This window comes from Novosphingobium sp. (assembly GCF_040398825.1).
Lineage (GTDB): Bacteria > Pseudomonadota > Alphaproteobacteria > Sphingomonadales > Sphingomonadaceae > Novosphingobium.
In genome coordinates this window covers 113,907-171,577 of the sequence record NZ_JBBATI010000003.1, presented here as the reverse complement: position 1 = coordinate 171,577, position 57,671 = coordinate 113,907, and the positions used below count along the sequence as shown (strand labels likewise).

Genomic DNA, 57,671 nt, shown 5'->3' with positions numbered 1-57,671 from the left:
GAATGGTCGGGCAAATTGCTGGCCATCCTGGTCGCGTTGCACATCGCCGGCGCGCTGAAGCACCAGTTCCTGGACCGGCAGCCGCAATTCCGGCGGATGTGGTTTGGGAAATGACCGCCTTACCCATGCGCCGGTGGCAGCCATTCGGCCAGGATCGCGTTGACTGCCTCGGGCGCTTCCTGTTGCACCCAGTGTGACACCCCGGGCAGGCGGCGCTGGGTCAGCTGCGGCACATAGCGGTCGGTGCCGTCCAGCGTTTCCAGCCCGAGCGCGGTATCGGCCTCTCCCCAGATTTGCAGCACCGGCACATCGACCATGCCGGTGCCCACATCCATGTCGGCGCGATATCGGAACGCGGCGCGGTACCAGTTGATCATCGCGGTCAGCGCGCCCGGTTCCGCCGCCGCGCGGGCATAGACATCCAGCACGGCATCGGGAAAGCGGCTCTTGTCGATCGCCATGTCGCGAAACGCACGGCGCAAACCTGCGCCGTTACCCCGCAACAGCATGCGTTCGGGCAGCACCGGCAGCTGAAAAAACGCCATGTACCAGCTGCGCCGCCGTTGCGGCCAATGGCGCAGCGCCGCGTTCAGGCAGGCCGGGTGCGGCAGGTTCATCACCACCATCCGTTCCACGGGGCGGATCTTGCGGATGGCGAAAAACCACGCCAGCGCGCCGCCCCAATCGTGCGCGATCAGCGTCAGCTTGCTCGCGCCGCTGGCATCGACCAGCGCGGCGACGTCTTCCAGCAGGCGCGGCACGCGATAGTCGGCCATCGCCGCAGGGCGGTACGATGCGCCATAGCCGCGCAAGTTTGGTGCCCATACGCGATAGCCCATGGCCGCCAGCACAGGCATCTGGTGGCGCCACGAATAGTGCAATTCGGGAAAGCCGTGCAGGCACAGCGCCAGATGATCGCCACTGCCGGCGGTCGCGACCTCAAAATCGTGGCCACCGGCGGTGATCTGTTCGATAGTGATGCCGCTGTCGGCATCCGGGGTCCAGCTTTGGGTCATGATCAGGGTCCCTGTCGGGGGTTGGGCAAGCATGCATCTTTGGATCGCATTGGCCCCATCGACAAGCCATGGTTGGCGCGGCATGACGGGCGCGGCGCTGTCAGCAGCGCCACCCACAGCAATGAAAAACGGGAGTCCTGGGGATGTCTGCCTATATGATCTTTATCCGTGACCGTCTGCGCGATGAGGCGGCAATGGCCGAATACAGCGCCCGCGCCGGGGCATCGACTGCGGGCCATCCGGTGGAACCACTGGTATTTTATGGCGCTGTTGAAACGCTGGAAGGATCGACCGCCGATGGCGTGGTGGTCATCCGCTTTCCCGACAAGGCCGCCGCGCTGGCATGGTATGATAGCCCGGAATATACCGATGCGCGCAAATTTCGCCATCTGGGCGCCGATTACCGCGTGGTGATTGTCGAAGGCATCGGCTGAGCCATTCCCGCCGAAGCGGACGCGCCGTCACCCGGTTTCGGTGACGGTGACGCCGCGTTCGGACAGGATCGCGCGCAAGCCCGCGCTGGTCATACGGTCGGTCACCAGGTGATCGATCGCATCGACCCCGGCGATGCGGATTGGCGCAGCACGCCCGATCTTGCTACTGTCGGCGACCAGAATGACCTTGCGCGCCTGGCGGATGATGCGCCGCGCCACCAGCACTTCATCGGCATCGAAATCAACCAGGTCGCCGGTTTCGGACAGGCCCGAAGCACCGATCAGCGCCAGATCGACGCTGAAATTGTCGATGAACTGGTCGGCCAGCGCGCCGATCACCGCGCGATCCCCCGCACGCACCTGGCCGCCGACCGCGATCACCGCGATGCCGTCGCGCCCGGACAGGCAATCGACCACGTTGAGGTTGTTGCTGATCACCATCAGCCGCCGGTGATGCACCAGATGGCGCGCCACCGCCTCGGTCGTGGTGCCGATGTTGATGAACAATGATGCGCCTTCGGGCACCAGCGCGGCGGCGGCGGCGCCGATCCGCGCCTTGGCCGCCGCCGCCATCCCGCGCCGCTGGTCATAGCGCGCGTTGGCAATGCCCGATCCCAGTTCCGCCCCGCCATGCACCCGCGCGATCAGCGCGCGATCGGCCAGATGGTTCAGATCGCGGCGAATGGTCTGTGGCGTGACCGAAAACTGCGCCGCCAGCATGGCGACATCGGCGCCACCGGCGGCGCGCACCGCTGCCAGAATACCAGCGCGCCGCGCGCTGCTGCCGGCACGATCAGCCATTCGCGTTATTCATGGTGCAATCCGGCCATAAACGCCTCGATCTGGTCGGCCGCCTGCGGCAACACGTGCAGCCCCATCCGGGTGCGTCGCCACAGCACATCCTGCGCGGTCATCGCCCATTCGTGACGGGCCAGATAGGTCAGTTCCGCCTCGGTCAGCCCGGCACCGAAATCGCGGCCCATGTCGGCGGGTTCGCGCACGCCTGCCAGCACCGTTTCGGCACGGCTGCCATAGGCGCGCGCCAGCCGGCGAAGCAGTTTGGGCGGCAAGGCCGGATGTTCGGACACCAGATCGGCCACATAAGCGTCGAAATCGCCCCCCGGCAGATCACCGCCCGGCAGCACCGCACCTGCGGTCCACGCCGGCCCGGCCATCGGGAAATGGGGGCTGAGTTTTTCCAGCGCATGTTCGGCCAGTTTGCGAAAGGTGGTGATTTTTCCGCCAAACACGCTCAGCAGCGGCGCTTCGCCCGGTGCGGCGTCCAGATCGAGCACATAATCGCGCGTCACGGCCGATGCATTGGCGGCGTGATCATCATACAGCGGGCGGATGCCGGCATAAGTCCAGCGCACATCGGCGGTGGTGACGGGGGCGGCAAAATAGCGCCGCACGGTTTCAAGCAGATATTCGGTCTCGCCCGGCGAAATAGTGGCGGGGCCGGGGGGCAGCGTCCACGGTTCATCGGTGGTGCCGATCAGCGTGAATTCGCCTTCGTAGGGAACGGCAAACACCACCCGGCGGTCGGGGTTCTGCAACAGAAAGGCATGATCACCGGGATACAGCCGGGGCAGCACGATATGACTGCCCTTGATCAGGCGCACGCCGCGATTGCGCTGGTTGGACGCGCTGGCCGGATCGCGCAGGCGCTGGATCACGTCTTCTACCCACGGCCCGGCGGCGTTGACGACCGCGCGCGCCTGCACATCGCGGGTGCCGGCGGCGTCGGTCAGCGTGCCCCGCCACAGGCCGCCCTCACGCCGCGCCGCAATCAGCCGGGTGCGCGTGGCGATGGTGCCGCCGCGCGTGGCCGCATCCATGGCGTTGAGCACCACCAGCCGGCTGTCTTCCACCCAGCAGTCGGAATAGACAAACGCCTTGGCCGCGCCGAGGTTTAGCCCCTGGCCCTGCGGTGCGCGGCGCAGATCGATGGTTTCGGTCGCGGGCAGGCGCTTGCGCCCGCCGAGATGGTCGTACAAAAACAGCCCCAGCCGCACCATCCATGCCGGGCGTGGTGAATTGAGCTGCGGCAGCACGAACCGCAGCGGCCAGATGATGTGCGGCGCCATGCCCCACAGCCGTTCGCGTTCGATCAACGCCTCTCGCACCAGGCGGAATTCGCCGTATTCCAGATAGCGCAGGCCGCCGTGGATCAGCTTGGTTGATGCCGACGAGGTGTGTTGGGCCAGATCATCCGCTTCTACCAGCAGCACCGACAGCCCGCGTCCGGCAGCATCGCGCGCAATGCCAGCGCCATTGATGCCGCCGCCAATGATCAGCAGATCATAGATGGGCTGATCCGGGGCTTGCTCTGGCTGGGCCATGGTGGGATGCTCCGAAAATGGTCGTGTGGCTGGAAAAACATAAAAACGAATTTAAAACGAACCGGAACACGGTATAACGAACATCAAACGAAAATGCGAGAGGGACAGGGAAGCACTATGGCGCAGCATATTCTGGCGATCGATCAGGGCACGACATCGACACGGGCGATCGTGTTTGACAGCGCGGCGCAGCCGGTGGCGACCGCGCAGGCCGAATTTGCCCAGCATTACCCCGCCTCTGGCTGGGTCGAACACGATCCCGAAGACATCTGGCGCGACACCCTGGCCACCGCGCGCGAAGCGATCGCCGCGGCCGGGCTGAGCGCCGCCCAGATCGCCGCGATCGGCATCACCAACCAGCGCGAAACCACCGTGATCTGGGACCGTGCCAGCGGCGAACCGATCTACCGTGCGATCGTCTGGCAGGATCGCCGCACCACCGACATCTGCCACCAGTTGAAGGCTGACGGATTGGGCACGCTGGTGGCGGAACGCACCGGACTGGTGCTCGACCCCTATTTTTCGGGCACAAAGATCGCCTGGATTCTGGACCATGTGCCCGGCGCCCGCGCGCGCGCCGAACGCGGCGAACTGGCGTTTGGCACGATCGACAGCTTTCTGTTGTGGCGGCTGACCGGCGGCGCGGTGCATGCCACCGACCCCACCAACGCCGGGCGCACGCTGGTCTATGATATCCATCGCCAGCAGTGGGACGAAGAGCTGTGCGCGGCGCTGCGCGTGCCGATGGCGATCCTGCCGGCGGTGCACGACAACAGCCATGTGTTCGGGGTGACCGCGCCGGGGCTGTTCGATGTGCAGATTCCGATTGCGGGCATGGCGGGCGATCAGCAGGCCGCGCTGTTCGGGCAGGTGTGCTTTCAGCCGGGTGAGGTCAAATCGACCTATGGCACCGGCTGTTTCATGCTGATCAACACCGGCGAAACCGCGCTGACTTCGCATGGCGGGCTGCTGACCACGCCGGCCTATCGGTTGAACGGGCGGATGACCTATGCGCTGGAAGGATCGATTTTCGTGGCCGGCGCGGCGATCAAATGGCTGCGCGACGGGCTGGGCGTGATCACCCATGCCAGCCAGACGCAGGACATGGCGACGCAAGTTGACGATGCCCACGGGGTGACGATGGTGCCAGCGTTTGCCGGGCTGGGCGCGCCGCATTGGGACCCGGATGCACGCGGCGCGATTTTCGGCCTGACGCTGGGCACGACGCAGGCGCATCTGGCACGCGCGGCGCTGGAAGCGGTGGGGTTCCAGACGCGCGATCTGGCAGCGACGATGGCGGCCGATGGCGCGGTGTGGCCGGCGGCATTGCGCGTCGATGGCGGCATGGCGGCCAATGACTGGCTGTGCCAGTTTTTGGCCGATCTGCTGGATACCCCGGTCGAACGGCCCGCGCATCTGGAAACCACCGCGCTGGGTGCGGCGTTTCATGCCGGCCTGGCGGTCGGGGTGTGGAGCGGGCTGGATGCACTGGCCAGCACGTGGCGCCGGGGCGGGCGGTTTGTGCCGGCGATGGGCGCCGAACGCCGCGCAGGCCTGGTGGCGCGGTGGCAGGATGCGGTGTCACGCACGCTGTCGCACCGACCGTAACCCGATGGCACGGTCGCCGCGCCACATGCTGATTGCGCTGGCCATGGGCTGGGCGATCGGCATGGGCGGCACGGCGCGTGCCGCGGACGAGGAAATCCAGGTTTACCTGAACGAGATCGGTGCCCCGCACCGGCTGGGGCTGGATCTGCATGTCAACTATGTGCCGTCGGGCGATGGCACGCTGGATTATCCCGGCGCGCAATCGGGGCTGCACCGGTTGCGGGTGACGCCCGAATTTTCCTATGCGCTGGACGACCATTTTGAACTGGGCACGTATCTGCCGCTGACGACGCTGGATGCCAGTGGCACATTGCGCGTGGATGGCTGGAAACTGCGGCTGAAATGGCTGGGCAGCCATTCCGAACACGGGTTATTCTATGGCGTGAATTACGAGATTGGCCGGGTCGCTTCCCGGCTGGACCAGAACGCCTGGAACAACGAGGTGAAGCTGATTGCCGGCTGGGACAGCGACACATGGATCATCGGCGCCAATGCCAATCTGGGTTTTGCGCTGTCCGGCCCGGCAAAGACCCCGGCCGATGTGACCCTGACCACCAAACTGGGCTACAAGCTGAGCAAAGACACCACGGTCGGGGTGGAAAGCTATAATGGCCTGGGCACGATCAGGCGCGTGGGCCATTTTTTCGACAATGACCAGTCCACCTTTGTGGCGATTGATTCGCGCGTGGGCCGGTGGGATGTCAATTTCGGCGTGGGCAAAGGGTACGGCAGCAGCAAAGACGATGTGATCGTCAAGCTGATCATCGGCGTGCCGTTCGGGACATAGACCGTTATTCGCCTGGCGCCACCCGTGCAGTCTCATCGACGCCGGACGTTTGCGCGAACTGGCGGATGATCCAGTCGCGCAGGCGAAAGATGGTGGGGTCCGACAGGTCTTCGGCATGGGTCTTCAGGTAATAGCCATAGCCGTCGGCGCTGATCGTGGCGAACGGCATGACCAGGTTGCCGGCCGCGATTTCGTCGGCAAACATGTCGATATCGGCCAGCACCACGCCATTGGCGGCCATGGCATAGCGCACCGCCGAAAACGCGGTATCGAAGGCAAGCCCGCCGCTGGTATCCAGCACGATCCGCTGTTGATCGGCAAACGTGCTCCACAGCAGCCCGCGCGGCTCGTTGTCGAGCTTTACATGCAACAGGTCCGCCGCGTTCAGGAATTCTTCGAGTGATTTGCCCTGATGCGCGGCCCAGGTCGCAGGCGAACACAGCGGTGCGACGCGGACCATCCACAACAGATCGGTCACGCGGTCATCGACACTGGGCCGGTCGAACACGATCGCCATGTCGACTTTGCCCTGCGGCGTGCCGGTCACGTTTGACGTGGTGACATCGATGCGGATTTCGGGATGTTGCTGGCGAAACCCGTGGAGCAGCGGCAGCGCGGTCTGGTTGAGCAGCGATGGCGGAATATGCAAACGCAAGGGCCGGCTTTCGCTGTCGCGGTTGCGCACGGTGTTCAGCGTTTCTTCCAGCCGATCGAGGCATTTGGCCACCACCGGCAACAGGATTTCACCCGCCTGGGTCAGCCGCAAGCCGCTGGCCGACCGTTCAAACAGCGGTTTGCCCAACAGGTCTTCCAGGCTGGAGACATGGCGGCTCATCGCCGATTGCGACACGGTCAGCGCCTGCGCCCCGGCGGTAAAACTCAGATGCCGGCCCACCGCTTCAAACGCGCGCAACGCGTTCAGCGGCAACCAGCGCCGGTTGATCAGGGGATTGGTCGCGATCGCACCACCTCCATCAGCTTGTCCTGGCGAAAACCGCCGCGCGCAAAGTTCACAAACGCCCACCGGATGGGCCAGTATCGGTGTCCTGGCAATGCGGATCGTTCGCGTGTGGGGCGGCAATACCACTGTCCTGCGCCGAAATCGCGTACCCGTTACCCCTTTCCCCACGCAAAAAATCGAATGTGCCCATGACATAATGGGATTCGCAAGGGGGCGCCGCCGCGTGTCATCAGGCGGCGGCAAGTGGCGGGCACCAACCATACCGTTAATCGGTTGGTGGGTGGTGCCACGGCAGGATCGGGTGCGGACCATTTTGCGGCCCGCGGGCCAACACGACGCAATGCTTGCGCAACGCAAAAAAGGATATGCCAGGTGGATATCGCATCGATCAAGGCGGCGATTGACAGCCGGCGGCCGGGTCACAGCCTGCCCCAGGCGCTTTACAACGATCCTGCAATGTTCGAATTCGATCTGCACGCGGCCTATGGCCGGTCGTGGCTGATGGCCGGGTTCACCTGCGAAGTGCCGGAACCGGGCAATTACGCCTCTATCCGCATCGGACCATGGCCAGTGCTGATCGTGCGCGGGCGTGACCGCCAGATCCGCGCGTTTCACAATTCGTGCCGTCACCGCGGCGCCGTGCTGTGCAAGGAAGGGCTGGGCAAAAGCCCGCGCATCGTCTGCCCCTATCACAAATGGACCTATGCGCTGGATGGCGCGCTGATGAGCGCGGCGCGCATGCCCGACGATTTCGATACCAGCGACCATGGCCTGAAACCGGTGCGGATCGAGGTGATGGCCGGGGTGATCTATATCTGCCTGTCGGATAATCCGCCGTCGTTTGACAAATTTCGCGCCGATTTCGAACCGCTGATCGCGCCGCACGATCTGGAAAATGCCAAAGTCGCGCGCGTGGAAACGCTGGTGGAAAAGGCCAACTGGAAACTCGTGCTGGAAAACGGGCGCGAATGTTATCACTGCCAGGCCTCGCACCCCGAACTGGCGCGCAGCTTTCCGGTCAGTTCAACCGCCTATTTCGATTACCACGGGGCGGAATTTGCCGCGATTTATGAAGCGCGCATGGCCGAGGCCGGCCTGCCGTGTGGACCGGTGGGTGAAGACTGGTGGCAGGCGATCCGTTTTCCGCTGAACCCCGGCATGAAATCGATGACGCTGGATGGCAACCTGGCGTGCAAAAAGCTGATGGTGCAGGCGGGCGATGGCGATATCGGGTCACTGCGCTGGGCGTTGGAACCACACGCATTTGCCCATGCCACTGCAGAACAGGTGTTTTTCTTCAGCGCGATGCCGACCAGCCAGCACGAAACGCTGGTGACCGCCAAGTGGCTGGTGCACAAGGATGCCGTCGCCGGGGTGGATTACGATGCGGAAGGCATTGCCGAACCGTGGCACACCACCAATCTGCAGGACCGCGACCTGGCCGAAAACAACCAGGACGGGGTCAACAGCCCCGGTTACACCCCCGGGCCCTATTCGCCCGAGGCAGAGGTGCTGGTGCTGCGTTTCGTCGATTGGTACTGCAACCGCGCCGCTGCCTATTGCGATGAGCAGCTGGGTCTGACCGCAGCCGGTTCGGGCGTGCTGCATGACGCGTGAAGACATGGCGTCGTTCCGGCCGGAAACGCTGGCGATTGCCGCAGGTTATGACCCCGCGACCGCCCAGGGTGCGGCCAAGCCACCGGTCTATCTGACATCAACGTTTGTCTATGACAGCGCGAGCCAGGCGCGCGACATTCACGAGGCCTATTTTCGCGGGACCGGGCCGATGGCAGGGCAGCCGGCCTATATCTATTCGCGGTTGTCGCATCCCAATCTGACCATGCTGGAAACGCGGCTGGCGGCGATCGACGGCGCCGAACGCGCGGCGGTGTTTGCATCGGGCATGGCCGCGCACAGCGCCATCGCCATTCAGCATCTGCGCCCGGGCGACAGCGTGCTGCACAGCCGCCCGATTTATGGCGGCACCGACGGGCTTTACAACCAGCTGATGCCGCATTTCGGCATTCATCCGGTGCCGATCCTGGATGGGTGCAATGGCGATCACATCCGCGCGCAGGCCGATCTGGCGTTGAGCAAAGGCCCGCTGGGGCTGATCGTGATCGAAACCCCGGCGAACCCGACCGCGGCGATCACCGATATCGCGCTGGTGGTGGCGATTGCCGACGAAGTGGGTGCGCGCACTGGCCGCCGCCCGCTGGTGGTGTGTGACAACACGTTCCTGGCGCCGTTTGCGCAACGCCCGATTGAATTGGGCGTCGATCTCAACATGACTTCGCTCACCAAATATTGTGGCGGGCACAGCGATCTGCTGTCCGGCGGGATCAGCGGCCGCGCCGAAGTGATCGAGCCGCTGTTGCAATTGCGCACGGTGCTGGGCACGCATTGCGATCCGTTCACCTGCTGGCTGGTGCTGCGCAGTCTGGAAAGCGTGGCGGTGCGGTCGGAACGCGCGATGGCCAATGCCATGCTGGTGGCGACATTTCTGCGCGATCATCCCAAGGTCGCCGGGATCACTTATCTGGGCTTCATTGCCGAAGGCACGCCGCAACGCGCGGTGATCGACCGCCAGTGCAAGGGATATGGATCGACCTTTTCGCTGCATCTGCATGGTGGTGAGGCAGAGGCGTTTCGCTTGCTTGATGGTTTGCGGCTGGTCAAACAGGCGGTCAGCCTGGGCGGATCGGAAACGCTGGCCTGCCATTCGGCAACCACCACGCATTACAATGTTCCCGCCGAAGCCCGCCTGGCGGGGGGCATCACCGATGGCACGATCCGGCTTTCGGTCGGCATCGAACATCCCGATGACCTGATTGCCGACTTTGCCCGGGCTTTGGATAGGGTATGACTGCCGCAACCGACGCGGCCGCCGGAGCAAGCATGACCGACAGAATTCACGATCCCCACGCAATCGATGGCAAGATTGCCGCGCCTGATGTCCTGCACGATGTGGTGGTGGTCGGCGCCGGCCCGGCCGGGCTGGCGGCGGCGCTGGCCGCGGCACGGGCCGGGCGGCAGGTTGTGCTGATCGATGAACACCCGGTGCCGCCGGGGCTGGCGGGCAGCGATGTGCCGTTGTGGTTTGGCGGCCGCGCGACCGCCGCCTTGCAGTCGCCCGAACGGCTGCTGGAAACGCTGGTCGAAAACGAACCGCTGATTGCCGAATGTTTTGAGGCCGGCGTCGATGTCCGGCTGGGCACCATGGCCTGGGGGCTGTGGCGCAACCGTGAGGCATGCGGCGTGTTGCCGCGCGCGATGCTGGGGCTGGCCGACGGACAGACATCGTGGACCGCCGGGTTTGCTCAGCTGGTGCTGGCGACCGGCGCGCGCGATTGCGCGCTGGCCTTTGCCGGGTGGGACCAGCCCGGGGTGATGGGTGCGCTGGCGTTTGAAACGCTGGTCACGCGCTATGACGCGTTTGCCGGCAGCCGCGTGGTGATCCTGGGTTCGGGTGATCTGGCGCTCGACACCGCGCGGATTGCTCTTGCACGCGGGATTACGGTCGCCGCGCTGATCGAAGTGCGCGATGCCGTGCAGGGTACCGGCGCAGCAGCCGCCGCGCCAATCCTGACCGCGCACCGCCTGATCCGCGCCGAAGGCGGGATCGACGGGGTGGAACGCGTTATTGTCGCTGATGCCGATGGTACCGAACACACGATCGCCTGCGACACCGTGATCATGGCGATCGATGCCGTGCCGGCGATCGAACTGGCCGAAGTGGCCGGCGCCGCAGTGGTGACCGAACCTTTGCGCGGCGGCGCGGTCATCCCCGCCGGCGCGGGCGAAGTGCTGCCGTGCGTGTGGATGGCGGGCGCCGCCACCGGGCTGCTGGCATCGCGGGACGATGCGGCGGCGCAGGGCGCTGCGGTGATGGCCATGGCGCTGGGGCAACCAGTGACCATGCCGGCACCCGCCGGCACCTTTGACCGCATGGCCTATCGCGCCGAATGGCTGCGCGCTCTGGTCGCGACCAGCCCTGATACGACCATGGTGTGCCAATGCGAAGAGGTGAGCCGCGCCGATCTGATCGGGGTGCAGCCGCCGCAATATCTACCCCGGTCCGACACCATGCGTGCTCGCTCGCTCGATACCTTGCTCGATGACGGGCCGCCCGATGCCGAACAGGTCAAACGCCTGACCCGCGCCGGGATGGGGCTGTGCCAGGGGCGCCGCTGCCGCGAACAGGTGTCGCTGCTGCTGGCGATGTCGGCCAACCTGCCGCCCCGCTCCGCGCCGCGCGGCAACTGGCGCGTGCCGGTGCGCCCGGTGCCGCTGGGGGTGCTGGCGGACTGGAACGAAACCGCCGCAATGTCTGCCGGGTGGGACGTGTGGTTCGGCATCGGCACGCAATGGATTCCCTACAAGGATATCGGCACCGAGGCGGAAACGCGCAAACTGGCGACCCTGGCGGGGAGCATGCACATATGACCGCCAAGGACACGCATTACGACGTCATCGTGATCGGCGCGGGCGTTACCGGGCTGTCGGCGGCGTGGTGGCTGGCGCGCGATGGCAAATCGGTGCTGGTGCTGGACAAGGGGGTGGTCGGGGCAGAGGCCTCCAGCCGCAACGGCGGCGGCGCCAGCCATTACCAAAGCCCGCTGTTTGCCGAAGAACAGCGGTTGTGGCCGATGATGGATGATCTGCTGGGCTATCCCACCGAACACCAGCGCGAACGCGTGATCATTGCCACCAACCAGCACGATCTGGATCACTATCACTTCGTCGCCGAAAATTGCGATGAAATGGGCTGGCCGGTCGATCGTATCGATGCGCAGACCGCGCGCGACATGGTGCCGATCGCCGGCGACAATTGCCTGGGCGGCATCCATTTCCGCTTTGGCGGGCATGCCAACCCGCAACGCACGGTGCAGGCCTATGCCTGGGCGCTGAAGGATCACGGCGGGCGCGTGATCCAGCATTGCCCGGTGCTGTCGATTGAAACACAGGGCGGGGCGGTGACCGGGGTGACCACGCCGCAGGGGCATTTTTCGTGCGGCGCGCTGGTGGTGGCGGCCGGGCCGCAGATCGCCGGTTTGCTGGCGCCGCTGGGCATCGACGTGCCGCTAATGGCGGCACGCGCGGAAATGATCGTGACCGAACCGGCGCCGCTGATGCGGCTGGGCGGGGTTGATGGCAACGGATTGTATGGCCGGCAGACGATGCGCGGCAATCTGGCGTTTGGCGGCGGCCCGCACGAATGGATCGATACCGAGGCACAGGGCCCGCGCGCGCGCCCGACCACGCCGCTATCGCGCAGCCTGGCGCGGCGCGTGGCCGAACTGTTTCCCAAGGCCGCGCATATCAACGTGATCCGGTCATGGGCCGGGATCGTTGAAAACACGCCCGATGGCCGGCCGATCCTGGACCGGATCGACAATCTGGTGATCGCCACGATGTCGGGGGTCGGGTTTGGCCTGTCGCCCGCTACCGGGCACGCGGTGCGCGATCTGGTGGTCGATGGCGCGTGCAGTTTTACCGATATCGCCAAATTGGCGCTGTCGCGCTTTGACGGTCTGGAGGCCGACTGGCGCGAAACACGCGGCTGGCTGCCGTTGACGGCCGCCTGATGGGCAATCCGGGGTATTCGGCACTATCGCTGTTGCGCGGGGCGCTCGGCGGGCATCGGCACTGGGGCCGGGCGTGGCGCGCGGCGGAACCGGGCGGGCCATACGATGTGATCATCATCGGCGGTGGCGGGCATGGGCTGGCCACCGCCTATTACCTGGCGCACGAACATGGCGTCCGGCGGATTGCGGTGCTGGAAAAGGGCTATATCGGCGGGGGCAATACCGGCCGCAACACCACCATCGTGCGATCGAATTACCGGCTGCCGCAGTTGCAGCGGATGCTCGATTATTCGTTGAAGCTGTGGCACTCGTTGTCCGACGAATTGAATTACAACGTGATGTTTTCCCCGCGCGGGGCGCTGTTCCTGGGCCACAGCGATGCCGACATGGCAAAGCTGGCCGAACGCGGTGACGCGCTGATCGCGATGGGCATCGATGCCGAACTGATGGACAGCGCTGCGGTGGCCAAACTGGTGCCGCTGTTCGACATGCGCCGCGATGCGCGCTGGCCGATCGATGGCGGGCTGATCCAGCATCGCGGCGGCACCGCGCGGCATGATGCGGTGGCCTGGGGCTTTGCCCGGGCGGCCGACAATCTGGGCGTGGACATCATCGAAAATTGCGAAGTCACCGGTTTCCTGCGCGATGGCGACAGTGCCGGCGGGCGCGTGACCGGGGTGCGCACCACCCGCGGCGATATCCACGGCGGGCGTACCGCGATCTGCGTGGCGGGCAACAGCGGGCACGTGGCCGGGCTGGCCGGGCTGCAACTGCCGATCGAAAGCCACACGTTGCAGGCGTGGGTGACCGAACCGGTCAAGCCGATGATCGACACCGTGGTCATGTCGCAATCGCTGCACTGCTATTTTTCGCAAAGTGACAAGGGCGGCATGGTCGGCGGCGGTGATCCTGACATGTTCCCCAGTTATGCCCAGCGCGGCGCGCCGATCCGGCTGGAAGATTCGATTGCGCAGGCGATCGCGCTGGTGCCGGCGCTGTCACGCCTGCGCATGGTGCGCAGCTGGGCCGGGGTGACCGACATGAGCTTTGACGGTGCGCCGATCATTGGTGAAACCCCGCTGCCCGGGCTCTATCTCAACGGCGGCTGGTGTTATGGCGGGTTCAAGGCGACGCCCGGATCGGGGCGGCTCTATGCCCATCTGCTGGCCACCGGCACCAGCCATCCGATTGCCGCGCCGTTTGATCTTGCCCGCTTTGCCGCCGGACGCACGATCGATGAGGCCGGTGTCGGCCCCATGCCGCAGCATCGCTAGGGGATTGTGACAAGATGCTGTTGATCCCGTGCCCGCATTGCGGCCCCCGCAACCAGGAAGAATTCGCCTACGAACGCAGCGTCGACAGCGTGGTGCGGATCGATGATGCGCCCGCTGTAGCGATGGCCGCGCTGTACACACGCGCCAATTTGCGCGGCGAAGATCACGAAATCTGGTGCCACGCGCATGGCTGTGGCCAATGGTTGCGGATGACGCGTGACCGCGTGACGCACGCGATTCGCAATGTGGAGGCGCTGTAATGGCCGCTTCGCACCGCACCGGTTCCGGCATTTCCGCGCAGACCGTGCCGTTCACCTTTGACGGCGTGGCCTATCAGGCACAGGCCGGCGATACGCTGGCGGCCGCGCTGATCGCCAATGGCGTGCAACTGATGGCGCGCAGTTTCAAATACCACCGCCCGCGCGGTGTGCTGGCGATGGGCAGCGAAGATCCTTCGGCGCTGGTGACGGTTGGCACGGGCGGGTGGCAGGAACCGAATGCGCGCGCCAGCGACGTGTTCGTCTATCCCGGGCTGGTCGCGCGCAGCCAGAACGTGTGGCCGTCGCTGCGGTTTGATGTGGGCGCGATCAATTCACTGCTGGCGCCGTTCATCCCGGCGGGGTTCTATTACAAGACATTCTTTGGCCCGCCGTCGCGCTGGATGCTGTATGAACGGTTTATCCGCCGCGCCGCCGGGCTGGGCATGCCGCCCAGCGTGGCCGATGCCGATACTTATGCCCATCGTGCGGCGTTTTGCGATGTACTGGTGGTGGGCGGAGGTCCCGCCGGGCTGAACGCGGCGCTGGCAGCGGCACAGGTGGGCAAGCGCGTGATCCTGATCGAACAGGATGCGATTGCCGGTGGCAGCCTGTTGCGCGAAAACGTGACAATCGATGGCCTGCCCGGTGCCGACTGGGCGCGCAGCATGATGGCGCAGATCACGGCGGCCGGTGGCCGCGTGCTGACCCGCACCACCGCCAGCGGCTATTGGGACGACAATTTCGTGACTGCGATCGAGCGGCGGGTGGAACCGGGCCAGCCGACGGAGCACGGCGCGACTGATCGGCCCGCGCAAGTTCTGTGGAAACTGCGCTGTGGCGAAGTGGTGCTGGCCACCGGCACGATCGAACGCCCGCTGGTGTTTGTCGACAACGATCTGCCCGGGGTGATGCTGGCGGGCGCGGCCCGCACGCTGGCGCTGCGCCATGGCGTGGCGCCTGGCCGCCGCGTGGTGATCGCCACCAGCCACGATGATGCCTATCGCACCGCGTTTGCGCTGGCGGCGGCAGGGGCAGAGGTGGTCGCGATCCTGGACAGCCGCGTGGCGCCAACCGGCGCGGTGATCGATGCCGCGCGCGTGCGGTTCCCGGTGCATGCCGATGCGCGCCCGTTGCGCGCGCTGCGCAGTGGCAACGGCGTGGGCGGGATCGAGGCGGTGATCGCGGGTGCGAAAAGACGTTTTACTGCCGATTGCATCGCGATGTCTGGGGGCGCCAGCCCGGTGCTGCACCTTCACCGCCAGGCTGGTGGCGCGCTCGATTATCACACCGACCGTGGCGCGTTTTTACCGGGGGCAGTGCGCCAGCACCACACCACGATCGGCGCGGCGGCCGGGACGCACGATCTGGTTGCGATCCTGCCCCAATCCACCGTGGTCGATCCGCTGGGCACGGCCACCCCGCCACAACCGGGCCCGGTGTGGCACGGCGAAGCGGCGGGCAAGGCCTTCGTCGATTTCCAGAACGATGTGACCACCGATGATCTGGCACTGGCGCAGCGCGAAGGTTACGTCTCGGTCGAGCACACCAAGCGCTATACCACGCTGGGCATGGGCACCGACCAGGGCAAGACCGCGGCGATGGTCGCGCTGGCGCAGATTGCCGATGGCCGCGGGCTGGCCGTGCCCGATGCCGGGCTGACCACGTTCCGCCCGCCCTATACCCCGGTCACACTGGGGGCTTTCGCGGGGCCGATGCGCGGGGACCACGCCGGGCCGATCCGGCGTTTGCCACTGGCAGGGGCGCACGACGCGCTGGGCGCGTTGTGGGTGCCGGCGGGGGCATGGATGCGCCCGCGCGCCTATCCGCGTCGCGGTGAAGCGCTGGGCGTTGCCAGTTTGCGAGAGGCGCGGATGGTGCGCAGTTCGGCCGGGGTGGTCGATGTTTCCACCCTGACCAAGTTCGAAGTGGCCGGGCCCGACGCGCTCGCAGTGGTCATGGCGGTTTGCGCTACGCCGCTGGCCAAGCTGGCGGTCGGGCGCGGGCGTTATACCGTGATGCTGCGCGAAGACGGGCTGGTGATGGATGATGGCACGGTCTGGCGGCTGGCAGATGACCGCTGGCTGGTTACCAGTTCAACCGGCGGCCTGGCGCGCATGGCGCGGCACTTTTCCTATGTCATCGATATTCTGCTGAATCACCCGCGCGCGACCGTGGTGGACGTCAGCGAACATTGGGCGGGACTGGCGCTGGCCGGGCCACACGCCGCAGCAGTGCTGGCCGATCTGACCGGGGTACCTTCGCCAGCGCACATGGGGCTGATCGATGCCACAATTGCCGGGGTGCCGGTGCGTATTCTGGGCGCCAGTTACAGCGGCGAACGCGCGTTTGAGGTGCATGTGCCGGGGCACCGGGCCGCGCCGGTGTTTGAAGCGCTGATGGCGGGTGTGACAGCGGTTGGTGGCGGGGCCTATGGTCTGGACGCGATGGACCACCTGCGCGTGGAAAAGGGCCATGTGGTGATCGGCGCCGAGGCTGACGGGCGGGTCACGCCCGGCGATCTGGGGCTGGGCGGTATGCTGCGCAAGACCGGCGGGTTTGTCGGCTGGCAGGGGCTGACGCGGCCGGTGCTGGCCGATCCGGCCGGACGGCGGCACCTGGTCGGGCTGACCGCGATCGACGATACGCCGATTGCGGAGGGCGCGATGCTGGTCGTGCGCGCGGGCGAAGAACCGCTGGGCCATGTGACCACCGCCGCACCACGCGTGGCCGGCGATGGCGCAATTGCGCTGGGGCTGCTGATCGATGGCGCCGCGCGCCATGGCGAAACCCTGGTGGCCTGGTCACCAACCCGGCGCAGCACCGTGCCCGTGCGAGTGGGTCCGCCGCTGTTCTATGATGCCGAAGGGGCGCGCTATCGTGACTGAGATGGTAGTGGCCCCGGCGGATACCCTGTTCGCGCTTGATCTGTGGCACGGCGCCGATCATGCGGCAGCGTCGGCGGCGCTGGGGTTTGCCCTGCCGGACGCGGGGCAGGGCGTGGCTGTTGCGGGCGGCACCGTATTGCGTGTTGGCCCGCGCCGGTGGTGGCTGAACGGCGCAGGGTTTGCGGACCTGACGCCTGGTGACCAGGGTGTGGTCACGCCAGTTGGTGGCGGGTGGACGCGGGTCACGCTGAATGGCGCAGGCTGGCGCGATCTGATCATGCAATCGGGGCTGATCGATGCCGAATCGGCACAATTCGGCAGTGGCAGCGTGGCGGTAACGCCCTTGCACCATGCGCGGTGCGCGGTTTTTGTGCGTGCCAATGACATTTGTGAAGTATTTGTTCCCAATAGTTATTCTGGTCATATCCTGTCGCATTGGGACCACCTTGGCTGGACACGCGTGACGGGTGCAAACCCTTCTTGAACGATTGCCGTTGGAACCGGGGGCGACATCTGGTCATACGGGTACAGGATCGATAAACATAAAGAATGGCGCGGGGGTAATCCGGCCATCGGGGGAATGAAGAATGGCGCAAGAACAGCGGGCAGCCGCACCGGTTGGTCTGTTTGCCGGGTCTGGAATTGGCGATATGACCCCGCGCCAGTGGTATGTGCTGGTGGTGCTGTCGCTGGTCTATGCCATCAACATTGCCGACCGCTATGTGATCAGCACCGTGATGGAATCGATCAAGCTCGATCTGCATGTCACCGACAGCGAACTGGCCTGGCTGACCGGAACGGCCCTCGCGGTGTTCTATGTGCTGGCCGGCATACCGATTTCGGCGCTGGCCGACCGTTACAACCGGCGCAACATCATTTCCGCCGCGCTGGTGATCTGGTCGGCGCTGACGGTGTTTACCGGGCTGTCGCGCACGTTTACGCAGATGTTTCTGGCGCGTATTGGCGTCGGCATCGGCGAAAGCGGGGGCACGCCGCCATCGACATCGATGCTGGCCGACTGGTTTCGTCCGCACCAGCGCACCTTTGCGCTGACGTTCTGGGCGCTGGGCGCATCGCTGGGGGCATGGGTCGGCGCCGATGTGGCGGGGCGGATTGCCGATGCCTATGGCTGGCGCGCGGCGTTCTATGCCATGGGCGTGCCGGGGCTGGTGATGGGCATCCTGATTTTCACCACCATCCGCGAACCGTTGCGCGGTGCGATGGATGGCGAAACCACCACAACCACCCGCGCCGCGGTTGAGCGCGCGCAAGTGAAAGTGCCGATCGTGGCCGCGCTGCGCACGATCCTGTCCCAGCCCGCCACCGTCCACCTGATGATGGGCAGTGCGGTCACCGCGCTGTGGGGTTGGGGCCTGATGTGGTGGACGCCGACTTATCTGCAGCGCGCCTATCACCTGACTGCTGGGCAGGCTGGCGAAATTCTGGGGCCGATGTATCTGATCGCCGGCAGCCTGGCGACCGTCGGCACCGGCTTGCTGATGGCCACCAGCCTGATGACCGATCCGAAACGCGTGCTGTGGCTGATGGCGCTGGTGGTCGGCGTGGTGACCGTGCCGTCGTTCTTTATCTATTGGACCGACAATCTGGCAGTGGCCAAGATCTGTTTGTGGATCCTGGTGCCGGCGATGTATTTTTACATCGGGCCATGCTTTGGCCTGCTCAACAACGTGGTGCCGCCGCAATTGCGCGCGATGGCATCGGCGGTCACGCTGCTGCTGGCCAACATCGCCAACCTGGTGATCGCGCCGCAATTTGTGGGCTATGTGTCTGACTATGTGGCCGGGCCGCATGGTGCCGATGCCGCGTCTTTGCGGATTGCGCTGTTGTTGCTGGCGCCGACCGGATTCTGGGCGACCTATCACTATATCGCCGCAACTCGGAAGATCGATGCCGAAGTGGCGCGGGTTCGCAACGCGGAATTTTGATGTGCGCCGGGCGCCGCGATGCGGTGCCCGGTTACCATAGCCGTGATCAAACGCGGCGGCGCGGCCCGTTTGACAGCGGGCTGTTGACGCGGTGCAGTGAACTCACGGTCCAGTCAGATTGTTCCTGCAACCGTGCCAGTTGGCGTTGCAATGTCGCGCTGATGGCGTCGGTATCGACGGTTCCGGTCAGTTCCACGCCAAAGGCATTGTTGCGCAACCAGCGCACCACACCAGCCAGATCGTCCGAACCGGGCAGGCGGATGGTGACCAGTTCGCCAATCGCCGGCGGCTTGTCCTTGGCCGTTACGCCAACCCCGCGTTCGGACAGGTTGCGCACCACGATCGGGATTTCGGCGCCATTGGCCAATCGCAATGTGCCGCGCACCAGACGTGCACGGCGATTTTCGCGCAGCAACGATCCTGAAACCGGTTGCCGGTCCATGAACGACATCGTGATTTATCCCGTCACCAACAGTGTACTGTCGGAACTGCCGTCCGACAGGTTTTCCCCGAAACGGTGATACGCGATTTTTGTAAACGGAACGTTGCGAATGACCGACGAATCTCAGCCCGCGATCATGCTCAGGGCCGCAATCTGGGCCGGCGAATAGCCCTGCTGTTCCAGCCGTCCGGCCAGCGCATCGACATCGGGCCCATGGCGGGCGGATTCGCACAGAAAATCGCGCAAGGGTGCCAGGTCGGCCGCAACTTCGGGCGCGACTGCCACGCGCATGCCCGGCACGATCCGGCGGATTTTGGCAAGGCCCCGTCGCACCGGGCCGGACTGCTGGTCGCCACAGCGCAACCCTTCGACCGCGCGCAGCGCGCGTTGTACCCCGCGCCATTCACCCGGGCTCAACGTCGGTATGGGCGGGTGCGCTGCTGTGCCGGAATCGCCACGCGTCTGGGTATTGCGAGCAGGCATGATCAAACCACCAGGTGATAAAAGCGACAGGACGGGGGCGGGCGTGGCCCGTCTGGCCCGCCACAAGCGCCCTAATGTCAATCGGTTGGTTTCAGTTTCCTGAACAGTTCGACGGGGCGTGGCGCCCTCGTGCCGAGCCGTGTGGGGCCGTGCTGTTCAATGCTTTGTTGTGATGTTTTTGCATCACCCGCCGGTTGCGGGCATGACTTGCGCAGTGGCCGCCATCACTTGCCGGCCATCGTCGGCAAAGGCAGCCAGATCAAGTCCATCCGCCGTTTCGCGCAAGACCAGATGCAAGGGTTCATCGGCGATGGCGGGGGACGCCCCGCGAAACCGGAATGATGCCAGCCGGTCGCCGCCCAGATGTCGCCGCGCCAGATCGATCAGCAGACTGGCGATCAAAGGCCCCTGCACGACCAGCCCGCGATAGCCTTCTGCCTGGGTCGCATAAGGCCAGTCATAGTGAATGCGGTGGCTGTTGAAGGTGAGCGCGGAATAGCGGAACAGCAGCGCTGGCCCTGGCCGCACGGTGCGGGTCAGCAACCACGGCGCAGGGTCAAAGTGCCCAGGTGCGGGCGTAGGAACCAATGCGGCCCCGGGCGGCGCGGCGGCGCGATAGACCAGGCTTTGCGTTTCCGACACCAGCACATGATCGTGGCGGGCAAGGTCATGGGCGATTTCGACAAACACCAGCGGCCCGCTGGTTCCGGTCTTGGCGGTCACGGCGATTACCCGTGATGTGCGCACCACGCCGGCGCCAACCGGCAGGGGGCCATGAAATTGCAAGGTGCCTGCGGCCCACATCCGGCGCGGCAGTGGCACCGGTGGCAATAGCGCATGTTCCGCCGAATCGCGCTGCGGGTGGCCGTCGCTGCCCAGCTGCATGGTCAGGGCCTGTGGTGGCGCCAGGCACCAATGTAATCCGAGCGGTGCGCTGCCATCAACCGGACCTTCGCGGTCCAGCGTGGCGCACCAGCGCGCGACCAGCCCGGCATCGACCCGGTCGCCATGCTGCTCGCTGCGGCCGATCCACGCGTCCCATTCGCCCATCAGTTGCGTGTGGCCAGCAGGCCGCGCGCGATCACTTGTGCCTGGATTTCGGCCGCGCCTTCAAAAATATTCAGAATGCGTGCGTCGCACAGCACGCGGCTGATTTCGTATTCCAGCGCATAGCCATTGCCGCCGTGGACCTGCAGTGCGGCATCGGCGTTGGCCCAGGCGGTTCGCGCGGCGTGCAGCTTGGCCATGCCCGCCTCGATATCGCAGCGTTTGCCGGTGTCCTTGGCGCGCGCCGCCGCATAGGTCAGCTCGCGCGCCATGACCCAATCGACTGCAGACATCGCCAGTTTGTCGGCCACGCGGGGAAAATGGACGATCGCGCGGCCAAACTGTTTGCGCGTGCAGGCATAATCCAGCCCCAGTTCCAGCGCGCGCCGCGCCACGCCCACCGCGCGTGCGGCGGTCTGGATACGCGCGCCTTCGAATGTGCGCATCAGCTGTTTGAAACCCTGGCCCTGTTCGCCGCCCAGCAGCGCATCGGCCGGCGCGGTCAGATCATCGAATTGCAGCGCATATTCGCGCATTCCGCGATAGCCCAACACCTCGATTTCGCTGCCGGTCATGCCCGCCGCGGGGAACGGATCGGCCTCGGTCCCGCGCGGTTTGGGCACCAGCAGCATCGACAGCCCGGCATAGCCACTGGCATCGGGCAGCGTGCGGCATAGCAGGGTCATCAGATCGGACCGGCTGGCGTGGGTGATCCAGGTCTTGGCGCCCGCGATGGTCCATTGCCCATCATCCAGCCGCGCGCGCGTCTGCAACGCGCCCAGGTCCGACCCGGTATCGGGTTCGGTGAACACCGCGGTCGGCAACACTTCGCCGCGGGCGATGCGTGGCAGCCAATAGTCCTTTTGCGTATCGGTGCCGCCCAGCGCGATCAGTTCGCCGGCGATTTCCGAACGCGTACCCAGTGATCCGGCGCCGATCCAGCCGCGCGACAGTTCTTCGGTGATCACGCACATCACCAGTTTGTCGAGGCCAAGCCCGCCATATTGTTCGGGGATGCACACGCCAAAGGTGCCGAGATCGGCCATTGCCGCGACCGTGGCATCGGGGATCAGCGCGTTGTCGAGGTGCCAGCGATGCGCGTGGGGCACGATTTCGCTGTCGGTAAACCGCCGGAACTGGTCGCGGATGGTATCAAGTTCGGCATCGCCAAACGCTTCGCTGGGCCATTGGCCCTGCGCCAGCGCGGCGGCCAGTTCGGCCCGTACCGGCGCCAGATCGGCATCAATCCATTCGCCAACCGCTTCACGCAGCCGCTGCGCTGCGGCGCCGAGCCCCAGATCGGCCGGGCGCACCAGTTCGTTCTGCCCCATCGGCAGCCCGCCAACGATCTGCGCCAATGTTTCGGCAAAGGCGATCCGTTCCACCAGCGCATCGACCGGGTTGGTATCGCTGTTGCGCGCGCGCCACTGCGCGACAGCCTGCAGCGCGGCGACGCTGGTCGCCACCCAGGCAAAGCCATGCGCGGCGCGCTGTTCCTGATCGATACTGCGGTGCGCCAGCCGGTCGATGAGCGCGGTGCGCGCCTCGGCCAGATAGAGTTCGGCGGCGGTGAGGGCAGTGGTGGTTGCGGTCATGCCGCGCGCTCAAACACCGCAGCGATCCCCTGGCCACCGCCGATGCACATCGTTTCCAGCCCGTAACGCCCATCGCGCCGCACCAGTTCGCGCGTCAGGTTGGCCAGAATCCGCCCCCCGGTGGCGCCGATCGGGTGGCCAAGCGAGATGCCCGATCCATTGACATTCAGCAGGTCGAGCCGGCTGTCATCGTCGGACCAGCCCCAGCCTTTCAGCACGGCCAGCACCTGCGGGGCAAACGCCTCGTTCAGTTCGACCAGGTCGATCTGGTCCCAGGTCAGCCCGGTGCGCGCAAACAGACGCTCCACCGCCGGAACCGGGCCGATCCCCATCCGCGCCGGGTCGCAGCCCGCCGCCGCCCACGAATGGAACCAGGCGATCGGGGTCAGCCCCAGTTCGTCCAGCTTGTCTTCGGCCACCACCAGGCAGGCGGCGGCAGCATCGTTCTGCTGGCTGGCATTGCCGGCGGTGACCACCGCGCCGGGGATCGTTTTGGCCTCGATCGCGCGCAGCTTGCCCAGCGATTCCACCGTCGCATCGGGGCGATAGCCTTCGTCGTGGTCAAACAGGACCGGATCGCCCTTTTTCTGCGGGATCGCGACCGGCACCAGTTCATCCGCAAACAGCCCGGCGGCCCAGGCCGCAGTGGCGCGGCTGTGCGACCGTGCAGCATAGGCATCGGCGGCTTCGCGGGTAATGCCGTAATCGCGCGCCAGGTTTTCGGCGGTTTCAATCATGCCCGAAATCACGCCAAAGCGTTCGACCGGCTGCGACATCAGCCGCCCGCGCGTCAGCCGGTCGTGCAGCACCAGATTGCCGGCGCGCAAGCCTTTGCGGATGTCGGTGGAATAATGTTCGACGTTGGACATCGATTCAACGCCGCCCGCCACCACCACATCGGCGGCGCCGGTCTGCACCATCATCGCCGCGTTGACCACCGCCTGCAACCCCGATCCGCAGCGGCGATCGACCTGGTATCCCGGCACATCGATCGGCAGCCCGGCGGCCAGCCACGACCAGTGGCCGATGGCGGGTGCCTCACCATTGCCATAGCCCTGGGCAAAGATCACGTCGTCGACCCGCGCGGGATCGATGCCGCTGCGCGCGATCAGCGCCTTCAGGATCACCGCACCCAGGTGTCCGGCAGTCAAGGGCGCCAGCGCGCCGCCGAATTTGCCAACAGGTGTGCGCAGGGGGGCAACGATGGCGGCGCGGCGTAATGGGGTCATGTCGTGGTTCCTGCTATGCCAGTATCGATAAGGTGGGCCACTTCGCCCGATGACAGCCCCAGCCGTTCGGTCAAGACCGCCTCGGTATCTGCGCCATTGCGCGGGGCGGGGCGGGGTGGCTGGCGGGTCATCGCCGGCAGCGTGGCGAACGCGCCTGCTGCGGGATAGACCGCGCCGCTGGGGTTTTCACACGCGCCGAACAGCGGATTGTTGGCGACCAGCGCAGGGTCGGCCACGGCGGCATGCATCGGGCGATAGGCCGAATAGACAATGCCGCCGGCATCGAACGCAGTTGCCAGATCGGCATGCGCACGTGCGCCGATCGCAGACTCAAACAAGGGAAACAGCGCGTCGCGGTGGTTGAAGCGCGCGCCATCGTCGGCGGCGAACGACACGCCGCGTGTGACCTCTACCGCAGCAATCGCGTCGCCCAGGCCCAGCGCCGCCACCAGATTGGCCCATTGCCGGTGAGTGACGACCACGATCATCGTGCGCACGCCATCGCCGGTCACGAAATCGCGCCCGAACAGGCCGAACACGGTGTTGCCCAGCCGTGGCCGGTCGGCGCCGGTGGTGATCACCTCGGCCAGGCTGCCCAGATTGGCGACGGTGCCGATCGCGACATCCGACAGCGGCAGGCGCACTTCGCCCCCGGCGCCGGTCATATCGCGGTGGCGCAGCGCCGCCAGCAGCGCAAACGCGGCATAGGACCCCGTCAACAGGTCCCACGCCGGCAGCACATGGTTGACCGGATCGGGGCCATCGCCGGTCAACATGGGATAGCCGACGGCGTTGTTGACGGTGTAATCCAGAGCCGGGCTGCCATCGGCCCAGCCCATCACGCGCACCGTAATCAGGTCTGCGCGCCCCGCCGCCAGCGTGTCATGCGCCAGAAACCCCTTCGCTGGAAAATTGGTGACGAATTGCCCGGTCGCGCGCACCAGCGCCTGCAACAGTTCGCGGCCCTGTGGATGCGACAGATCAAGCGCGACCGAACGTTTGGCGCGGTTGAGGTTTTCCCAATAGAGCGAATCGTTGCCCGGCGTGACCGGCCAGCGGCGATAATCCGGCCCGCCGCCGATCTGGTCAACGCGGATCACCTCTGCGCCCATTTGCGCCAGATACAGCCCGCATGTGGGGGAGGCGACGAACGATGACGCTTCGATCACCGTAAGACCGGTCAGCAGCGGGTACATCAGGCGGCGCCCGCGGCGAAATCGCGCAGCATCTGTTTGGCGATCACCAGTTGCATGATCTGCGTAGTGCCTTCGTAAATGCGATAGATGCGCGCATCGCGGAAAAACCGTTCGGCCTCGTATTCCGCAAGGTAACCGGCGCCGCCGTGGATCTGCACGCAGCGATCGGCGACGCGGCCACACATTTCGGACGCGAACATCTTGAACGCGGCGGCCTCTTTCAGCACTTTGGCGCCGCTGTCGGCCCGGGCAATGGCATCGCGCATCATGCATTGCGCGGCATAGATTTCGGCATAACTGTCAGCCAGCATCGCCTGGATCAGCTGAAAATTGGCGATTGGTTCGCCAAATGCCTTGCGTTCGGTGGCATAGCGCGTGGCGGTGTCGAGCATGCGCCGGGCATAGCCGGTGCTGGCCGCGCCCACCGACAGCCGCCCGTTGTCCAGGCTTTGCATCGCGGTGGCAAAGCCGCGGCCTTCTTCACCGCCCAGCAGCGCGTCGCCGGGCACGAACACGTCGTCAAATATCAGATCGCCGATCTGGCTGCCGGACTGGCCCATCTTTTTATCGGGCGTGCCGCGCGACACACCGGCGCTGTCGAGCGGGACCAGAAACGCCGAAATATGCGCATTGCGGGGCAGGTTTTCGCGCGCCGTACGCGCCATCACCAGCGCCACTTTGGCATAGGGCGCGTTGGTGATGTAGCGTTTGGTGCCGTTGAGCACATAACCGTTGCCACTGCGCACCGCGGTGGTTTGCAGCCCCGCCGAATCCGACCCCGAACCTGGCTCGGTCAATCCAAACGCGGCGATTTCGCCGGCGGCCAGGCGCGGCAGCCAGTGCGCCTGCTGTTCGGGCGTACCGGCGTTCTTTATCGCCGAACAGACCATGCCGATGTTGATCGAAATGATCGAACGAAACGCCGGCATGGCATAGGACAGCGTGTGGATCGTTTCGATATATTGCGACACGTTCATGCCCGCGCCGCCGAATTGTTCGGGCATGGTCAGCCCGAACAGGCCCATATCGGCCATTTCCTGACGCAGCGCAGCGGGGATGCCGTCCTGGGCTATCACCTCGGCCTCGGCCGGGATCAGCCGTTCGCGGACATAGCGTTCCAACTGGTCATGGAACTGGGCAAAGGTGGCTGGGTCCATGCCGGGGTTGGTGCTGGTCATCGGGTGGTTGTCCCTGTCCTCGGTTCTGCGGCGTTGGCATCCCGGCCAGCGCTGCCCTGCGTTGCGCTATCTGGCAAGGTTCTTACGGGGGCAAGCGTCGCGGCGGCGGTGCTTCGCAGGTTGGTGTTTCGGAAGGCGCTATCGGGGAAGGCCAGCGGTTTCAACCGTTGTGCTGCGAATTTTGTCACGCCGGGCATGCCGTTCGCGCGCTACGCACTGTTGCGTAGCGCGCGGGCAGCGCGGTGTTGAACCGCGCCGTGCGACGGTACCCGCTGCTCTGCACGTCCGGCGACCATGTTGAAACGTATCCGCACCGATCAGGTTGAGCTGGGGATGTTCATTCACCGGCTGGAAGGCAACTGGTTCCGCCATCCGTTCTGGAAGGCGCGCTTTTTGCTGGATGACCCCGCGCGCCTGGCGGCCCTGCATGCCAGCGCGGTGGAATGGGTGCTGATCGATGCGGCGCTGGGGCGCATTCCCGATCATGCCCGCCCATCGCCCGCACAAACGGAAACAATTGCGAGTGCGCCGCCGGCGGATCGCGGTGCCGGGGCCGCTCCGCCCGGGCGGCGTCTGGCTGAACTGTCGCCCGAAATCGCGCGCGCCGATCGCCTGGCACGCCAGGCGGGCAAGGCGGTCAATTGCCTGTTTCTGGAGGCGCGGTTGGGCAAGCATATCGCCGCCAGCGATGTCGAACCGGTGATCGAGGATATCTATGCCTCGATCCAGCGCAACATCTATGCTTTCAATGGTCTGCTGCTGTGCCAGAACGATCAGGTGCATCTGTACCGCCACGCGCTGGCCGTGTCGGCGCTGATGATCGCGCTGGCGCGGGCGATGCGGCTGTCACCGGACGCCACGCGCGAAGCCGGCATGGTCGGGCTGTTGATGGATATTGGCCTGGCGCAGCTGTCGGCAGACGCGGGGCTGGCCGATTGTCGCGACTTGCCCGATGATCAGGCGCAGGGCCATGTCATTCACGGCCTGATCCTGCTGCGCGCCGCTGGCGACATTCCGCTGGCGGTGTTGAACGCCTGCCTGCAACACCATGAACGCATCGATGGCAGCGGCTATCCCCATGGTCTGGCAGGCGATGCGATCGGCCAATATGCGCGGATGGCCGCGCTGTGCGACGATTATGCCACGCTGGTGACCGGATCGCAGGACTATGCCCCGCGCGATCCAGCCAGCGCGATTGCCCGGCTGCAAGCGGGCGGTGCGGCCTATGATGGCGCGCTGGTTGAACGCCTGACCGAGGCGGTCGGGGTCTATCCGATCGGATCGTTCGTGCGCCTGCGCAGTGGCCGGCTGGCGATGGTGGTCGATCAGGATGATGGCGACAGCGCGCTGCCGGTGGTGCGGATTTTTGCAATGCTGTCGCACGATCCCACAGCCGGCCCCGCCATGACGCCGCTGCGCCCGACCACCTTGGCGCTGGGGCATTGTTATGGCGAAGACCGGATCGATGGCATTGTTGACCCGGCTAGCCTGGGGCTGCCGCCGTTGGAATCGTTGCGCGGGGACCTGATGGCCGGGGCGATTCGCAGCGCCGTGCGCTGATCCGCCGCAGTTGCCGATGCGATGACCGGTCCGGCGTAAAAAAAGGGCCGGCCAGTTGCCTGGCCGGCCTTGAAAGTTTTGGGAGAGGATGCCTGAAAGGCAGGATCGGAATGGACCGGCGTGACCGATTGTGCAAGTGCGAAAGAAGCCTAAGGGCTTGCGCAAAAGGCAATTAACCCGCCCTGCTGCGTCCTGCTATCCTTTAAATTTATGATAAGTATTGATTTATAGTGTCAATCCAGCGTCGCGACGGTGGCTGCGCGTTATTCATTTACCATGATATTGGGGTTGCTTTGCGATCTTGCCGCAATGCAGCGAATTTCGGATGGAACATTTCAGGTGGGGCGAGCCAGCAGTTCCATGGCCAGTGCTTCGGCCACCTTGATGCCATCGACCGCCGCCGACAGGATGCCGCCGGCATAACCGGCGCCTTCGCCCGCCGGGTACAACCCGCGCGTGTTCAGGCTTTGCAGATCGGCCCCGCGGCCGAACCGTACGGGTGATGAGGTGCGGGTTTCGACCCCGGTCATGATCACGTCGGGGTGATCATAGCCGGGGATCTGGCGGCCGAACACCGGCAGCGCTTCGCGGATCGCGCTGATCACATAGTCGGGCAGGCACTGGCCGAGATCGGTCAAGTGCACCCCCGGCTGGTACGATGGCACGACGCTGCCAAACGCGCCCGATGACGCGCGCCCGGCCAGCAGATCGCCCACTTTCTGCCCTGGCGCGCAATAATTGCTGCCCCCGGCGGTATAGGCCAGGCTTTCCCATTTGCGCTGAAACGCGATGCCCGCCAGCGGCCCGCCGGGATAATCGCGCGACGGGTCGATATCGACCACCAGCCCCGAATTGGCGTTGAATTCGGCACGCGAATACTGGCTCATGCCGTTGGTTACCACGCGGCCCGGTTCGCTGGTGGCGGCGACCACGCGCCCGCCCGGACACATGCAGAAACTGTAAACGGTGCGGCCATTGCGCGCCTGGTGCGTGGCGGCATAGGACGCCGGTCCCAGCACCGGATTACCGGCAAACGTGCCATAGCGCGCGCGGTCGATCCACCCTTGCGGATGTTCGATGCGCACGCCGATGGCAAAGGGTTTGGCGACCGCGTGCACGCCCCGGTCGCACAGCGCCTCAAACGTGTCGCGCGCCGAATGGCCGACCGCGACGATCACCTGCGCCGCCGGCAAGACACTGCCATCGGACAAGTGCAGCGCGGCAATCGAGCGCGTGCCCGCGGCATCGGTGGCGATTTCAAAATCATCGACGCGGGTTTCAAAACGGTATTCGCCGCCCAGCGCTTCGATCGTATCGCGAATGCTCATGACCATGGTCACCAGCCGGAACGTGCCGATATGCGGGTGCGCCTCGGTCAGGATGTCGGCGGGTGCGCCGGCCTTGACGAATTCCACCAGCACCTTGCGCCCCAGATGGCGCGGGTCCTTGATCCGGCTGTACAATTTGCCGTCGGAAAAGGTGCCGGCGCCGCCTTCGCCGAATTGCACGTTGGATTCAGGGGTCAGCACTGACCGCCGCCACAGCGCCCAGGTGTCCTTGGTACGTTCGCGCACCGCCTTGCCGCGTTCGATGATGATCGGTTTCAGCCCCATCTGCGCCAGCACCAGCGCCGCCATCAACCCGCATGGGCCGGCACCGATCACCACCGGGCGCGGCCCGTTCCAGTCGGCCGGCGCGCGCACGGGAAACCGGTACAGCGTATCCGGGGCGGGGCGCAGATCCTTGTCCCCGGCGTGGCTGGCGGCGACTGCGGCCTCATCACGCAGCGTGACGTCGACTGCATAGACCAGTTGGATCGCCGATTTGCGCCGCGCGTCGTTGCCGCGTTTGGCCACGGCAAAGCGCAGCAGATCCTCTGGCGCGATCCGCAACCGCTGGCAGATCGCAGCGGCCAGATCGTCGGGGCCATGGTCGAGCGGGAGTTTGAGATCGGTCAGGCGAAGCATGTGGCGTCCCTATACGCCCGCGCGCCATCGCGAAAGGTGCCACACTATCAGTGCGTGTCGAGCGATACGATCCGTTCAAACACCGCCGGGTGCAACGCTTCATCAAATTCGCAGCCGATATCGAAACGATCGACCCATTTCACGGTGGCGCGGCGCGGGGGCAGGCCGGGCAGGGTGATCCACAGCGCCTCACCAATGCGCAGCCGTTCCATCGCCGCCAGCCGCACGCCGTGGCACGACAGGTCCAGCGTCACCCCGGCCATCCGCACGGTTGACCGCCGATACTGGACCTTGGCGCTGATCCCCTGCCGGGATGACCGGCGCGGCAGCAAGGTGCGCGATGATGATTGCTCTGACGCGATCATGGTGATGCCTGTTGTTCGGGCAATGGGCCGTGTGCCATGCTTACGTGATAGCCCTTAATATCGGGTTATGATTGCTCCGGCCCCATGCAGAATTGATACGCACGGCTTTTGCGTTTGACTCAACCGGTGACAATGCAAAAGCTGTGCCCGCGATCGACAGGTGGTCGTGCTGGAAACAACGGGAATCGGGCATGGACAGATCAGCGCCAGGATGTGGCACACGAAACGCAATGCTGCGCCGCCGGTTGGGCACGGCAATGCTGGCGGGTGTGGCGTTGATCGGGGCAGCGCCGCTGTCGGCGCGCCCGGTGCGGCATGCAACGGCCGCGCGTCCCGGCGCGGAAACGGTTGCCGGGGTTTCGCCGGCGGATATGCGGCTGCACCGGTCGCTGCTGACGCTGGATACCCACCTGGATACGCCGGCGTCGCTGATCATTCCCGGCTGGTCGATCGTCGATCGCCATGATGTGCATGGTGATTTTACCCAGGTTGACGTGCCGCGCATGAAACAGGGGCACCTCGATGGCGGGTTCTGGGCGATCTTCACGCCGCAGGGCGCGCTGACCCCGGCGGCCACGCACGCCGCGCGCGACGCGGCGATGATGCGCGGGGTGGCCATCCGCGAAATGGTCGCGGCCCATCCGGCGGTGTTTGCGCTGGCCGACAAGGCCGCCGATGCCGCGAAATTTGCCGCATCCGGCCGGATCGTGGTGTACGAATCGATCGAAAACGCCTGGCCGCTGGGTGATGATGTCAGCCTGCTGGGCACTTTTTATCGCCTGGGCGTGCGTATTTCGGGCTTTGCCCATTTTCGCAACAACCAGTTCGCCGACAGTTCGACCGACAAGGAGCAATGGGGCGGGCTGAGCCCGGCGGGCAAAGTGCTGCTGGCGGAAATGAACCGGCTGGGCGTGGTGCCGGATCTGTCGCACAGTTCGGACAAGGCGCTGGACGATGCGCTGGCCCTGTCAAAGGCGCCGTTGGTGTTGACTCATTCGGGCTGCCGCGCGGTGTTCGATCATCCGCGCAATATCGATGATGCGCACCTGCGCGCGTTGTCGGCGCTGGGCGGAGTGATCCAGATCAACACCGTCTATGTCAAAGCGGAAAAGCCCAATCCACCGCGTGATGCGGCGATGAAGGCGTTGTCGGAAAAATACCCCGAAAATCGTGCATTGGCCCCGGCCGAACGTGCCGCGTTCCTGGCCGAACGGCGTTCGATCGAGTCGCAGTATCCGGCGACTGACGGTTCGACGTTTGACGACGTCATGGCCAACCTGCTGCACGCGATCAAGATTGCCGGGGTCGACCATGTCGGCATTGGTGCCGATTGGGACGGCGGCGGCGGCGCGATCGGGCTGGAAGATGTGGCCAGCCTGCCCAAGATCACCGCCGCTTTGGTCAAGGCCGGTTACAGCCGTGACGATATTGCCAAGATCTGGTCGGGCAACGTCCTGCGCGTGCTGGCCGCTGCCGAAGCCGAAGCCGCGCGCGAGGCAGCCGCGCCGCCGACGTAAAACAGCGGCGTTACGTCTGGCGTACGTCGGGTTTCAGCCCCAGGTGCGCCGCCAGCGTGCGCATGTCGCGGTCCACCCCGTCGTTCAGCAGCGCGGCGATCGATGGTTGCACGGTCAGCACCAGCCGTCCGTTTTCCACGGTCAATTTGCTGTCGGCCAGGCCCTGTGGTGCGCAGGTGCTGAATCGGCGGCACAGGCGCGTGGCCAGGCCCCAGCTTTGCGCTTCACGCAGCGCGGCCGGCGAAACCAGCGCGGCCAGTGCGGGGGAAATGTCCAGCCGCCCGGCATGCGCCATGATCGCGGCCGCCAGCATCACGCGTTCGGTGGTGGCCGCGCCGATCCACCGTTTGCGTAAAGCCCAGTCGCGGGCGATATCGCCGCGCAAGTTGGGTTCGACCGCCGCTGCGGCCAGGCACAGCATCGTCGCGGCCAGCCGCAGCCGTTCGCGCCGCTCGATGCCGCTGGCGGGACTGGCAGACACGGTCCATCCCGCCACCATCGCGCCGATATGCGCCGGAATGCCCTGTTCCTGCACAAACGCCGACATGCCTGCGACCAGCGGGTCCTGCCCGCGCACGCCCGGGGCCATGTCCTCGTACAACAGCCCTTCGCGCAGGCCCCACGATGAAAACACCAGTTTGCCCGGCTGCAACCGGCGGATCAGCACCGCCAGCAGCGCGGCGGTATCGGGCAGCCCGGCCATGCGCCCGCTGGAAATACCGGGCAATGATGGCAGCGCCTCGGTCCGCCGACGCGCCAGCGTGGTGGCAATGCGTTGGGCATCGGCCGGATCGATGGTGAAGCCGTGCGGATCATCGATCGGCCAGTCCAGCCGCATCATCGCATAGCGCGCAAACGCGCGCAGCGATCCGCCCACCAGATACAACGTCGATCCCGGTTCGGCTGCCCAGTCGGCCTTTTTCAGCGCCTTGGCCACCGATTGGCCAAAAGCGCGATCGCCGGTTGTGCGCAAGGCACCCAGCCGCAGCGTGCCCAGCGGCATCGAAACGCCATGACGGCAGCTGTCGTTATCGATGTCGACCAGTTCCAGACTGCCGCCACCCAGATCGCCGACGACCCCGGTCGCACCGGGAAATGCGCCAAGCACGCCGTGCGCGCTGGTTACCGCTTCCTGTTCGCCGCTGAGCAACCGGGGCGAAAAGCCAAGGGCCGCGACTTCATCCAAAAACGCCGGGCCATTGCTGGCATCCCGCACCGCCGCCGTCGCCACGACATCGACCCGGTCAACCCCTTTGAGCGACAGCAGCACGCGATAGCGTGCCAGCGCCGCCAGCGCGGCGGCGCGCGCACGCCCGCCCATCACCCCGTTTTCGGCCACGCCCTTGCCCAGCCGGGCGGTGACCTTTTCGTTGTGCAGCACCATCGGCGCGCGGGTCGGCCCGCCATAGATGACCAGCCGCACCGTGTTGGAACCGATATCGATGATCGCGCGGGCAGGCCCGTGAACCGAACGCCGGTCTGATTGTGCCATGATCTGTCAGCCCTGCAGTTTCACAAGGTTGCCGCGCGGCCGCGGCGGAGCGCCAGTTTGGGCACTTTGCGCCCCTTGGTCAGGGCTGCACCCCGGCCGGAAAGCGACGGATTGGTCATGAAATACCGATGCACGTTAAAGGGTTGCGGGCCGGGGTCGATGCGGTGGTAATGTCCGGTCTGGTCAAGCGTCCAGCTTTGTTCGGTGTCAAGCAGATTGGCGAGCATGACCTGGTCGAGCACCTGATCGTGCACCGTGCTGTTGCGGATGGGCACCATCACCTCCACCCGGCGGTCGAGGTTGCGGCTCATCCCGTCGGCCGAACTGATATAGACCCGCGCGCGCCGGTTGGGCATCGCCGCGCCATTGCCAAACGCCCAGATGCGACTGTGTTCCAGAAAACGCCCGATCACCGATTTTACCGTGATGGTTTCCGACAGGCCGGCGACCCCGGGTTTCAGGCAGCAAATGCCGCGCACCACCAGCGCGATCGATACGCCCGCCCGGCTGGCGAGATAGAGCCGGTCGATCAGATCGGGATCGGTCAGCGCGTTCAGCTTGGCCCAGATCGTTGCCGGTTTACCCGCGCGCGCAAAGGCCACTTCGCGGTCGATGCATTCGTACAGCCGGGTGCGCACCCCGCCGGGCGAAATCGCCAGCATTTCGGTGCGTTTGGGTTCGATATACCCGGTGATGAAATTGAACAGCAGCCCGGCGTCGCGGCCAAACCGCGGATCGGCGGTGAAAAACGACAGGTCGGTATAGACCCGTGCGGTCACCGGGTGATAATTGCCCGTGCCGAAATGGCAGTACGTGCGATAACCATCGCCTTCACGGCGCACCACCATCGATACTTTGGCGTGGGTCTTCCAGTCGACAAAGCCATAGATGACCTGTACCCCGGCGCGTTCCAGCTGGCTGGCCCAGTGCAGGTTCTGTTCTTCGTCAAAGCGGGCCTTCAGTTCCACCACCGCAGTTACCGATTTGCCGGCTTCGGCGGCGGCGATCAGCGCGGCGATCACCGCCGATTGTTTGCCGGCGCGGTACAGCGTCTGTTTGATCGCCACGACATCTGGATCGGACGCGGCCTGGTGCAGAAAATCGACCACCACGTCGAAACTTTCAAACGGGTGGTGGATGACGATATCCTTTTCGCGGATCGCCGCGAAACAATCGCCGCTGTGTTCCAGAATGCGTTCGGGATAGCGCGGGTTATAGGGTTCGAATTTCAGATCGGGGCGTTCTTCATCGCACAGCACCGACAGCCCGCTCATTGACAGGGGCCCGCGCGCCTTGATCACCAGCGCGTAATCCAGCCGCAACTTGTCGCGCAGCATCGTTTCGGCGCCAGGGTCAAATCCGTCTTGCAGCGTCAGCAGGATCACCCGGCCACGGCGGCGGCGCTGGATTGCGGTGCGGAAATAGCGCACCAGATCTTCGGCATCTTCTTCGATTTCGATATCGCTGTCGCGCAGCACGCGGAACACGCCATTGCCCATGATGCGAAACCCGGGGAACAGCCGGGTCGCCTTGCGCCGGATCAGATCTTCGATCGCGATCCACGTCGCCGCCGGGCCGGGCAGGCGGACGTAACGGGGCAGTGCCGGCGGGATCAGCACCATTTCATTGACTTGTGCGCCGTCGGCGGTGCGCACCAGTGAAAACAGGATGCCGCTGCCTTGGTTGGCGATGAACGGAAACGGATGCGCCGGGTCGATCGCCTGCGGGGTCAGCGCGGGCAGCACATGGCGATCGAAATAGTCGCCCAGGAACTCGGCTTCCGCCTTTTCCAGCCGCCGGGTGGTGATCAGCCGCACGCCCTGGCCGTCGAGCGCGGCAACCAGATCGGTGAAAATTTCATACTGGGCATCGACCAGATCGTTGATCGCGCCGTGGATGTTTTGCAATTGCTGCACCGGCGACAGCCCGTCGATCGATACCTCGTCGATCTGGCGGCGCACTTGCGCGGCCAGCCCGGCCACGCGCACCATCATGAATTCATCAAGATTGCTGCCCGAAATCGCCAGAAAGCGCAGGCGTTCCAGCAGCGGATAGTGCTGGTTCTGCGCCTCTGCCAGCACGCGGCGGTTGAACGTCAGCCAGCTCAGCTCGCGGTTAAAGAACCGGTCAGGCGGCAGGGCGTCATGGTCCGGTCCGGGAACGGCGTGGCGCGGGCTGGTCCTGGCGCGCTTTGGCGCGGATTCGCGGCCCGACAGATGGGGGGGAAATGGCGGGGAAGCAGCCATGATCGCGCTTTCGTGACTCCTTCGTGACGGATTTGCCACCTTTGCACGGGTGGCGACCGGTCTGGCAAGCCGGTTGCGGTGATTGTCACACGTTGCACGCGTCAGCCGCGCGATGGTCCAACCCGCGACGGCATAAAGCGGGGCTTTCGCAGTGCAAATATCTCCTATTTACTCTACTCAATGAGTTGAGTATAAGGAGCACTCACGCCGCCGGGACAAGCTGACCGGGGTCGAACGCATGAGGGACCCTGCGCCAGGATCGTCCCCCCGAACCATCGGTTCGGGGGTCGGGAGGCTGCGCGCCCGCTTGCGCGACCCCCGCAATTCCGATCCCCAAGGCAGGCAATCACTTCGCGCTCCAGTCGTTTTGCATGTTCAAAGGGAAAACATTGATGCAGTTTCGCTATGCTTTTGCCGCTGCGCCGCTGGCGTTGATTGCCGCAAATCCTGCGCTTGCCGCGCCGGCAGAGGTGCCGGTCGCGGCGCCCGCAACAACGGCCGAAACCCCGCCCGAAACCGGCGACGACATCATTCTGGTGACGGCACGCCATCGTGCCGAAACATCGCAGTCGGTGCCGATCTCGCTGTCGGTGCTGGGCGGTGAACACATCGACCGCACCGGTGCGTTCAACATTGACCGCGTGCAGCAAATGACCCCGACGGTGCAATTCTATTCACAGAACCCGCGCAACACCTCGCTCAACATTCGCGGGCTGGGGGCCACGCTCGGCCTGACCAACGATGGCATCGAACAGGGCGTGGGGGTCTATGTCGATGATGTGTACTATGCGCGCCCGGCCGCGGCCACGCTCGATTTCCTCGATGTCGATCGCGTGGAAGTGCTGCGCGGGCCGCAGGGTACGCTTTATGGCAAGAACACCACCGCCGGCGCGGTCAACATCACCACGCGCAAACCCAGCTTTGATTTTACCGCACGTGCCGAAGGATCGACCGGCAACGAAGGGTTCTATCAGTTCAAGGGCGCGATTTCCGGCCCGCTGAGCAAGACCGTGGCGGTGCGGTTGGCAGTGTCGTCAACCAACCGTGATGGCAATGTTTTCAACGCCACTACCGGGCACAAGATCAATGCGCAGCAGAACCTGGGCGGGCGCGCACAACTGCTGTGGAAGGCGTCTGATGCGCTGAGCGTCACGTTGGCGGCGGACTGGAACCGGCAGAACCCCGAATGCTGCGGGTTTGTCTATGCCCGTGTCGGTACTACCCAACGCGCCGCCAACCGCCAGTTTGGCGCGCTGGCCGCCACGCTCGGCTATGTGCCGCACACCGACCCGACCGCACGAATCGCCGATCTTGATACGCCGCTGAAGGCGCTCAACGAGGTGGGCGGCGTATCGCTGAAGGGCGAACTGGAAACCGGCATCGGCAAGATCACGTCGATCAGCGCGTGGCGTTTCTGGCATTGGGAACCGTCCAACGACCGCGATTATACCGGTCTGCCGATCACCCCCGTGTCGGCCAATCCGTCGCAGCAGCACCAGATTTCGCAGGAACTGCGGTTGAGCCACGAAGGGCGCAAGGTCGATTTTACGATCGGTCTGTATGCGTTTGATCAGAAAGTGCATGTTCAGGGGTTGCAGGTGCAGGGCGCTGCGGCCAGCAAATGGCTGCTGAAACCCAGCGCAAAGGCCAGTGATTGCTATAACTCCGGCTGCCTGAACGGCCTGACGTCGACCACGCTGATCGGTCTCGATAACGCCAGCGCCGCGCTTTATGGCCAGCTGACGTGGAAAGTGACCGATGCCCTGTCGATCCAGCCTGGCTTGCGGCTGAACTATGACTGGAAAAAAGGGACTTACAATGCGGTGATCACCGACGCGACGGGGGCGACCGTGCAGTTCGCGCCAAACAACACCGCGGCGCAGATCGCACAGCTGTCGCAGCTGGCACCCGAATCCATCGCATCAACCTATAGCGCGTGGAATGTGTCGTATGACCTGACCACCAGCTATGCCGTAACGCGCGACATCCATCTCTATGCATCCTATGCGCACACGTTCAAATCGGGCGGGATCAACCTCAATGGCGTGCCCGCCGATGCCAACGGCGTGCCGTTGTCGCAATACAACACGGTGAAACCCGAAAGCGTCGATCACTTTGAAGCGGGGATCAAGACGCAGTTCTTTGGCCGCCGCGCCACGTTCAACGTCGATGCGTTCCGCACCCAAATCCACAATTATCAGGCGATCGTGAACAACGGCCAGCAGGGTGCGCTGCGCGGGTATGTCGATTCTGCGCCGTTTGTGCGGGTGCAGGGGGTGGAATGGGACATCAGCGTGCGGCCCGATCCGCGCGTGAACGCCTATTTCAACGGCGCCTACAACGATGGCAAATATGTGCGCTTTCCCAATGCGCCGTGCCCGCCCGAACTGTCGGGCGGCAGCACGCCGACCGCCGGACAGACGCCATCGGCCCCCGGCACGGTTGGCGGGGTCAGCCCGGTGACCTGCGATATTTCCGGGCTGCGCATGCCGGGAATTTCCAAACTGACGCTGTCCTATGGGGCAGAGGCCAATGTGCCGGCCAAACTGCTGGGCCATGGTGGCGAGCTTTATGCCGGGATTGATGGCAGCTATCGCACCGCGTTTTCATCCAACGCATCGCCATCGGCCTATACCTGGGTCGCGGGTTACGCGCTGACCAATTTCCGCGCCGGTTTTCGCGCCGACACCGGCTTTGACATCTATGGCTGGGTGCGCAACGCGTTTGACGTCAATTACTTTCAGCAGCTGGCGGTGGCGCCGGGCAGCACCGGGCTGATTGCCGGCCAGCTGGGTGATCCCCGCACTTATGGCGTTACCGCCCGCGTGAAGTTCTGAGTATCGGGCGTGCGTGCGGCGATGCGGCCGCACGCACGCACCCCTTTCGATCAATCGCGTTCGATAAACGAGGTAAACGCGCCCAGCACGCCACCTTCACCGCGCCGGTCACCGCCGGCCGGCATGGCCGCCGCCAGCATGCGCCCGGCCAGTCGTGAAAACGGCAGCGACTGTATCCACACCCGGCCTGGCCCGGTCAGCCGCGCAAAAAACACGCCTTCGCCGCCAAACAGCATCGATTTGACCCCGCCGGTGGTGATGACGTCAAAGGTGACTGACGGTGTCAGCGCGGCCAGGCAGCCGGTATCGACATGGATCTGTTCGCCTGGCGCCAGTTCACGTTCGATCAGCGTGCCACCCATCTGCACAAACACCCAGCCATCGCCGTCGAGCCGCTGCATGACAAAGCCATCGCCGCCAAACAGCCCGGTCATGATCCGCTGTTGAAACGCGATGCCGATCGATACGCCGCGCGCCGCGCACAAAAAGCTGTCCTTCTGGCAGATCAGCGTGCCGCCCAGATCGGCCAGCCGGATCGGCAGCACGGTGCCCGGGACCGGCGCGCCAAAGGCCACGCGCGCCTTGCCGGTGCCATTGTGGGTAAACACGGTGGTGAACATCGTCGCGCCCGACAACAGCCGCTTGCCCGCGCCCAGCAATTTGCCCATGAACCCGGCGTCGGCGCTTTCGGAACCATCGCCGAACACCGTGGTCATGTCGACACTCGCGTCTTTCCACACCATCGCGCCTGCTTCGCCGACCGCGCTTTCGCCCGGATCGAGCTCGATTTCGACAAATTGCAAGTCGTGACCGCGAATCGCAAAATCGATATCGTCGGTCAGCGAAGGGTTGCGCGCATAGTTCCAGGGGCTGTTGGCGGCCATGATCAAAGCTTTCCAGGCATGGTTGCAGACGGCGCAAACATAACCCGGCCCGGCACGAATTGTGAAACGGATTTGAAACTGCGAGCAGTTCAGCCCGGTTGATGCATCGCGCGCAGGCCCGCGAAATAGAACCGCGTGTAATCCGCGGCCCAGCGTTCGATTTCGGCGGGTGATGCGGCGCCTTCGGTATTGGCCAGCCGGGCGTGGCCGATCAACCCTTCGACCCACAGTCGCGCCGCCACCGTCACATCGGCCACCAGTGGTGCATCGGCATCGCGGCGCTTGAGCAATTGTGCCGATATCGTTTCAATGGCGCTGCGATAGGCACTGCCAAGCATCTGCTGGCCCGTGCCGGATTCCTGGTCCAGCCAGTCGATCAGCCGGTCCATCAGCACCCCGTCGGGCGAAAACAGCATTTTCATGACTTCGCCCGCGCGCAGCCGGAATGCCTGTTCCAGCGGCAGATCAGACCCCTGTTGCGACAGATAATCGTTACGCTGATCGATCCGCCGCAACAGCAGCGCCTGCATCAGCTCAAACTTGCCGGCAAAGCGCGAATAGATCGTCGCCTTGCCGATGTGGGCGTGGCGTGCGACGCGATCAAAGGTGAAATTTTCAAACCCGCCGATCAGCAGCACGTCCCAGCTGGCATCCAGGATGCGGCCGGACAGGGCCTCTGCCTCTGCCACCGATGGCCGCCCACGGCGGATGGTCGGGGTATCACAGTCGGCGGTGTGGGCATCGGACGGCAGCAACACATCAGCTTCGCCAACGATCGCGCCCTGATCCGACAAATCTGTCACGGGCGCTGCGGCACCCGAACCATCACTAGCCGATCCATCAATGGTGGACTGGCTCCTGGCCGTGCTGGGCGTATTCGGGGCGGAACGATCCACGGACATCAGCCTGCGACTGGTCGATGGCCGCGGCCATCATGCCGACGGATGCCGCCATGTCGCTGTCCATATCCGACCGGTGCATCGGGCAGCTCATCGCCAACCCTTCGGTATAGGCCTGCAAAAAGCGGCGGCCCATATCCGAAACCCAATCCGAAGTTGCCCAGTTCGCGTTTACCCAGCTCATCCGTCCCACCTATATCCCTTAAGGGCTTTTGTGGGGAGAAGTCTGCCCGAATTCTGGCCATGGTCAAGCCACTATAAACGGAACGAAACCGGTTCATTGTTGGTCCCAGCCCAGCCCCAGCGCCTTTTCGACAGCGATGAAATCGGTGATCAGCTGCGCCTGCGCGGCCAGGGCACCCAGTTGCGCGCGCAAGGCCTGCCGCGCTGCCAGCACCGCATCGGCGCGCGATACCGTGCCGCCCGCCGCACGGCCAGCCTGCAATTTTGCCACGCGGTCGGCCGCGTCGCGCTGTTCCAGCGACCGCGCGACGGCAATGCGCTGGCTGCCGAACCGGGTCAGCGCGTTTTCGGCATCCTGCAACGCGGTCAGCACGCGCGCCTGGTAATTGGCCTCTGCCTCATCACGTGCGCCCTGTGCGCCGCGCACCAGCGCCTTTGATCGCCCGCCATCGATCGGCGACCATTTGATCTGCGGCAGGATCAGCGCGATCAGGCTGGCGGGGGTGAACGCGTCGGTCACGCTGGTGCCACCAAGCCCCAGAATGCCGGTAAAGCTGACTTTGGGAAACCGGTCGGCCATGCGCGCGTTCACATCGGCGTTCGCTGCCGCCAGCAACGCTTCGGCCTGGCGGATATCGGGACGATGGCGCAACAGCTGGGCCGGATCGCCAACGGCAATTGTCGCGGGCACTTGCGGCACCGGCGCGGGTGCCGCCACCAGCGCATCCAGCGCGCCCGGTTCCGCCCCGGTCAGCACCGCCAGCTGATCGCCCAGAATGGTGATCTGGGCGCGGGTCTGGGCGAGATCGATGCGGGTCTGGGCCAGCACAGTCGCAGCATTTTCGACATTTTGCGCCGGCGCGGTGCCGCCCGCCAGCCGGTTCTGCGCATGGACCAGCGCCTGTTGATCATCATCGACCTGCCGGTCCAGCAGCGCTGCGACGGCCTGTTGCTGGCGCAGATCCACGTATGCCCGCGCCACTTGCGCCGACAATGCCACTGCCACATCGCCCGCCGCCGCCACGCTGGCCTCGGCGCGTTTTCCGGCCGCATCGGTCCGGCGGCGGTTGGCGCCGAACAGGTCGGCTTCCCACGATGCCTGAAAATTGTCGGCGTAGACCTGTTCCGACAGGCGACCGCTGCGCCCCAGCAGCGCGGCTGGCAGTGAGGCTTCGGCCGCCAGCGCGCTGACGCTGGCGCTGGGTGCGCCGGCACCGCGTGCGCCATCAAGCGTGGCGCGCGCCTGGGCAATGCGCGCCTGCGCGGCGGCCAGATCGGGCGACCCGATCAGCGCGCGCGCCTCGATCGCGTTCAGCACGGGATCGCCCAGCGCTTCCCACCAGTGTGCAGCGGGCGCAGTGGCCCGGGTATCGACGGGCGCGCGCAAATAACTGGCGCGCGCCGCCGCCACCGGCGCACGCTGCGCCGGGCCATGCCAGTTGCGATCGGTGGTGGCACAGCCGGTCAGCACCAGCGCGGTCAGCGGCAACAGGCCCAGGCGGATCGGGTTCAGGAAAACAGACATCAGTGCATCGCCATCTGGTGGTGGCCCCGGGGCAGGGGGCGCAGGAGCAGGACAAGCGGAATGACGATCGCGATCGCCCAGGCCAGCGCGACGAATTCGTCGGTAAAACTCATCACCAGCGCCTGGCGCAACACGGTCTGGTCAATCGCGTGGAGCGCACCCATCGTGCCGGCATCGCCCGCACCATAGGTTGCGGCCTGGCTATTGACCCAGTCCTGCACCCCGGTGTCGTTGGCGCGTACCGCGCTGAACAGCGTCCAGTGGTGAAATTCCATGCGGCGGTCCTGCAGCGTGGCCAGCAGCGCCAGCGCGATCGATCCGCCCAGGTTGCGCGCGGCGTTGAACAGCCCGGACGCATCGCCCGCCTCGTTCGGTTTGACGCTGGCGATCGCCGCCTGGTTGAGGAACAACATCGACAGCGCCTGACCCAGCCCGCGCATCAGTTGCGACAGATAGAAATCCGATCCATCCGATTGCACGGTCAGCGTGGTATCAAACCAGCACGATCCGGCCATCAGCAGCATGCCGGCCATCACCGCCACGCGCAGGTCAATCCGCGCCACCAGCAGCGGAAACAGCGGCATCATCATTGCCGCCGGGATGCCCGACAGAAACACGATCCCGCCGGCCTGCTGGGCATTGTAACCGGCAATCGCTGCCAGGAACTGCGGGATGACATAGGATGTCCCGTACAGGACCGCGCCGATCAGCAGCCCCAGCACAAACACCGATGCAAATGCGCGGTTGCGCAACAGCGCCAGTTTGATCACCGGGCGCCTGGCATAGATCTGCCCCAGCCCGATCATCACAAAGCCGATCAGCGTGACCGCGCTCAATTTCCAGATCAGCGCGGATTCAAACCACTGTTCGCGGTTGCCTTCTTCCAGCACCACGGTCAGCCCGCCCAGGCCCGCAGCAAGCCCGGCAATGCCCAGCCAGTCGGCGTTTTTCAGCTCGTCCAGCTTCATCGCCGTGGGTTTCAGGCCGACCAGCAGAAACGTCATCAGGATCGCACAGACCGGGATGTTGATGAAAAAGGCATAGTGCCAGCTGTAATTTTCGGTCAGCCAGCCACCCAGCAGCGGGCCCATCACCGGCCCCATGATCAGCGTCGATCCGAACAACGCGGTCCCCACCGGTTGCTGATGCCGGGGCAGGCGGGTGGCGATAATGGTCATGCCGGTGGGGATCATCGCCCCGCCGGTAAAGCCCTGGCCCACGCGGCCGATGATCATTTCGGTCAGATTGGTGGACAGCCCGCAGGCAATCGAAAACAGCGTGAACAGCGCCGCCATCACCAGCAGGAACCGCCGCAGCCCGAACATCCGTTCCAGCCACGCGGTCAGCGGGATGATGATGATTTCCGACACCAGATAGGCGGTGGCGATCCACGTCCCCTCGGTCGATGAGGCGCCGATTTCGCCCTGAATGGTGGGCAGTGATGAATTGACGATCGAAATATCCAGCGTCGCCATCAGCGCGCCGATCGCGCCGGCGACCACCGCCAGCCATGCGGTCAGATCGGCGTTCGGCGCGCGACCGCTGACCATTGGCGTGGTTACGCGCGGGGCGACTGGCGATGACGGGGTGGCGGTGACGGCGGTCATTTGGCGTTCCGCTTTTCCTCGTCACGGATGCGGTTGATCGCATCGCGGGCAGACTTGGTATCGACCTCCACGCGCAGCGACAGCCCCGGCGCCAGCACGCGGCGCGCCTCTGGCCCGGCGTCCAGCCGGATGCGCACCGGCACGCGCTGCACGATCTTGGTGAAATTGCCGGTGGCGTTCTGGGCGGGGACCAGCGAAAATGTTGCGCCGGTACCCGGCGTAATGCTGTCGACATGGCCATGGAACGGCACGCCGGGCAGTGCATCGACCAGGATCGTCGCGGGTTGCCCGGGGCGCATCAGCCCGATCTGGGTTTCCTTGAAATTGGCCTCGACATAGATGGCCTGGACCGGAACGATGGTCATCAACCGCTGCCCTGGCTGCACAAACTGGCCGATCCGCACCGATGATGACGCCACCGTGCCCGCCACTGCGGCGGTCAGCCGGGTGGTGGCCAGATCGGTCTGTGCCGCGTCACGCTGTGCCGCAGCGGACGCAATCTGCGCGCCGGATTGGCCCAGTTGCGCCTGTGCGGCGGCATATTTGGCGCGTGCGGCCATGACCGCAGCCGTCTGCGCGGCAACATTCGCTGCCGCCTTGTCACGGTTGGCGGCCATCTGGTCCAGCATCTGTTTCGGTTCCGACCCGGCCGCGACCAGCGGGCGATAGCGGGCGACTTCGCCAGTGGCAAAGGCCAGATCGCGCTGCGCCGTGGTCAGCGCGGCATCGGCCTGCGCCACGCCGGCCTGCGCCTCGGCAATGCTGGCACGGGTGGTCGCTTCGCCCGCGCGCGCCAGGTTTTCCTGCGCGCTGGCCTGCGCCAGGCGGATGCGATAATCGGTCGGATCAACCTCGACCAGCACGTCGCCGGCCTTGACCGGCTGGTTTTCGGCGACCTGGACGGTGCGGACATAGCCCGACAGTTTGGAACTGACAGTAACACCGTCGGCCTTGACATAGGCGTCGTCGGTTTCCTGCACAAACTGGCCGTGGTCGAGATAGCCGACCGTGGCATAGACGCCATAGGCAGCACCCAGTGCCAGCGCGACCAGCGCAATGCGGCCGATGCGGCGGTTGCGGGGCCGGTTGTCGGGCGCGGTTGCTGTCGGCGGGGATGGGTCGGGCTGGGTGGTCATGCGGGGTCCTGAATGGGCGGTGTGGCCGGTGGGGCGATACTTCGGTGGGCCGGAAGTGCTATAAATGGAACGACTTCGTTCTGTTTAATGGCCAAGTGGGGGCAGAGCGACCTGCTTTCAAGTGCAACTTGCCCGGTCGTGATTGCAGTTTTTGCAATTTGATTGGGATCAGCACCAAAACCGGCGTGTCGCAAGGTTGCAATGCGCAATGTCCATGCTGGTTCCGGCGGGATATCCGGCGCCTGTCGCAGACTAATCGATAAACGCGATCAATACGGGCGGAATTGATCATTGGCAAAGGGCGACGGCAATCCCTATTTACCCAACCACTGGATTACCACCATACCCCACCGGGGTGACAAACAAAGGACCTAGCTTCATGTCGATCGTTGGCAGCACCATCAAGCCGTTTGCAAACACGGCCTATCACCAGGGCAAATTCGTCGGCCTGACCGAGGCCGACATCGCCGGCAAATGGGCCGTGTTCTTCTTCTATCCGGCCGATTTCACGTTTGTGTGCCCGACCGAACTGGAAGACCTGGCCGACAAGTATGCCGAACTGCAGGGCATGGGCGTCGAAGTGTTCGGCGTGTCGACCGACACCCATTTCAGCCACAAGGCCTGGCACGACAGCAGCCCCGCGATCGGCAAGATCAACTATTACCTGGTCGGTGACCAGAACCATACGCTGTCAAAGAATTTCGACATCCTGCGCGATAGCGGGCTGGCCGACCGTGGCACCTTTGTGGTCGATCCCGATGGCACCATCCAGCTCGTGGAAATCAACCCCGAAGGCGTGGGCCGCAACGCATCTGAACTGGTGCGCAAAATCAAGGCCGCACAGTATGGCCGCGCGCACCCGGGCGAAGTGTGCCCGGCCAAGTGGGAAGAAGGCGATGCCACGCTGGCCCCGTCGATCGACCTGGTTGGCAAGATCTGATCATAACCATCTGAATTGATACCACGTTTGCCCGGCCGGTCCGCATCCCCCCCAATGCGCGGACCGGCCGGGCCGGCCGGACGGCGGCGCTAAGCCCTTCGCGTCGCCGTCCGCCAACTTTGCCAATGACTTTTGCCTGTTTGACGCTGCGCACGGGGTGACCGTTGCGTCGGCTTGACTGCCGTTGCGCGCTTGCGCTCCTGTTCCCCATGCTCTGTTCCCCATGCTCTGTTCCCCATGCCCGCCCCCCGTCCGAGAGTAACGCCCATGTCCATGCTCGATGCTGCCACCACCGCCCAGTTGAAGGCGTACCTCGCCAACTTGCGCCGGCCGATCGAACTGGTCGCCAGCCTGGGCAGCGATGCCAAATCGGCCGACACGCGCGCGCTGGTCGAAGAAGTGGCGGTGTTGTCCGACAAGATCACCGCCCGGTTTGATGGCACCGATGCGCGCCGTCCCAGCTTTGCCATCCGCGCCGATTTCGACGATGCGGGTCAGCCACGGTCCGAAGCGGTGTTTGCCGGGCTGCCAATGGGGCACGAATTCACCTCGCTGATCCTGGCGCTGCTGCACGTGGGTGGACACCCGCCCAAGGAAGACGCGGAATTGCTGGACCAGGTGCGCGCGCTGGATGGCCCGCTGCATTTCGAAACGTTCTTTTCGCTGACCTGCCAGAACTGCCCGGATGTGGTGCAGGCGCTTAACATGATTGCTGCGCTCAACCCCAATGCCAGCCATGTCGCGATCGATGGCGCGCTGTTTCAGGACGAAGTGGAGCGCCGCCAGATCATGGCCGTGCCGGCGGTGTTCCTGAACGGTGAACCGTTTGGGCAGGGCCGTATGGACCTCGCGCAGATTGTCGCCAAACTCGATACCGGGTCGGTTGCCCGCAATGCTGAAAAGATTGCGGCCAAGGAACCGTTTGACGTGCTGGTGGTCGGTGGCGGACCCGCAGGCGCGGCGGCGGCAATCTATGCCGCGCGCAAGGGCATTCGCACCGGTGTGGTGGCTGAACGCTTTGGCGGGCAGGTGCTGGACACCATGGGCATCGAAAATTTCATTTCGGTGTCGCATACCGAAGGGCCAAAGCTGGTCGCGCAGCTGGAACAGCACGTCAGGGATTACGAAGTTGACGTGATGAACCTGCAGCGCGCAGTGGGCTTTCGCGCCGCCAATGGCGACGGTCTGGCCACGGTCGAGCTGGAAAATGGCGCCAGCCTGCGCGCAAAAACCGTGATCCTGTCGACCGGCGCGCGCTGGCGCCAGATCGGCGTGCCGGGCGAAGACGAATACCGCAACCGCGGTGTTGCCTATTGCCCGCATTGCGATGGCCCGTTGTACAAGGGCAAGCGCGTCGCGGTGATCGGTGGCGGCAATTCGGGGGTAGAGGCCGCGATCGACCTTGCCGGGATTGTCGCGCACGTGACGCTGATCGAATATGACAGCATCCTGCGCGCCGATGCGGTGTTGCAGAAAAAGCTGCGCAGCCTGCCCAATGTCACCATCCACGTATCGGCAATGACCACCCTGGTGGAGGGCGACGGCAACAAGGTGACCGGCCTGGTCTATCGCAACCGCGACACCGGCGAAGACCACACCGTGCCGCTGGAAGGCATCTTTGTGCAGATCGGTCTGGTGCCCAACACCGAATGGCTGAAAGGCGCAGTCGCGCTGACCAACCGCGGCGAAATCGAAATCGACGCGCGCGGCGAAACCAGCGTCGAAGGCGTGTTTGCGGCCGGCGATGCCACCACCGTGCCGTACAAGCAGATCGTGATCGCCATGGGTGAGGGCAGCAAGGCGGCATTGTCCGCGTTCGATTACCTGATCCGGCATTGATTTCGGGTTCCCTGACGGGAACACAGGCCGCGCGCCCTGCGCGCACTCCAACAAACCCCGTGGATACTCCGGGGCAGGGGGCTTGTCCCGCTGCCCCGGCACGGTAAAGCCGCGCCGGTGAGCGCAGCCATTGTCATCGGGGCCGACCCTTCGGGCGCGCCGGTGCGGATCGATATCGAAGAACTGCTGGCGACCCGCCTGCTGGTGCAGGGCAATTCCGGGTCTGGCAAATCGCATCTGCTGCGCCGCCTGCTCGAACAAAGCGCGCACCTGGTGCAACAGGTAGTGATCGATCCCGAAGGCGACTTTGTCACGCTGGCGGACCGGTTCGGCCATGTCGTGGTTGATGGTGCGGCCTATGATCCCGCCGAAATCGCGCGGGTGGCGGCGCGCATCCGCAGCCATCGCGCCTCGGTCGTGCTGGCGCTCGACGGCTTGGAGCTGGAGGCGCAGATGCGTTGTGCGGCGGTGTTTTTGAACGCCATGTTCGATGCCCCGCGCGATCAATGGTACCCCGCGCTGGTGGTGGTGGATGAAGCGCAGATCTTTGCCCCCGCCGCGGCCGGCGATGTGTCTGACGATGTGCGCCGGTTGTCGCTGGCAGCGATGACCAACCTGATGTGCCGCGGGCGCAAACGCGGGCTGGCCGGGGTGATCGCCACGCAACGCCTGGCCAAACTGGCCAAGAACGTCGCGGCCGAGGCATCCAATTTCCTGATGGGGCGCACGTTCCTGGATATCGACATGGCGCGCGCGGCCGATCTGCTGGGCATGGAGCGCCGCGCAGCAGAGGCGATCCGCGATCTGGCGCGCGGGCATTTCCTGGGGCTGGGCCCGGCGATTGCGCGGCGGCCGGTGGCGGTGCGGATTGCCGATGTTGAAACCGTGGCGCGCAACGTGATCCAGGGCCTGATGCCGCTGCCCGACATGGCCGGCGGCGCGATGGAGGATCTGGTGCTGGCCACCACCGCCGAACCGCCCGTGCGGATGGCCCCGGCCGAACCACCGCCGCCCCCGGTTGCGGCGCTGATCGAACAGATCGGTGAAAGCCAGCCGCTGGCCGAACAGGTCACACCGCCCGCCGAGCCCAGCCTGTTCGCGGCCGAAGAGGATGCCGCCGCGATCGCGCTGATCATGGCCGACATCGCGGCCGAACCGGGTTGTACGTTTCAGGCCCCGGCGCAGCTCTACCAGGATTTCACCGTGCGCTGTCGCATGGCGCGGATCACCCCTGGCACCATCGATCTTCCGGCGTTTCGGCGCCGCTTTGCCATGGCGGTGGCCGGGATCGCCGATCCTGCCGTGGCACAATGGCAGCCCGTGCTGGCGCTGGCCGCCGATGTGCCCGACGATGTGCTCGCCCCGTTTCTGGTGCTGGCGGTGGCGGCCAGCGAGGGCGCGGCCTGCCCTGATGATGAACAACTGGCCACGGTATACGGTACACAGTCAGCAGGGCGCATCCGCCGCCTGCTCGACCACCTGGAAAAACAGGGGCTGATCGTGGTGCGCACCGATTATGGCGGGCGGCGGTCGATCGGCATTCCCGCGCTGGGGCGTTTTACCCAGCCAGGCTGATCATTCAGCGCGCGCTAAGCCGCGCGCAGCCATATATGGTGCCAATGCTGATGGGAGTATCTGTCATGAACCGCGCCGCCCGGATATTGAGCCTTGTTGCCGCCAGTATGCTGTGCGCGGCTACGGCCCTTGCCACGACCACTGCACAGCCGACGGGCGGTGATGCCGATCACGGCAAGACTGTCTATGCCCGCTGCGCCGCCTGCCATGATCTCAACACCGGTAAAACCGTGCTCGGCCCATCGATGAAGGGGATTGTGGGGCGCAAGGCGGGGGCGATGCCCGGGTTTGCCTATTCCCCGGCGCTGCAGGCCAGCGCGGTGGTATGGACCCCGGCCAGTCTGGATGCCTATATCGCCGCGCCGACACGGTTTGTGCCCGGCACAAACATGGCGTTTGCCGGCCTGCCCGATGCGCGCGACCGCGCCGACCTGATCGCCTTTCTGCAACAGGCTGCGCGCTGAACAGTGCCGGTGCGTTGACAAGCGGGGCCTGCCCGGTCCAGACCCGGAACCGGCAATCCCGTGGCGCAGAACCCATACGTATGCGGCTGGACTTCGCCGATGCGCGCGCGCAAGCGGAGCGTTGAGAACGTTCAAAACCGTCCGGCGCAACGACGTCACGATCAAAGAGGATACCTATGGCACTCGCGCCTTCTGCTGCCAGCCTTGCCCCTGATTCTGCCGACAATGATGGCGGGATGCACATCGATGCGCCCGAACTGCGGCTGTTTGTCATGGCGCTGTTCTTTATCTTTGGCGGGATCACATCGCTCAACGATGTGATCATCCCCAAGCTGAAGGAACTGTTCACGCTGAATTACATGCAGGCGATGCTGATCCAGACCGCGTTTTTTGCGGCCTATGCGATCATCGGCATCCCTGGCGCGGCGATTGTCAAACGCGTCGGCTATATGCGCGGCGCGGCGATCGGATTGTTGACGATGATGGCGGGATGCCTGCTGTTCATCCCGGCATCGGGTACGGCCACGTTCGGGCTATTTCTGCTGGCGCTGTTCGTACTCGCCAGCGGCGTGACGATCGTGCAGGTGGTCGCCAACCCGCTGATTTCGCTGCTGGGGCCGGCAAAGACCGCGGGCAGCCGGCTGACCTTTGCACAGGCGTTCAATTCGCTGGGCACCACCATTTTCCCGATTGTCGGATCGATCGTCATGCTGGGCTCTCTGGCCAAGGTGAAGGCGAGCGATCTGTCGGGCGCCGCGCTCGATGCCTATCGCAGTGCGGAAACGGTGGCGGTGGTCCATTCCTATCTGGGGCTGGCGGTTGCGCTGGCGATCGTGGCGGGCGTGGTCTGGGCCAATCGCAACCGGCTGAAGGGTGAACACCACGACCATGGCGCGGTGCTGAAAAGTTTTGACCTGCTGTTGCGCCCGCGGTTCGGGTTTGGCGCGCTGTGCATCTTTTTGTACGTTGGTGCAGAGGTCGCGATCGGGTCGTTGATCGTCAACTATATGCGCCAGCCGCATGTGCTGGGGCTGAGCGAGCTCAGCGCGGGCGCGCTTATCCCGCTCTATTGGGGCGGGGCGCTGATCGGCCGGTTCATCGGTTCGGCGGTGATGCGCACTATCGATCCGGCCAAAGTGCTGGCGTTCAACGCGGTCGGCGCGCTGCTGCTGATCGTGATCACCACACAGACCGGCGGGCATCTGGCCGCTGGCAGCCTGCTGGCGATCGGACTGATGAATTCGATCATGTTCCCGACGATCTTTACCCTGGCCTGCGAAGGGCTGGGTGAACGCGCGGCCGATGGTTCGGGGGTGATCTGCATGGCGATTGTCGGCGGTGCGGTAATCCCGCCGCTGACCGGAACGCTGGCCGATCTGACCGGCGGCAATCTGGAAATCGCGCTGATCCTGCCCGCCGTGTGCTATCTGGTGATCGCCAGCTTTGGTGTTTATGCGCGCCAGCGCGTGGCACTGCACACCTGACGCCCGGTTATCGGCCAGCCTGCGTGCGTTGACAATGGCGCGCGGGCTGGCCACATTCGCTGCATGCTATCGCAGAAGACACGGTATACCATTCGCGCGCTGCAACATCTGGCCGATACGTTCGGCCAGGGTTCGGTGCGGCTTGATACCATTGCCGAGGCGCAGAAGATTCCGCGCAAGTTTCTGACCGTGATCCTGTCGGAAATGGCGCGCGAAGGGATCGTGGTTTCGCATCGCGGGCGCGACGGCGGTTACGAGCTGGCCTTGCCCCCGGTCGATATCCGCTATGGCGATATCATCCGCCTGTCGCGCGGCAGCCTGGCGCTGGTGCCGTGCGCCAGCCGCAATGCCTATGAAACATGTGCCAATTGCCTGCCAGAGGCGGAGTGCCGGTTGCGCGGGCTGATGCTGAAACTGCGCGACGAAACCGCCGCCATGCTCGATCGCATCACGCTGGCCGATGCCATCGCGGTCGAAGCGCCGTTCGACCTGCTGGATGAAGCCCTGCATGTCTGATGATGGGTTGCGCATAAATTGATCGCCCCCCAGAACATGGCTTGGCGATCGCCGGGTCGCTGGCTATAGCACCGGCATGATGCTGAAAGCCCTTGGCCGCCACCCGCTGCGCGCGCCCGTCCTTGCCCTTGCCGCCTTGTCAATCGGCCTTGCCGGTTGTGGCGGTGGCGGCAAGCCCAAGAAGGACGTGGCCTACGTCGCGCGCGATGTCGACACGTTGTATATCACCGCCAAACAGCGGCTGGATGCGGGCGATTCCAAACAGGCCGCGGCGCTGTTTGACGAAGTCGAACGCCAGCACCCCTATTCGCCCTGGGCGCGCCGCGCGCAGCTGATGGGCGCGTTCAGCTATTACGTCGCACGCGACTATGCCAAATCGGTGCAGGCGGCGCAGCGCTTCCTGTCGGTGCATCCTGGCAACAAGGATGCGCCTTATGCCTATTACCTGGTCGCGCTGTGCTATTATGAACAGATCAGCGACGTCCGCCGCGACCAAAAGGATACCAAGCAGGCGCTGGACGCGCTGACCGAGGTCATCCGCCGCTATCCGGCCACGCAATACGCCACCGATGCCAAGCTGAAGCTGGACCTGGTCAACGACCACCTGGCTGGCAAGGAAATGGAAATCGGCCGGTTTTACGAACACAGCGGCAAATTTCTGGCCGGGACGATCCGGTTTCGCAACGTGGTCGACAAATACCAGGCCACCAGCCATGTGCCCGAGGCGCTGTACCGCCTGGTGGAAAGCTATCTTGCGCTCGGCATTCCCGAGGAAGCCCAAAAAGCGGCCGCCGTGCTGGGCAACAATTACCCCGGCAGCGAATGGTACGAACGCTCCTTCAAGCTGATGAACAAGAAGGCGCCCGGTACCAAGGCGATCTGACCGAAACGCGGGCGGGGTCCCCTGACGGCACCCCGCCATGCTCCGTCAGGCGAGTGCTGGTTCGGCGGCCTGTTGCGCCGTGGTCCGCCGCTGCAATGCCTCGCTGATGGCGTTGACGAACTGGTCGGTGGCGCGATCCCACGAATAGCCCGCACCATAGACCGCCGCACCCAGGCGATCGCAGCGTAGCGCGCGCGCAATCGCCTGGGCCAGATCATCGTGCAACGCGCCGACCTGCATCGGCATCAGGCCGACCGGGCCACGACCGTCGGGGCCGACAATGTCGATCGGTCCGGCCACCGGATAGGCGGCAACCGGCACGCCGCAGGCCAGTGCCTCGATCATCACCAGACCAAAGGTATCGGTGCGGCTGGGAAACACGAACACATCCGCCGCGCAATAGGCCGATGCCAGCGCTTCGCCTGCCAGCGCGCCCAGAAACACCGCCTGCGGATAGCGCGCGCGCAGCGCGGCCAGATCGGGCCCGTCGCCCACCACCACTTTGGTCCCGGGTACGTCGGCATCCAGAAATGCGGTCAGGTTCTTTTCTACCGCGACGCGCCCCACGTTCAGCATGACCGGCCGGGGCAAATCGCGCAGCGCGGGATGGGGGGCGTGCAGCGGATGGAACAGCGTATCATCAATCCCGCGCGACCATGGGCGGGTGTGTGCGATGCCATGCCCGGCCAATTCGGCGGCCAGTGTTGGCGTCGACACCAGCACCGCCTCACTCGATGCGTGAAAGCGCTGCATCAGCGGCCAGAAATGTGATGGTGACAGACCCGTGCGCACCGCGGCATAATCGGGAAAGCGGGTGTGAAAGGCGCTGGTGAACGGCACGCCGTTATCCTTGCACCAGCCCCGCGCGCTCCACCCGATCGGGCCTTCGGTGGCGATATGCACGATATCGGGGGCAAACGCGCGCAAAGTGCGCCGCGTGCCAAACCGAGGCACCATCGCCAGCCGGATTTCGCTGTAGCCGGGCAGGCCAAAGGTGAAAAACTGCGACGGGGTGACCAGTTCCACTTCGTAGCCGCGTCGCGTCAGGCGATCGACCGTGGTTGACAGCGTGCGGACCACACCGTTGACTTGCGGATGCCAGGCATCCGTGCAGATTGCCAGTCTCATGCCTGTTCCTTTGCGCGTCCAGTGCGGGCAGCGGCCGGGGCCGGTTCGGCGGGTTGGTTGGCGATCACGGTCGGCGCGACGGTGACCGACGCTTGCGCGGCGGCGATTTCGGCAGGCCAGTCGATGATCGACATCACGCCCTGCGCATCCTCGACCAGCGCGGTGCAGCTTTCGACCCAATCACCATCATTGTAATACGTGACATCGCCGATCTGGCGGATTTCAGCGCAATGGATGTGGCCACAGACCACGCCGTCGACGCCCATGTCGCGCGCGGCATGCGCCACTGCCTCTTCAAAATCGCAGATGAATTGCACCGCGTTTTTCACGCGCTTTTTCATGTACGCCGACAGCGACCAGTAGGGCAGGCGGAAATGCCGGCGGATGACGTTGACCCAGCGGTTGGTCTTCAGCAGCACTTCGTAGGCCTGGTCGCCCAGAAATGCGAGCCAGCGGGCATAGAGCACCACCCCGTCGAACCCGTCGCCGTGCGTGACCAGCAATTGCCGGCCATCGGCGGTGACATGGATCGCATCGAGCGCCAGTTCCACCCCGCCAAAGCTCATCCCGGCATAGGGCCGCAGCATTTCATCGTGGTTGCCCGCGATCAGCACCACGCGGGTGCCGCGATGTGCCATTTTCAGCACACGGCGCACCACTTCGTTGTGTTCATCGGGCCAGTACCAGCCGCGTGACAGGCGCCAGCCATCGACGATGTCGCCCACCAGATACAGTGTTTCGCATTCGATCGAAGACAGGAAATCCAGCAGCAGCGTGGCGTTGCAGCCGCGCGTGCCCAGATGGATGTCGGAAATCCACACCGTGCGCAATTTGCGCTTGGGCCGAAATCCGCGCGGTTCGGGCAGGTCGAGCCAAGCCGGAACCGAGGTGGCGAGATCCTTCGCCGAAGGAAGGGCTTTTTTGATATCCTTCAGCAGTGCGCGCTGTGCCATCGAGGTATCCTTTACGGGCCGTTTGCGTCCTGCCTCGACTCACTGTCACAATCACGTTTCGTTCGCATGTCACAGTGTAACATCACCGCAACACTTGCGCCTGGCACGGGCGTTGCGCGGCGGCACCCGGTGCGGGCCGTGGCAGGCTGAACCGGCCAGTGACCATTTCCCGGGGGGATAACCCCGCGTCTGGCGGGTTTGATCGACTAACACGCGCCATGATGGGATGACGGCGCGGCTGGCGCGGGCTATGCGGGTCACCGATGCTGACCACTCTTGCCATCCGAAATGTCGTGCTGATCGAGGCGCTCGATCTGGTGTTTCACGCCGGGCTGGGCGTACTGACCGGTGAAACCGGCGCGGGCAAATCGATCCTGCTCGATTCGCTGGGGCTGGTGCTGGGCGATCGCGCCGATGCCGGGCTGGTGCGCGCGGGCACCGATCAGGCCAGTGTGACCGCCACCTTTGAATTTGACCGCCTGCCCGACACGATCCGCGCCGCGCTGGTTGAGGCGGAGATCGACATCGAACCGGGCGAGCCCCTGATCATCAAGCGCCGGCTGCGCGCTGATGGCGGCAGCCGCGCGTTTATCAACGATCAACCGGTGGGTGTGGCGCTGCTGCGTGATCTGTCGCGCGCGCTGGTCGAATTGCACGGGCAGCATGATGATCGCGGGCTGGTCAACGCGCGCGGCCATCGCGCGCTGGTCGACCGCTATGCCCATGCCGATGTATCGGCCGTGGCCGAAGCGTGGCAACGCTGGAGCCGCGCCGATCGCCTGTTGGCCGAGGCGCGCGCCGCCGCCACCACCGCGCGTGAGGATGAAGCGCTGATGCGCGCGTTTGTCGATGAACTGACCGCGCTGGCGGCAGAGATTGGCGAAGAGGCCGAATTGGCCCAGCAACGCGCGGCGATGCAAAAAGGCGAACGCCTGTCGGCCGATCTGGTCGCGCTGCAATCGCTGTGGGAGGGTTCGGATTCGGCGCTGACCCTGTTGCGCAGCGCAGGGCGGCGGCTGGACCGGATTGCCGGTGAACATCCGCTGCTGGCCGAAGCACTGGCATCGATCGACCGCGCGGTGATCGAGGCAGGAGAGGCGGAGGACAAGATTGCCGCCGCGATCGACGCGCTGGCGCACGATCCGCTGTTGCTGGACCGTATCGAAACGCGTTTGTTCGAATTGCGCGCGGCGGCCCGCAAGCATGGCTGTGCGGCAGATGCCTTGCCCGCCAAACTGGCCGAAATGCGCGCCGCGCTCGAAGGCATTGAAAGCGGCGATGCGCGGCTGGTCACGCTGGAACGCGAAAGCCACGAAGCGGGCCTCGATTACCAGGCCAAGGCGGAAACACTGTCGGTCCTGCGCGCAGAGGCGGCGCGGCGGCTGGACACCGCGGTGGCGCAGGAACTGGCCCCGCTCAAGCTCGATTCGGCTCGGTTTCGCACTGCGGTGGTGCGGCTGCCAGAGGACCGCTGGGGCCCGCAGGGCGTGGATGCGGTGGAATTTCTGATCGCCACCAACCCCGGCGCGCCGTTTGCGCCGCTGGGCAAGATCGCCTCTGGCGGGGAACTGTCGCGGTTCATTCTTGCGCTGAAGGTCGCGCTGGCCGAACAGGGCGGCGCGGCCACGGTGATCTTTGACGAAATCGACCGGGGCGTGGGCGGCGCGGTGGCCAGCGCGATTGGCGAACGGCTGGCGCGGCTGGCCGCACAGGGGCAGTTGCTGGCGGTCACGCACAGCCCGCAGGTGGCGGCGCGCGGCGCGCTGCACTACCTGATTGCCAAATCGAGCGAAGGCACGGTCACGCGCACTTCGGTGGCGCTGCTCGACACGGCTGGCCGGCAGGAGGAAATCGCACGCATGCTGTCGGGCGCCGAAATCACCCCCGAGGCGCGCGCGCAGGCCGATCGCCTGCTCGAACAGGCGTAAGCGGGAGAGGCTGAGCGATGATGGGCGCAGGTTTGCAATCTGAGGCAGAGGCCGCCAACGAACTGATGCGGCTGGCGCGGCAGATTGCGCATCATGATCATCTGTATCATACGCTCGACACGCCCGAGATCGACGATGCCGCCTATGATGCGCTGGTGCGCCGCAATGCGGAGATTGAGGCGGCGTTTCCGCAGTTGATCCGCGCCGACAGCCCCAGCCGCAAGGTGGGGCACGACATCGCCGCCACGCCCTTGGCCAAAGTGCGCCACGACGTGCGGATGATGAGCCTGGACAACGCGTTTACCGATGAGGAAGTGGCCGAATTTGTCGCCCGCGTGCGGCGCTTTCTGGCGCTGCCGGCAGAGGCCGAACTGGTGATGACCGCCGAAGACAAGATCGACGGGCTATCGTGTTCATTGCGCTATGAACAGGGCCGGCTGGTGCGCGCGGCCACGCGCGGTGATGGCCAGGTCGGCGAAGATGTGACCGCCAATGTCGCGCATATCGCCGATATTCCGCAGGTGCTGACCGGCCAGGTGCCTGAATTGTTCGAGATCCGGGGCGAAGTCTATATGGCCCGCGCCGACTTTGCCGCGCTCAACGCCGCGCAGGCAGAACGCGATGAAAAGCTGTTCGCGAACCCGCGCAACGCCGCGGCCGGGTCGTTGCGGCAAAAGGACGCGAGTGTTACCGCCAGCCGGCCCTTGCGCTTTCTGGCGCATGGCTGGGGCGCGCACAGTGCCTTGCCCGCGGCGACGCAATTTGGCGTGATGCAGGAAATTGCCCGGTGGGGCGTGCCGGTTTCGCCGCTGCTGGTGCAGTGCGACAGTACCGAGGCGATGGTTGCGCATTATCGCGGCATTCAGGCGCGCCGGCCCGATCTGGGCTATGACATTGACGGCGTGGTCTATAAGGTCGACCGGCTCGATTGGCAGGACCGGCTGGGCTTTGTGGCCAAGGCGCCGCGCTGGGGCATGGCGCACAAATTTCCCGCCGAACGCGCGGTGACAGTGGTCGAAGCTATCGACGTGCAGGTTGGCCGCACCGGCAAACTGACCCCGGTCGGCCGGCTGGCGCCGGTGCTGGTCGGCGGGGTGACGGTCACCAACGTTACGCTGCACAACCGCGATGAAATTGCGCGGCTGGGCGTGCGCGTGGGTGACCGCGTGGTGTTGCAGCGCGCTGGCGACGTCATCCCGCAAGTGGTCGAAAACCTTACCCGCGATGAACCCGGCGACGCCTATGCCTTTCCCGACCATTGCCCCGAATGCGGGTCAGAGGCGGTGGCCGAGGCGGGCGAGGTGGATGTGCGCTGCACCGGCGGGCTGGTCTGTCCGGCGCAGCGCACCGAACGGTTGCGCCATTTCGTCAGCCGCGCAGGCCTCGATATCGAAGGGCTGGGCGAAAAAACCATCGGCGAATTTTTTGCCCTGGGCTGGCTGGAAAGCCCGGCCGACATCTTTCGCCTGAAA

The 57,671-nt window shown here is 65.1% G+C and carries 48 protein-coding genes (2 of these 48 cut by a window edge); 25 read left to right on the top strand and 23 right to left on the bottom strand.

The features are described from left to right. On the top strand, positions 1–114 hold the 3' end of the coding sequence (locus tag ABWP89_RS03135; protein WP_353227155.1) for a cytochrome b. 456 nt of this gene lie to the left of the window's left edge; only the last 114 of its 570 coding nucleotides appear in the window; the start codon falls outside the window, past its left edge; the stop codon is at positions 112–114. 5 nt (positions 115–119) lie between these two features. Here the strand turns inward: ABWP89_RS03135 and ABWP89_RS03130 are convergent, their stop codons facing one another. Continuing rightward, positions 120–1,016: an alpha/beta fold hydrolase gene (locus ABWP89_RS03130; RefSeq protein ID WP_353227154.1), complete on the bottom strand. Its 897-nt coding sequence runs from the start codon at positions 1,014–1,016 to the stop codon at positions 120–122. Between the two features lie 143 nt (positions 1,017–1,159). On the opposite strand from ABWP89_RS03130, the gene ABWP89_RS03125 reads away from it, so the two are divergent. Further along, positions 1,160–1,450, top strand: coding sequence for a DUF1330 domain-containing protein (locus ABWP89_RS03125; RefSeq protein WP_353227152.1), 291 nt, complete (start codon positions 1,160–1,162; stop codon positions 1,448–1,450). 27 nt (positions 1,451–1,477) lie between these two features. Here the strand turns inward: ABWP89_RS03125 and ABWP89_RS03120 are convergent, their stop codons facing one another. Together ABWP89_RS03120 and ABWP89_RS03115 are read right to left on the bottom strand one after the other, a co-directional pair. Next, positions 1,478–2,251 carry a DeoR/GlpR family DNA-binding transcription regulator gene (locus ABWP89_RS03120; RefSeq protein WP_353227151.1) on the bottom strand — a complete coding sequence of 258 codons (774 nt, stop codon included), beginning with the start codon at positions 2,249–2,251 and terminating at the stop codon, positions 1,478–1,480. A gap of 5 nt (positions 2,252–2,256) precedes the next feature. Beyond that, complete coding sequence (locus ABWP89_RS03115) at positions 2,257–3,792, bottom strand: glycerol-3-phosphate dehydrogenase (RefSeq protein ID WP_353227150.1); 1,536 nt, start codon at positions 3,790–3,792, stop codon at positions 2,257–2,259. A gap of 117 nt (positions 3,793–3,909) precedes the next feature. Between ABWP89_RS03115 and glpK the strand changes: the two genes are divergently transcribed. After that, complete coding sequence (gene glpK / locus ABWP89_RS03110) at positions 3,910–5,400, top strand: glycerol kinase GlpK (protein ID WP_353227148.1); 1,491 nt, start codon at positions 3,910–3,912, stop codon at positions 5,398–5,400. Positions 5,401–5,404: 4 nt separating this feature from the next. Then, positions 5,405–6,187, top strand: coding sequence for a hypothetical protein (locus tag ABWP89_RS03105; RefSeq protein ID WP_353227147.1), 783 nt, complete (start codon positions 5,405–5,407; stop codon positions 6,185–6,187). Positions 6,188–6,191: 4 nt separating this feature from the next. Here ABWP89_RS03105 and ABWP89_RS03100 read toward each other — a convergent pair whose 3' ends face one another. Further along, complete coding sequence (locus ABWP89_RS03100) at positions 6,192–7,115, bottom strand: LysR substrate-binding domain-containing protein (RefSeq protein ID WP_353227145.1); 924 nt, start codon at positions 7,113–7,115, stop codon at positions 6,192–6,194. Positions 7,116–7,520: 405 nt separating this feature from the next. Between ABWP89_RS03100 and ABWP89_RS03095 the strand changes: the two genes are divergently transcribed. The 9 genes from ABWP89_RS03095 (at position 7,521) to ABWP89_RS03055 (ending at position 19,101) form a co-directional block, all read left to right on the top strand. After that, positions 7,521–8,765, top strand: a complete 1,245-nt coding sequence (locus ABWP89_RS03095) for an aromatic ring-hydroxylating oxygenase subunit alpha (protein ID WP_353227144.1) — start codon at positions 7,521–7,523, stop codon at positions 8,763–8,765. After that, a complete protein-coding gene (locus ABWP89_RS03090) occupies positions 8,755–10,014 on the top strand; it encodes an aminotransferase class I/II-fold pyridoxal phosphate-dependent enzyme (protein ID WP_353227142.1) in 1,260 nt (419 codons plus the stop codon). Before ABWP89_RS03095 ends, ABWP89_RS03090 begins: the two co-directional genes overlap by 11 nt. A 32-nt stretch (positions 10,015–10,046) precedes the next feature. Continuing rightward, a complete protein-coding gene (locus tag ABWP89_RS03085) occupies positions 10,047–11,594 on the top strand; it encodes an FAD-dependent oxidoreductase (RefSeq protein ID WP_353227141.1) in 1,548 nt (515 codons plus the stop codon). Next, entirely contained in the window at positions 11,591–12,736 is a 1,146-nt protein-coding gene (locus ABWP89_RS03080; protein WP_353227140.1) for an NAD(P)/FAD-dependent oxidoreductase, read from the top strand. Before ABWP89_RS03085 ends, ABWP89_RS03080 begins: the two co-directional genes overlap by 4 nt. After that, the gene (locus ABWP89_RS03075; RefSeq protein ID WP_353227139.1) at positions 12,736–14,010 is read left to right on the top strand and encodes a sarcosine oxidase subunit beta family protein; all 1,275 of its coding nucleotides are present in this window, start codon (positions 12,736–12,738) and stop codon (positions 14,008–14,010) included. The genes ABWP89_RS03080 and ABWP89_RS03075 overlap by 1 nt, the downstream gene beginning before the upstream one ends. A gap of 14 nt (positions 14,011–14,024) precedes the next feature. After that, positions 14,025–14,270, top strand: coding sequence for a sarcosine oxidase subunit delta (locus ABWP89_RS03070; RefSeq protein WP_353227138.1), 246 nt, complete (start codon positions 14,025–14,027; stop codon positions 14,268–14,270). Beyond that, positions 14,270–17,155, top strand: a complete 2,886-nt coding sequence (locus ABWP89_RS03065) for a 2Fe-2S iron-sulfur cluster-binding protein (RefSeq protein ID WP_353227136.1) — start codon at positions 14,270–14,272, stop codon at positions 17,153–17,155. The genes ABWP89_RS03070 and ABWP89_RS03065 overlap by 1 nt, the downstream gene beginning before the upstream one ends. 1 nt (position 17,156) lies before the next feature. Beyond that, positions 17,157–17,639 carry a sarcosine oxidase subunit gamma family protein gene (locus tag ABWP89_RS03060; protein WP_353227204.1) on the top strand — a complete coding sequence of 161 codons (483 nt, stop codon included), beginning with the start codon at positions 17,157–17,159 and terminating at the stop codon, positions 17,637–17,639. A 103-nt stretch (positions 17,640–17,742) separates the two neighbouring features. After that, a complete protein-coding gene (locus ABWP89_RS03055; protein ID WP_353227134.1) occupies positions 17,743–19,101 on the top strand; it encodes a spinster family MFS transporter in 1,359 nt (452 codons plus the stop codon). Positions 19,102–19,147: 46 nt separating this feature from the next. Here the strand turns inward: ABWP89_RS03055 and ABWP89_RS03050 are convergent, their stop codons facing one another. From ABWP89_RS03050 to ABWP89_RS03020, 7 genes are all read right to left on the bottom strand, one after another. Next, the gene (locus ABWP89_RS03050) at positions 19,148–19,552 is read right to left on the bottom strand and encodes a PilZ domain-containing protein (RefSeq protein ID WP_353227132.1); all 405 of its coding nucleotides are present in this window, start codon (positions 19,550–19,552) and stop codon (positions 19,148–19,150) included. 114 nt (positions 19,553–19,666) lie between these two features. Next, a complete protein-coding gene (locus ABWP89_RS03045; RefSeq protein WP_353227130.1) occupies positions 19,667–20,026 on the bottom strand; it encodes a hypothetical protein in 360 nt (119 codons plus the stop codon). A 183-nt stretch (positions 20,027–20,209) separates the two neighbouring features. After that, a complete protein-coding gene (locus tag ABWP89_RS03040; RefSeq protein ID WP_353227128.1) occupies positions 20,210–21,076 on the bottom strand; it encodes an HTD2 family dehydratase in 867 nt (288 codons plus the stop codon). Next, entirely contained in the window at positions 21,076–22,668 is a 1,593-nt protein-coding gene (locus ABWP89_RS03035) for an acyl-CoA dehydrogenase family protein (protein ID WP_353227126.1), read from the bottom strand. Before ABWP89_RS03035 ends, ABWP89_RS03040 begins: the two co-directional genes overlap by 1 nt. Further along, positions 22,665–23,897 carry an acetyl-CoA C-acetyltransferase gene (locus ABWP89_RS03030; RefSeq protein ID WP_353227124.1) on the bottom strand — a complete coding sequence of 411 codons (1,233 nt, stop codon included), beginning with the start codon at positions 23,895–23,897 and terminating at the stop codon, positions 22,665–22,667. The genes ABWP89_RS03035 and ABWP89_RS03030 overlap by 4 nt, the downstream gene beginning before the upstream one ends. Beyond that, positions 23,894–25,093, bottom strand: a complete 1,200-nt coding sequence (locus ABWP89_RS03025; RefSeq protein WP_353227122.1) for a CoA transferase — start codon at positions 25,091–25,093, stop codon at positions 23,894–23,896. The genes ABWP89_RS03030 and ABWP89_RS03025 overlap by 4 nt, the downstream gene beginning before the upstream one ends. Continuing rightward, positions 25,093–26,271, bottom strand: coding sequence for an acyl-CoA dehydrogenase family protein (locus tag ABWP89_RS03020; RefSeq protein ID WP_353227120.1), 1,179 nt, complete (start codon positions 26,269–26,271; stop codon positions 25,093–25,095). Before ABWP89_RS03020 ends, ABWP89_RS03025 begins: the two co-directional genes overlap by 1 nt. A 294-nt stretch (positions 26,272–26,565) precedes the next feature. Between ABWP89_RS03020 and ABWP89_RS03015 the strand changes: the two genes are divergently transcribed. Further along, on the top strand, positions 26,566–27,831 hold the full coding sequence (locus ABWP89_RS03015; protein ID WP_353227118.1) for an HD-GYP domain-containing protein: 1,266 nt from the start codon (positions 26,566–26,568) through the stop codon (positions 27,829–27,831). A 335-nt stretch (positions 27,832–28,166) separates the two neighbouring features. Here ABWP89_RS03015 and ABWP89_RS03010 read toward each other — a convergent pair whose 3' ends face one another. Continuing rightward, entirely contained in the window at positions 28,167–29,798 is a 1,632-nt protein-coding gene (locus ABWP89_RS03010) for an NAD(P)/FAD-dependent oxidoreductase (RefSeq protein WP_353227116.1), read from the bottom strand. 47 nt (positions 29,799–29,845) lie between these two features. After that, on the bottom strand, positions 29,846–30,163 hold the full coding sequence (locus ABWP89_RS03005) for a PilZ domain-containing protein (RefSeq protein WP_353227114.1): 318 nt from the start codon (positions 30,161–30,163) through the stop codon (positions 29,846–29,848). 230 nt (positions 30,164–30,393) lie between these two features. Here ABWP89_RS03005 and ABWP89_RS03000 point away from each other — a divergent pair, with 230 nt between their 5' ends. After that, positions 30,394–31,680, top strand: a complete 1,287-nt coding sequence (locus ABWP89_RS03000; protein WP_353227112.1) for a dipeptidase — start codon at positions 30,394–30,396, stop codon at positions 31,678–31,680. Between the two features lie 10 nt (positions 31,681–31,690). On the opposite strand, the gene ABWP89_RS02995 is transcribed toward ABWP89_RS03000, so the two are convergent. Together ABWP89_RS02995 and ABWP89_RS02990 are read right to left on the bottom strand one after the other, a co-directional pair. Continuing rightward, positions 31,691–33,172, bottom strand: coding sequence for a Ppx/GppA phosphatase family protein (locus tag ABWP89_RS02995; RefSeq protein ID WP_353227110.1), 1,482 nt, complete (start codon positions 33,170–33,172; stop codon positions 31,691–31,693). 20 nt (positions 33,173–33,192) lie between these two features. Then, positions 33,193–35,418, bottom strand: a complete 2,226-nt coding sequence (locus ABWP89_RS02990) for an RNA degradosome polyphosphate kinase (protein ID WP_353227108.1) — start codon at positions 35,416–35,418, stop codon at positions 33,193–33,195. A gap of 392 nt (positions 35,419–35,810) precedes the next feature. Between ABWP89_RS02990 and ABWP89_RS02985 the strand changes: the two genes are divergently transcribed. After that, complete coding sequence (locus ABWP89_RS02985; protein ID WP_353227106.1) at positions 35,811–38,255, top strand: TonB-dependent receptor; 2,445 nt, start codon at positions 35,811–35,813, stop codon at positions 38,253–38,255. Between the two features lie 50 nt (positions 38,256–38,305). Here ABWP89_RS02985 and ABWP89_RS02980 read toward each other — a convergent pair whose 3' ends face one another. From ABWP89_RS02980 to ABWP89_RS02955, 6 genes are all read right to left on the bottom strand, one after another. Then, positions 38,306–39,139, bottom strand: coding sequence for an AIM24 family protein (locus ABWP89_RS02980; protein WP_353227104.1), 834 nt, complete (start codon positions 39,137–39,139; stop codon positions 38,306–38,308). Between the two features lie 89 nt (positions 39,140–39,228). Further along, positions 39,229–39,942, bottom strand: coding sequence for a TetR/AcrR family transcriptional regulator (locus tag ABWP89_RS02975; RefSeq protein WP_353227102.1), 714 nt, complete (start codon positions 39,940–39,942; stop codon positions 39,229–39,231). A gap of 37 nt (positions 39,943–39,979) precedes the next feature. Then, on the bottom strand, positions 39,980–40,222 hold the full coding sequence (locus ABWP89_RS02970) for a hypothetical protein (protein ID WP_353227100.1): 243 nt from the start codon (positions 40,220–40,222) through the stop codon (positions 39,980–39,982). Positions 40,223–40,315: 93 nt separating this feature from the next. Continuing rightward, on the bottom strand, positions 40,316–41,746 hold the full coding sequence (locus tag ABWP89_RS02965; RefSeq protein ID WP_353227098.1) for an efflux transporter outer membrane subunit: 1,431 nt from the start codon (positions 41,744–41,746) through the stop codon (positions 40,316–40,318). Next, the gene (locus ABWP89_RS02960) at positions 41,746–43,296 is read right to left on the bottom strand and encodes an MDR family MFS transporter (protein WP_353227202.1); all 1,551 of its coding nucleotides are present in this window, start codon (positions 43,294–43,296) and stop codon (positions 41,746–41,748) included. The genes ABWP89_RS02965 and ABWP89_RS02960 overlap by 1 nt, the downstream gene beginning before the upstream one ends. 53 nt (positions 43,297–43,349) lie before the next feature. Continuing rightward, on the bottom strand, positions 43,350–44,489 hold the full coding sequence (locus tag ABWP89_RS02955; RefSeq protein ID WP_353227096.1) for an HlyD family secretion protein: 1,140 nt from the start codon (positions 44,487–44,489) through the stop codon (positions 43,350–43,352). A gap of 379 nt (positions 44,490–44,868) precedes the next feature. Here ABWP89_RS02955 and ahpC point away from each other — a divergent pair, with 379 nt between their 5' ends. The 7 genes from ahpC (at position 44,869) to ABWP89_RS02920 (ending at position 52,190) form a co-directional block, all read left to right on the top strand. Next, the gene (ahpC, locus tag ABWP89_RS02950; protein WP_353227094.1) at positions 44,869–45,429 is read left to right on the top strand and encodes an alkyl hydroperoxide reductase subunit C; all 561 of its coding nucleotides are present in this window, start codon (positions 44,869–44,871) and stop codon (positions 45,427–45,429) included. A gap of 273 nt (positions 45,430–45,702) precedes the next feature. Continuing rightward, complete coding sequence (gene ahpF, locus ABWP89_RS02945; protein ID WP_353227200.1) at positions 45,703–47,268, top strand: alkyl hydroperoxide reductase subunit F; 1,566 nt, start codon at positions 45,703–45,705, stop codon at positions 47,266–47,268. Between the two features lie 117 nt (positions 47,269–47,385). After that, positions 47,386–48,843 (top strand): helicase HerA domain-containing protein, encoded by a 1,458-nt coding sequence (locus ABWP89_RS02940; protein ID WP_353227092.1) that lies wholly within the window; start codon positions 47,386–47,388, stop codon positions 48,841–48,843. 65 nt (positions 48,844–48,908) lie between these two features. Then, a complete protein-coding gene (locus tag ABWP89_RS02935) occupies positions 48,909–49,307 on the top strand; it encodes a c-type cytochrome (RefSeq protein ID WP_353227090.1) in 399 nt (132 codons plus the stop codon). Between the two features lie 176 nt (positions 49,308–49,483). Continuing rightward, positions 49,484–50,791, top strand: a complete 1,308-nt coding sequence (locus ABWP89_RS02930; protein WP_353227088.1) for a sugar MFS transporter — start codon at positions 49,484–49,486, stop codon at positions 50,789–50,791. Positions 50,792–50,854: 63 nt separating this feature from the next. Next, positions 50,855–51,307 (top strand): RrF2 family transcriptional regulator, encoded by a 453-nt coding sequence (locus ABWP89_RS02925; protein ID WP_353227086.1) that lies wholly within the window; start codon positions 50,855–50,857, stop codon positions 51,305–51,307. Positions 51,308–51,383: 76 nt separating this feature from the next. Then, on the top strand, positions 51,384–52,190 hold the full coding sequence (locus ABWP89_RS02920) for an outer membrane protein assembly factor BamD (protein WP_353227084.1): 807 nt from the start codon (positions 51,384–51,386) through the stop codon (positions 52,188–52,190). A gap of 45 nt (positions 52,191–52,235) precedes the next feature. Here ABWP89_RS02920 and ABWP89_RS02915 read toward each other — a convergent pair whose 3' ends face one another. Continuing rightward, a complete protein-coding gene (locus ABWP89_RS02915; protein WP_353227082.1) occupies positions 52,236–53,318 on the bottom strand; it encodes a glycosyltransferase family 4 protein in 1,083 nt (360 codons plus the stop codon). Further along, the gene (locus ABWP89_RS02910; RefSeq protein ID WP_353227080.1) at positions 53,315–54,271 is read right to left on the bottom strand and encodes a UDP-2,3-diacylglucosamine diphosphatase; all 957 of its coding nucleotides are present in this window, start codon (positions 54,269–54,271) and stop codon (positions 53,315–53,317) included. The genes ABWP89_RS02915 and ABWP89_RS02910 overlap by 4 nt, the downstream gene beginning before the upstream one ends. Before the next feature lie 263 nt (positions 54,272–54,534). Here ABWP89_RS02910 and recN point away from each other — a divergent pair, with 263 nt between their 5' ends. Continuing rightward, positions 54,535–56,199, top strand: a complete 1,665-nt coding sequence (gene recN / locus ABWP89_RS02905; protein ID WP_353227078.1) for a DNA repair protein RecN — start codon at positions 54,535–54,537, stop codon at positions 56,197–56,199. 17 nt (positions 56,200–56,216) lie between these two features. Continuing rightward, positions 56,217–57,671, top strand: partial view of an NAD-dependent DNA ligase LigA gene (ligA, locus tag ABWP89_RS02900; protein WP_502915217.1) — the 5' portion only. It continues 642 nt past the right edge of the window; 1,455 of the gene's 2,097 nt are visible here — the first part of the coding sequence; the start codon lies at positions 56,217–56,219; its stop codon lies beyond the right edge, outside the window.

Excerpts from the sequence above, each read along its gene's own strand:
- ABWP89_RS03065 (WP_353227136.1), top strand. The coding sequence starts at position 14,270 with ATGGCCGCTTCGCACCGCACCGGTTCCGGCATTTCCGCGCAGACCGTG.
- ABWP89_RS02990 (WP_353227108.1), bottom strand. The coding sequence starts at position 35,418 with ATGGCTGCTTCCCCGCCATTTCCCCCCCATCTGTCGGGCCGCGAATCC.
- glpK (WP_353227148.1), top strand. The coding sequence starts at position 3,910 with ATGGCGCAGCATATTCTGGCGATCGATCAGGGCACGACATCGACACGG.
- ABWP89_RS03055 (WP_353227134.1), top strand. The coding sequence starts at position 17,743 with ATGGCGCAAGAACAGCGGGCAGCCGCACCGGTTGGTCTGTTTGCCGGG.
- ABWP89_RS02930 (WP_353227088.1), top strand. The coding sequence starts at position 49,484 with ATGGCACTCGCGCCTTCTGCTGCCAGCCTTGCCCCTGATTCTGCCGAC.
- ahpF (WP_353227200.1), top strand. The coding sequence starts at position 45,703 with ATGCTCGATGCTGCCACCACCGCCCAGTTGAAGGCGTACCTCGCCAAC.
- ABWP89_RS03045 (WP_353227130.1), bottom strand. The coding sequence starts at position 20,026 with ATGCCTGCTCGCAATACCCAGACGCGTGGCGATTCCGGCACAGCAGCG.
- ABWP89_RS02965 (WP_353227098.1), bottom strand. The coding sequence starts at position 41,746 with ATGTCTGTTTTCCTGAACCCGATCCGCCTGGGCCTGTTGCCGCTGACC.
- ABWP89_RS02955 (WP_353227096.1), bottom strand. The coding sequence starts at position 44,489 with ATGACCACCCAGCCCGACCCATCCCCGCCGACAGCAACCGCGCCCGAC.
- ABWP89_RS02985 (WP_353227106.1), top strand. The coding sequence starts at position 35,811 with ATGCAGTTTCGCTATGCTTTTGCCGCTGCGCCGCTGGCGTTGATTGCC.
- ABWP89_RS03085 (WP_353227141.1), top strand. The coding sequence starts at position 10,047 with ATGACCGACAGAATTCACGATCCCCACGCAATCGATGGCAAGATTGCC.
- ABWP89_RS02935 (WP_353227090.1), top strand. The coding sequence starts at position 48,909 with ATGAACCGCGCCGCCCGGATATTGAGCCTTGTTGCCGCCAGTATGCTG.
- ABWP89_RS03050 (WP_353227132.1), bottom strand. The coding sequence starts at position 19,552 with ATGTCGTTCATGGACCGGCAACCGGTTTCAGGATCGTTGCTGCGCGAA.
- ABWP89_RS03020 (WP_353227120.1), bottom strand. The coding sequence starts at position 26,271 with ATGACCAGCACCAACCCCGGCATGGACCCAGCCACCTTTGCCCAGTTC.
- ABWP89_RS03105 (WP_353227147.1), top strand. The coding sequence starts at position 5,405 with ATGGCACGGTCGCCGCGCCACATGCTGATTGCGCTGGCCATGGGCTGG.
- ABWP89_RS02920 (WP_353227084.1), top strand. The coding sequence starts at position 51,384 with ATGATGCTGAAAGCCCTTGGCCGCCACCCGCTGCGCGCGCCCGTCCTT.
- ABWP89_RS03130 (WP_353227154.1), bottom strand. The coding sequence starts at position 1,016 with ATGACCCAAAGCTGGACCCCGGATGCCGACAGCGGCATCACTATCGAA.
- ABWP89_RS02960 (WP_353227202.1), bottom strand. The coding sequence starts at position 43,296 with ATGGTCAGCGGTCGCGCGCCGAACGCCGATCTGACCGCATGGCTGGCG.
- ABWP89_RS03075 (WP_353227139.1), top strand. The coding sequence starts at position 12,736 with ATGGGCAATCCGGGGTATTCGGCACTATCGCTGTTGCGCGGGGCGCTC.
- ahpC (WP_353227094.1), top strand. The coding sequence starts at position 44,869 with ATGTCGATCGTTGGCAGCACCATCAAGCCGTTTGCAAACACGGCCTAT.
- ABWP89_RS02925 (WP_353227086.1), top strand. The coding sequence starts at position 50,855 with ATGCTATCGCAGAAGACACGGTATACCATTCGCGCGCTGCAACATCTG.
- ABWP89_RS03025 (WP_353227122.1), bottom strand. The coding sequence starts at position 25,093 with ATGTACCCGCTGCTGACCGGTCTTACGGTGATCGAAGCGTCATCGTTC.
- ABWP89_RS03015 (WP_353227118.1), top strand. The coding sequence starts at position 26,566 with ATGTTGAAACGTATCCGCACCGATCAGGTTGAGCTGGGGATGTTCATT.
- ABWP89_RS03080 (WP_353227140.1), top strand. The coding sequence starts at position 11,591 with ATGACCGCCAAGGACACGCATTACGACGTCATCGTGATCGGCGCGGGC.
- ABWP89_RS03005 (WP_353227114.1), bottom strand. The coding sequence starts at position 30,163 with ATGATCGCGTCAGAGCAATCATCATCGCGCACCTTGCTGCCGCGCCGG.
- ABWP89_RS02970 (WP_353227100.1), bottom strand. The coding sequence starts at position 40,222 with ATGAGCTGGGTAAACGCGAACTGGGCAACTTCGGATTGGGTTTCGGAT.
- ABWP89_RS03010 (WP_353227116.1), bottom strand. The coding sequence starts at position 29,798 with ATGCTTCGCCTGACCGATCTCAAACTCCCGCTCGACCATGGCCCCGAC.
- ABWP89_RS03115 (WP_353227150.1), bottom strand. The coding sequence starts at position 3,792 with ATGGCCCAGCCAGAGCAAGCCCCGGATCAGCCCATCTATGATCTGCTG.
- ABWP89_RS03060 (WP_353227204.1), top strand. The coding sequence starts at position 17,157 with ATGGTAGTGGCCCCGGCGGATACCCTGTTCGCGCTTGATCTGTGGCAC.
- ABWP89_RS03035 (WP_353227126.1), bottom strand. The coding sequence starts at position 22,668 with ATGACCGCAACCACCACTGCCCTCACCGCCGCCGAACTCTATCTGGCC.
- ABWP89_RS02915 (WP_353227082.1), bottom strand. The coding sequence starts at position 53,318 with ATGAGACTGGCAATCTGCACGGATGCCTGGCATCCGCAAGTCAACGGT.
- ABWP89_RS02995 (WP_353227110.1), bottom strand. The coding sequence starts at position 33,172 with ATGGCACAATCAGACCGGCGTTCGGTTCACGGGCCTGCCCGCGCGATC.
- ABWP89_RS03090 (WP_353227142.1), top strand. The coding sequence starts at position 8,755 with ATGACGCGTGAAGACATGGCGTCGTTCCGGCCGGAAACGCTGGCGATT.
- ABWP89_RS03120 (WP_353227151.1), bottom strand. The coding sequence starts at position 2,251 with ATGGCTGATCGTGCCGGCAGCAGCGCGCGGCGCGCTGGTATTCTGGCA.
- ABWP89_RS03040 (WP_353227128.1), bottom strand. The coding sequence starts at position 21,076 with ATGGGCGAATGGGACGCGTGGATCGGCCGCAGCGAGCAGCATGGCGAC.
- ABWP89_RS03125 (WP_353227152.1), top strand. The coding sequence starts at position 1,160 with ATGTCTGCCTATATGATCTTTATCCGTGACCGTCTGCGCGATGAGGCG.
- recN (WP_353227078.1), top strand. The coding sequence starts at position 54,535 with ATGCTGACCACTCTTGCCATCCGAAATGTCGTGCTGATCGAGGCGCTC.
- ABWP89_RS03070 (WP_353227138.1), top strand. The coding sequence starts at position 14,025 with ATGCTGTTGATCCCGTGCCCGCATTGCGGCCCCCGCAACCAGGAAGAA.
- ABWP89_RS03030 (WP_353227124.1), bottom strand. The coding sequence starts at position 23,897 with ATGACCCCATTACGCCGCGCCGCCATCGTTGCCCCCCTGCGCACACCT.
- ABWP89_RS03000 (WP_353227112.1), top strand. The coding sequence starts at position 30,394 with ATGCTGCGCCGCCGGTTGGGCACGGCAATGCTGGCGGGTGTGGCGTTG.
- ABWP89_RS02910 (WP_353227080.1), bottom strand. The coding sequence starts at position 54,271 with ATGGCACAGCGCGCACTGCTGAAGGATATCAAAAAAGCCCTTCCTTCG.
- ABWP89_RS02980 (WP_353227104.1), bottom strand. The coding sequence starts at position 39,139 with ATGGCCGCCAACAGCCCCTGGAACTATGCGCGCAACCCTTCGCTGACC.